Annotated in this window: 56 protein-coding genes and 2 other RNA genes (1 of these 58 running past the window's edge); 26 read left to right on the top strand and 32 right to left on the bottom strand. The window is 49.4% G+C overall.

Annotated elements, in window-relative coordinates:
- The 4 genes from SC127_RS15345 to rlmA all read left to right on the top strand — a co-directional run.
- Positions 1–895, top strand: partial view of an MBL fold metallo-hydrolase gene (locus SC127_RS15345; RefSeq protein ID WP_332627067.1) — the 3' portion only. The gene continues 116 nt to the left of window position 1, outside the view; the window shows 895 of its 1011 coding nt (coding positions 117–1011); its start codon lies beyond the left edge, outside the window; its stop codon occupies positions 893–895.
- 520 nt (positions 896–1415) lie between these two features.
- A complete protein-coding gene (locus tag SC127_RS22625; protein WP_110866451.1) occupies positions 1416–1490 on the top strand; it encodes a DUF2627 domain-containing protein in 75 nt (24 codons plus the stop codon).
- Positions 1491–1571: 81 nt separating this feature from the next.
- Positions 1572–1781: a transcription antiterminator/RNA stability regulator CspE gene (cspE, locus tag SC127_RS15335; protein ID WP_003852684.1), complete on the top strand. Its 210-nt coding sequence runs from the start codon at positions 1572–1574 to the stop codon at positions 1779–1781.
- 139 nt (positions 1782–1920) lie between these two features.
- The gene (gene rlmA, locus SC127_RS15330) at positions 1921–2724 is read left to right on the top strand and encodes a 23S rRNA (guanine(745)-N(1))-methyltransferase (RefSeq protein WP_243077790.1); all 804 of its coding nucleotides are present in this window, start codon (positions 1921–1923) and stop codon (positions 2722–2724) included.
- Here rlmA and SC127_RS15325 read toward each other — a convergent pair.
- From SC127_RS15325 to manX, 4 genes are all read right to left on the bottom strand, one after another.
- Entirely contained in the window at positions 2721–3179 is a 459-nt protein-coding gene (locus tag SC127_RS15325; protein ID WP_215846630.1) for a DUF986 family protein, read from the bottom strand. The two genes, rlmA and SC127_RS15325, sit on opposite strands and share 4 nt — an antisense overlap.
- A gap of 89 nt (positions 3180–3268) precedes the next feature.
- Entirely contained in the window at positions 3269–4114 is an 846-nt protein-coding gene (locus SC127_RS15320) for a PTS mannose transporter subunit IID (protein WP_243077791.1), read from the bottom strand.
- Positions 4115–4129: 15 nt separating this feature from the next.
- On the bottom strand, positions 4130–4930 hold the full coding sequence (locus SC127_RS15315) for a PTS mannose/fructose/sorbose transporter subunit IIC (RefSeq protein WP_215848266.1): 801 nt from the start codon (positions 4928–4930) through the stop codon (positions 4130–4132).
- A 66-nt stretch (positions 4931–4996) separates the two neighbouring features.
- Positions 4997–5956 carry a PTS mannose transporter subunit IIAB gene (gene manX, locus SC127_RS15310; protein WP_332627066.1) on the bottom strand — a complete coding sequence of 320 codons (960 nt, stop codon included), beginning with the start codon at positions 5954–5956 and terminating at the stop codon, positions 4997–4999.
- A gap of 508 nt (positions 5957–6464) precedes the next feature.
- Here manX and SC127_RS15305 point away from each other — a divergent pair.
- Positions 6465–8033: a TerC family protein gene (locus tag SC127_RS15305; RefSeq protein ID WP_215846632.1), complete on the top strand. Its 1569-nt coding sequence runs from the start codon at positions 6465–6467 to the stop codon at positions 8031–8033.
- A 92-nt stretch (positions 8034–8125) separates the two neighbouring features.
- On the opposite strand, the gene SC127_RS15300 is transcribed toward SC127_RS15305, so the two are convergent.
- The 5 genes from SC127_RS15300 to pabB all read right to left on the bottom strand — a co-directional run bounded on the left by SC127_RS15300 (position 8126) and on the right by pabB (position 14782).
- A complete protein-coding gene (locus SC127_RS15300; RefSeq protein WP_215846633.1) occupies positions 8126–9688 on the bottom strand; it encodes an EAL domain-containing protein in 1563 nt (520 codons plus the stop codon).
- A 240-nt stretch (positions 9689–9928) separates the two neighbouring features.
- Complete coding sequence (locus tag SC127_RS15295) at positions 9929–11293, bottom strand: L-serine ammonia-lyase (protein WP_215846635.1); 1365 nt, start codon at positions 11291–11293, stop codon at positions 9929–9931.
- 242 nt (positions 11294–11535) lie between these two features.
- Positions 11536–12765, bottom strand: a complete 1230-nt coding sequence (locus tag SC127_RS15290) for an MFS transporter (protein ID WP_332627065.1) — start codon at positions 12763–12765, stop codon at positions 11536–11538.
- Between the two features lie 88 nt (positions 12766–12853).
- Positions 12854–13423: a CoA pyrophosphatase gene (locus SC127_RS15285; RefSeq protein ID WP_215846637.1), complete on the bottom strand. Its 570-nt coding sequence runs from the start codon at positions 13421–13423 to the stop codon at positions 12854–12856.
- Positions 13424–14782, bottom strand: coding sequence for an aminodeoxychorismate synthase component 1 (pabB, locus tag SC127_RS15280; RefSeq protein WP_332627064.1), 1359 nt, complete (start codon positions 14780–14782; stop codon positions 13424–13426). It abuts the gene before it with no gap.
- Positions 14783–14891: 109 nt separating this feature from the next.
- Between pabB and SC127_RS15275 the strand changes: the two genes are divergently transcribed.
- Complete coding sequence (locus tag SC127_RS15275; protein ID WP_215846638.1) at positions 14892–15083, top strand: YoaH family protein; 192 nt, start codon at positions 14892–14894, stop codon at positions 15081–15083.
- A gap of 45 nt (positions 15084–15128) precedes the next feature.
- Here the strand turns inward: SC127_RS15275 and SC127_RS15270 are convergent, their stop codons facing one another.
- Positions 15129–15473: a RidA family protein gene (locus SC127_RS15270; RefSeq protein ID WP_243077795.1), complete on the bottom strand. Its 345-nt coding sequence runs from the start codon at positions 15471–15473 to the stop codon at positions 15129–15131.
- A gap of 274 nt (positions 15474–15747) precedes the next feature.
- On the opposite strand from SC127_RS15270, the gene SC127_RS15265 reads away from it, so the two are divergent.
- The gene (locus tag SC127_RS15265) at positions 15748–16611 is read left to right on the top strand and encodes a manganese catalase family protein (RefSeq protein WP_332627063.1); all 864 of its coding nucleotides are present in this window, start codon (positions 15748–15750) and stop codon (positions 16609–16611) included.
- Positions 16612–16686: 75 nt separating this feature from the next.
- Here the strand turns inward: SC127_RS15265 and SC127_RS15260 are convergent, their stop codons facing one another.
- The 3 genes from SC127_RS15260 to SC127_RS15250 form a co-directional block, all read right to left on the bottom strand.
- On the bottom strand, positions 16687–17121 hold the full coding sequence (locus SC127_RS15260; RefSeq protein ID WP_332627062.1) for a biofilm development regulator YmgB/AriR family protein: 435 nt from the start codon (positions 17119–17121) through the stop codon (positions 16687–16689).
- Positions 17122–17251: 130 nt separating this feature from the next.
- Positions 17252–17491, bottom strand: coding sequence for a regulatory protein YcgZ (gene ycgZ, locus SC127_RS15255; protein WP_215846639.1), 240 nt, complete (start codon positions 17489–17491; stop codon positions 17252–17254).
- A 277-nt stretch (positions 17492–17768) separates the two neighbouring features.
- Complete coding sequence (locus tag SC127_RS15250; RefSeq protein WP_332627061.1) at positions 17769–18077, bottom strand: hypothetical protein; 309 nt, start codon at positions 18075–18077, stop codon at positions 17769–17771.
- A gap of 562 nt (positions 18078–18639) precedes the next feature.
- On the opposite strand from SC127_RS15250, the gene SC127_RS15245 reads away from it, so the two are divergent.
- From SC127_RS15245 to rnd, 5 genes are all read left to right on the top strand, one after another.
- On the top strand, positions 18640–20550 hold the full coding sequence (locus tag SC127_RS15245; protein WP_332627060.1) for an ATP-dependent DNA helicase: 1911 nt from the start codon (positions 18640–18642) through the stop codon (positions 20548–20550).
- 45 nt (positions 20551–20595) lie between these two features.
- Positions 20596–21297 (top strand): tRNA (adenosine(37)-N6)-threonylcarbamoyltransferase complex dimerization subunit type 1 TsaB, encoded by a 702-nt coding sequence (gene tsaB / locus SC127_RS15240; protein ID WP_332627059.1) that lies wholly within the window; start codon positions 20596–20598, stop codon positions 21295–21297.
- A gap of 56 nt (positions 21298–21353) precedes the next feature.
- Entirely contained in the window at positions 21354–21947 is a 594-nt protein-coding gene (locus tag SC127_RS15235) for a Slp family lipoprotein (protein WP_215846642.1), read from the top strand.
- A 208-nt stretch (positions 21948–22155) separates the two neighbouring features.
- Positions 22156–23829 (top strand): long-chain-fatty-acid--CoA ligase FadD, encoded by a 1674-nt coding sequence (fadD, locus tag SC127_RS15230; protein ID WP_215848268.1) that lies wholly within the window; start codon positions 22156–22158, stop codon positions 23827–23829.
- Between the two features lie 103 nt (positions 23830–23932).
- Complete coding sequence (gene rnd / locus SC127_RS15225) at positions 23933–25054, top strand: ribonuclease D (protein ID WP_215846643.1); 1122 nt, start codon at positions 23933–23935, stop codon at positions 25052–25054.
- Positions 25055–25108: 54 nt separating this feature from the next.
- Here rnd and minE read toward each other — a convergent pair whose 3' ends face one another.
- From minE to minC, 3 genes are read right to left on the bottom strand one after another with little or no spacing between them, the layout of a single operon-like run.
- Positions 25109–25378, bottom strand: a complete 270-nt coding sequence (gene minE, locus SC127_RS15220; protein ID WP_031374622.1) for a cell division topological specificity factor MinE — start codon at positions 25376–25378, stop codon at positions 25109–25111.
- Between the two features lie 3 nt (positions 25379–25381).
- The gene (minD, locus tag SC127_RS15215) at positions 25382–26194 is read right to left on the bottom strand and encodes a septum site-determining protein MinD (RefSeq protein WP_243077802.1); all 813 of its coding nucleotides are present in this window, start codon (positions 26192–26194) and stop codon (positions 25382–25384) included.
- A gap of 33 nt (positions 26195–26227) precedes the next feature.
- Complete coding sequence (gene minC / locus SC127_RS15210) at positions 26228–26929, bottom strand: septum site-determining protein MinC (protein WP_215846645.1); 702 nt, start codon at positions 26927–26929, stop codon at positions 26228–26230.
- A gap of 154 nt (positions 26930–27083) precedes the next feature.
- On the opposite strand from minC, the gene SC127_RS15205 reads away from it, so the two are divergent.
- From SC127_RS15205 to SC127_RS15195, 3 genes are all read left to right on the top strand, one after another.
- Entirely contained in the window at positions 27084–27359 is a 276-nt protein-coding gene (locus SC127_RS15205) for a YcgL domain-containing protein (protein ID WP_215846646.1), read from the top strand.
- 313 nt (positions 27360–27672) lie between these two features.
- Positions 27673–28329: a fumarylacetoacetate hydrolase family protein gene (locus SC127_RS15200; protein ID WP_215846647.1), complete on the top strand. Its 657-nt coding sequence runs from the start codon at positions 27673–27675 to the stop codon at positions 28327–28329.
- Positions 28330–28393: 64 nt separating this feature from the next.
- The gene (locus tag SC127_RS15195; protein ID WP_243077803.1) at positions 28394–28840 is read left to right on the top strand and encodes a YcgN family cysteine cluster protein; all 447 of its coding nucleotides are present in this window, start codon (positions 28394–28396) and stop codon (positions 28838–28840) included.
- 81 nt (positions 28841–28921) lie between these two features.
- Here the strand turns inward: SC127_RS15195 and dsbB are convergent, their stop codons facing one another.
- On the bottom strand, positions 28922–29452 hold the full coding sequence (dsbB, locus tag SC127_RS15190) for a disulfide bond formation protein DsbB (RefSeq protein WP_215846648.1): 531 nt from the start codon (positions 29450–29452) through the stop codon (positions 28922–28924).
- A gap of 449 nt (positions 29453–29901) precedes the next feature.
- Here dsbB and fadR point away from each other — a divergent pair, with 449 nt between their 5' ends.
- Positions 29902–30621, top strand: a complete 720-nt coding sequence (fadR, locus tag SC127_RS15185; protein WP_243077804.1) for a fatty acid metabolism transcriptional regulator FadR — start codon at positions 29902–29904, stop codon at positions 30619–30621.
- Between the two features lie 49 nt (positions 30622–30670).
- On the opposite strand, the gene SC127_RS15180 is transcribed toward fadR, so the two are convergent.
- Positions 30671–32206 carry a SpoVR family protein gene (locus SC127_RS15180; RefSeq protein ID WP_215846649.1) on the bottom strand — a complete coding sequence of 512 codons (1536 nt, stop codon included), beginning with the start codon at positions 32204–32206 and terminating at the stop codon, positions 30671–30673.
- A gap of 507 nt (positions 32207–32713) precedes the next feature.
- On the opposite strand from SC127_RS15180, the gene SC127_RS15175 reads away from it, so the two are divergent.
- Together SC127_RS15175 and dadX are read left to right on the top strand one after the other, a co-directional pair.
- Positions 32714–34015: a D-amino acid dehydrogenase gene (locus SC127_RS15175; protein ID WP_332627058.1), complete on the top strand. Its 1302-nt coding sequence runs from the start codon at positions 32714–32716 to the stop codon at positions 34013–34015.
- A 19-nt stretch (positions 34016–34034) separates the two neighbouring features.
- Entirely contained in the window at positions 34035–35105 is a 1071-nt protein-coding gene (dadX, locus tag SC127_RS15170; RefSeq protein ID WP_332627057.1) for a catabolic alanine racemase DadX, read from the top strand.
- On the opposite strand, the gene SC127_RS15165 is transcribed toward dadX, so the two are convergent.
- The 6 genes from SC127_RS15165 to yeaG form a co-directional block, all read right to left on the bottom strand.
- Positions 35098–36291, bottom strand: coding sequence for a multidrug effflux MFS transporter (locus SC127_RS15165; RefSeq protein WP_215846650.1), 1194 nt, complete (start codon positions 36289–36291; stop codon positions 35098–35100). The two genes, dadX and SC127_RS15165, sit on opposite strands and share 8 nt — an antisense overlap.
- Positions 36292–36430: 139 nt before the next feature.
- Positions 36431–37897 (bottom strand): undecaprenyl-phosphate galactose phosphotransferase WbaP, encoded by a 1467-nt coding sequence (gene wbaP, locus SC127_RS15160; protein WP_215846651.1) that lies wholly within the window; start codon positions 37895–37897, stop codon positions 36431–36433.
- Between the two features lie 377 nt (positions 37898–38274).
- The gene (locus SC127_RS15155) at positions 38275–38508 is read right to left on the bottom strand and encodes a DUF1480 family protein (RefSeq protein ID WP_215846652.1); all 234 of its coding nucleotides are present in this window, start codon (positions 38506–38508) and stop codon (positions 38275–38277) included.
- Between the two features lie 77 nt (positions 38509–38585).
- Positions 38586–40313 (bottom strand): potassium/proton antiporter, encoded by a 1728-nt coding sequence (locus tag SC127_RS15150; RefSeq protein WP_215846653.1) that lies wholly within the window; start codon positions 40311–40313, stop codon positions 38586–38588.
- 373 nt (positions 40314–40686) lie between these two features.
- Complete coding sequence (locus SC127_RS15145) at positions 40687–41961, bottom strand: YeaH/YhbH family protein (protein WP_215846654.1); 1275 nt, start codon at positions 41959–41961, stop codon at positions 40687–40689.
- A 93-nt stretch (positions 41962–42054) separates the two neighbouring features.
- Positions 42055–43989, bottom strand: coding sequence for a protein kinase YeaG (gene yeaG / locus SC127_RS15140; RefSeq protein ID WP_215846655.1), 1935 nt, complete (start codon positions 43987–43989; stop codon positions 42055–42057).
- Between the two features lie 424 nt (positions 43990–44413).
- Between yeaG and SC127_RS15135 the strand changes: the two genes are divergently transcribed.
- Positions 44414–45163 (top strand): MipA/OmpV family protein, encoded by a 750-nt coding sequence (locus SC127_RS15135; RefSeq protein ID WP_332627056.1) that lies wholly within the window; start codon positions 44414–44416, stop codon positions 45161–45163.
- A 72-nt stretch (positions 45164–45235) separates the two neighbouring features.
- Positions 45236–46087 carry an aldo/keto reductase gene (locus SC127_RS15130; RefSeq protein WP_243077807.1) on the top strand — a complete coding sequence of 284 codons (852 nt, stop codon included), beginning with the start codon at positions 45236–45238 and terminating at the stop codon, positions 46085–46087.
- A 27-nt stretch (positions 46088–46114) separates the two neighbouring features.
- On the opposite strand, the gene SC127_RS15125 is transcribed toward SC127_RS15130, so the two are convergent.
- Positions 46115–46990 (bottom strand): D-hexose-6-phosphate mutarotase, encoded by an 876-nt coding sequence (locus tag SC127_RS15125; protein ID WP_215846658.1) that lies wholly within the window; start codon positions 46988–46990, stop codon positions 46115–46117.
- Positions 46991–47066: 76 nt separating this feature from the next.
- Positions 47067–48065: a glyceraldehyde-3-phosphate dehydrogenase gene (gene gapA, locus SC127_RS15120; protein ID WP_215846659.1), complete on the bottom strand. Its 999-nt coding sequence runs from the start codon at positions 48063–48065 to the stop codon at positions 47067–47069.
- A 342-nt stretch (positions 48066–48407) separates the two neighbouring features.
- Here gapA and msrB point away from each other — a divergent pair, with 342 nt between their 5' ends.
- Positions 48408–48818: a peptide-methionine (R)-S-oxide reductase MsrB gene (gene msrB / locus SC127_RS15115; RefSeq protein WP_332627055.1), complete on the top strand. Its 411-nt coding sequence runs from the start codon at positions 48408–48410 to the stop codon at positions 48816–48818.
- 5 nt (positions 48819–48823) lie between these two features.
- The gene (locus tag SC127_RS15110; protein ID WP_243077808.1) at positions 48824–49105 is read left to right on the top strand and encodes a YeaC family protein; all 282 of its coding nucleotides are present in this window, start codon (positions 48824–48826) and stop codon (positions 49103–49105) included.
- Between the two features lie 48 nt (positions 49106–49153).
- Here the strand turns inward: SC127_RS15110 and pncA are convergent, their stop codons facing one another.
- The 3 genes from pncA to sppA all read right to left on the bottom strand — a co-directional run bounded on the left by pncA (position 49154) and on the right by sppA (position 52740).
- Positions 49154–49762, bottom strand: a complete 609-nt coding sequence (gene pncA, locus SC127_RS15105; RefSeq protein WP_215846662.1) for a bifunctional nicotinamidase/pyrazinamidase — start codon at positions 49760–49762, stop codon at positions 49154–49156.
- 16 nt (positions 49763–49778) lie between these two features.
- Positions 49779–50792, bottom strand: coding sequence for an asparaginase (gene ansA / locus SC127_RS15100; RefSeq protein ID WP_215846663.1), 1014 nt, complete (start codon positions 50790–50792; stop codon positions 49779–49781).
- 85 nt (positions 50793–50877) lie between these two features.
- Entirely contained in the window at positions 50878–52740 is a 1863-nt protein-coding gene (sppA, locus tag SC127_RS15095) for a signal peptide peptidase SppA (RefSeq protein ID WP_215846664.1), read from the bottom strand.
- Positions 52741–52914: 174 nt separating this feature from the next.
- On the opposite strand from sppA, the gene SC127_RS15090 reads away from it, so the two are divergent.
- From SC127_RS15090 to SC127_RS15075, 4 genes are all read left to right on the top strand, one after another.
- A complete protein-coding gene (locus SC127_RS15090) occupies positions 52915–53466 on the top strand; it encodes an NAD(P)H nitroreductase (protein WP_243077809.1) in 552 nt (183 codons plus the stop codon).
- A gap of 178 nt (positions 53467–53644) precedes the next feature.
- On the top strand, positions 53645–54121 hold the full coding sequence (locus SC127_RS15085) for an AIR synthase-related protein (protein WP_332627054.1): 477 nt from the start codon (positions 53645–53647) through the stop codon (positions 54119–54121).
- Between the two features lie 21 nt (positions 54122–54142).
- The gene (locus SC127_RS15080) at positions 54143–56065 is read left to right on the top strand and encodes a DNA topoisomerase III (RefSeq protein ID WP_243077811.1); all 1923 of its coding nucleotides are present in this window, start codon (positions 54143–54145) and stop codon (positions 56063–56065) included.
- On the top strand, positions 56062–56376 hold the full coding sequence (locus SC127_RS15075) for a YnjH family protein (protein WP_215846667.1): 315 nt from the start codon (positions 56062–56064) through the stop codon (positions 56374–56376). Before SC127_RS15080 ends, SC127_RS15075 begins: the two co-directional genes overlap by 4 nt.
- A gap of 27 nt (positions 56377–56403) precedes the next feature.
- Here the strand turns inward: SC127_RS15075 and xthA are convergent, their stop codons facing one another.
- The 3 genes from xthA to SC127_RS15060 all read right to left on the bottom strand — a co-directional run.
- Positions 56404–57210 carry an exodeoxyribonuclease III gene (gene xthA, locus SC127_RS15070; RefSeq protein WP_215846668.1) on the bottom strand — a complete coding sequence of 269 codons (807 nt, stop codon included), beginning with the start codon at positions 57208–57210 and terminating at the stop codon, positions 56404–56406.
- 218 nt (positions 57211–57428) lie between these two features.
- Positions 57429–57556, bottom strand: a non-coding RNA gene (locus SC127_RS15065) — RtT sRNA.
- Positions 57557–57593: 37 nt separating this feature from the next.
- Positions 57594–57671, bottom strand: a non-coding RNA gene (locus SC127_RS15060) — RtT sRNA; the annotation flags it as partial.

The following is a 57671-nucleotide window of genomic DNA, read 5'->3' as shown; positions in this document are numbered from 1 at the left end:
ACGCAAAGAACAAGGCCTGCCGCATCCGCCGAAGGCGGGTTATCCCGCTTTTATTGAGCATTGGTGTCATCCCGCAGATTTAAGCGGAGAAGACGATCGCGTTTGGTGGCTGGGTCATGCCGCGTTGTTGTTGCGTCTGAATAAGCACTACATCTTAATCGATCCCGCGTTGTCGAAGCGCGCATCACCTTTTGCTTTTGCCGGGCCGCAGCGGAAAACGCCGTCGCCGCTCGATATCCACCATTTGCCTCGGCTTGATTACGTCTTAATTTCGCATAATCACTACGATCACCTTGATAAACCTACGGTGAAACGTATTGCGCGCCGCTTTCCACAAGCCAGATTTATTGTTCCGCTGGGATTAGCGCGTTGGTGCCATCAGCATGGTTTACGTCATGTCCATCAACTGGACTGGTGGCAGCATATCGAGTTTGCCGGTATCCGCATTGATGCTGTTCCCGCGCGCCACTGGAGCATGCGAACAGTGTATGACCGAAATCGCTCTTTATGGTGTGGGTGGGTAATCAGAACGCCAACCCTGCGTTTTTGGTTTTCAGGAGACAGCGGATATTCTGAAAAACTGCCTGAGATAGCCAAACGGCTGGGACCTTTTAATCTTGCAGCGTTGCCTGTGGGTGCTTACGCACCAAAATGGTTCATGGGGGGGCAACACATGGACCCTGATCAGTCTGTGTCACTGTGGCGTGCCATCGGAAAACCTTTGACCATTCCCATTCACTGGGGCGTGTTTGAGTTAGCTGATGAATCACTGGATGAACCCCCCGCAGAGCTCATGCGCGCCCTACAAAGTGCAGGAGAAGATAACACCCGTTTTTCAGCATGGCGAATAGGGGAAAGTCGGGGGCTGGAGAATATCGACCAGGATAAATCCTAAAGCATCAAAATTAAATCGTGTGCAATTTAATTTTGTTCAATATCAATTTTTCACACATTTAGAAAAAATGGTAATAAACAATAGGTGCGCAATTGCTTTTAATTGGGGCAGCTGTAAATCCTCTTTCCTGATTTTGGTGCAATATCATATTAAAAATGTACGGATTAAATAGCGTTGTACAAGATTAACGCTTCGCTTATTCGCAACTCACTTGTAAGTCAGTTTAATTTAACTTTAGCATTGCCATATTAATGAAATATAGTTTTCTTAAGGTTATCCATTGGTTTAGCGCGCTTTAGTTTTGTTCGTGAAGCGTTGGTATCAGCGTTAACTGGCTCTGATGAATAGTGACTATCCTAATTTTCAATAAACGCCGACTCTGTTTTGTACCAAGATGGACAAAGTCTGCGAGCTGTTTGGCAATTATGTGTTAAGCATCAATTGTCGATTAAAAATGGCTTGCCATTAATTTACAGATATGTGATAACAATTCGTAGGTTAACGAGGTACAGTCCTGTTTATGTATGGCATCTTCAGTAAAGAAGTTACGAGTAAAGACGTTGACGTTGAATACCGCTTCCTTGCCGAACCTTAATAAGTGCCTCATTCAGTAATGTCTCTGGTTTCTCTGTAGGTCAGCCTTCGGGCAAAATAAACATTCTAAGGAATTTGCAAAATGGCAAAGATTAAAGGTCAGGTTAAGTGGTTCAACGAGTCTAAAGGTTTTGGCTTCATTACTCCTGCTGACGGCAGCAAAGATGTGTTCGTACACTTCTCTGCTATCCAGGGCAATGGTTTCAAAACCCTGGCTGAAGGCCAGAGCGTTGAGTTCGAAATTCAGGACGGCCAGAAAGGCCCAGCTGCAGTTAACGTAACTGCTATCTAATTTCGTCCACAGACCTGGTGCTTTGCACCGCTGACACGAATCTTAAAGCCCTGACCAATCGGTCGGGGCTTTCTTTTGCTTTCGATGCAGCAGGGTTCAGAGTACACTTCGGCGCGTTATTTTTTTTCCGGAGTGCTTCATGTCGTTGATTTGCCCGCTTTGTCATCTTCCTCTTTTGCTTAACGATCGCAGCTGGCACTGTGAGAATCGTCATCAATTTGATCAGGCAAAAGAGGGCTACGTCAATTTGCTGCCCGTTCAGCATAAAGGGTCGCGCGAACCCGGTGACAGCGCAGAAATGATGCAGGCGCGGCGCGAATTTCTTCAGGCTGGGCATTATCAACCACTACGCGAGCGTGTCGTTGAACTGCTCGCCGGGCATCTTGGTCAGACAAGTGTGCAATTGCTGGATATCGGTTGTGGCGAAGGGTATTACACCGCAGCCATGGCCGCGCATTTCACCGGGCAGGTTTATGGGCTTGATGTAGCGAAAATGGCGATTCGCCTCGCTGCTAAACGCTATCGGGATATCCTGTTCTGCGTTGCGTCCAGTCAGCGATTGCCTTTTGCGGATGCTTCACTCGATGGCATTGTCAGAATTTATGCCCCCTGCAATGAAACTGAGCTGGCACGAGTGATAAAACCGGGCGGCGTTATCCTTACAGTGACGCCAGGCGCGCACCATTTACAGCAACTTAAAGCGCTGATTTATCGAGAAGTACAATTGCATACGCCAGAAGAAAAAGTCTATGCAGGTTTTGAGCAAGCAGCGCAACATTCGCTGCGCTACAGCATGACCTTGAGCGGGGGCGATGCGGCGAAACTTTTACAAATGACGCCGTTTGCCTGGCGTGCGCGGGAAGAGGTTTGGCAAACCCTGCAACAAACCAACACTTTTGAGTGTGATGCCGATTTCACGTTGACGCTCTGGCGCCGAGATTAACGCGCTTCAACTAACGTCTGATAGATGCGTTCCAGATCGTCGAGTTGCTGCACAGCGATTAGCAAGCGGCGCTGCTCCAGTTGCATAACCAGAATGCCATCTTCGGAAAGATTGATGCTTTGAATGCGGGTGTAATCAATCCACACGCCCGCGTAAAACAGCCCCTGATTTTTCATGAGCAGTTTCGGCTTACGCAGCCAAAACAACCAAAATGCCAGAAAGCACAACACTAACAGCAGTGTGGTTGTTTGTTGCGGGCCTTGGTGTGAAACATTATTCCACAGCAGAATGAGCAGTAGGCCGATAAAAATCAGGCTGTCTATTTTGTGTCGACGGCGTAAGGAAACGCGCAACAGAGTAGGGCCACGTCGACGCGGTAAAACAGCTTCATCATAAACAGCGAAGATCAGCAGTGCAGCAATACAGAGCACGATGATAGCGTCGGTCAGTGACATTATTCTTCCTCAAACGAAATTATCTCAACCGCTCAGGCTCAGATAAGTACGCTAAAAAATCGGGAGCTAACGCTCCCGACATTTCACATTTACAGACCTAAAAAGCCGATCCAGTAACCAAAAATACCAAGGGCAAAGAAGCCAACGATGATCCACAGCGCATTGACCTTGCGGCGTAACAGCCACATGCAGCCGAACGTCAACAGCAATGGCACCACGCCAGGCATCAGCTGATCAAGGATGGATTGCACCGTCGTTACCGTGGTTTTCCCGGTCTGATCGGTGATACGTGATACCACCAACGGGATATTCACGTGCGTCCACTTGTTTACCAACGCGCCCATGACAAACAGGCCAAGAATCGACGCGCCCTCCGTCAGTTTTTGCAGGAAGCCGCCGCCCATATCGCTGACAATATCAATCCCTTTGCGATAACCGTATGCCACACCGTAGTAACGCGTAAGCAAGCGGGCAACGTTGAACAGGATAAAGAACAGTAAGGGCCCCAGCAGGCTGCCGCTCATGGCGATTCCCGCGCCCAAGGCGGCAAACACCGGACGTACAGTACCCCAGAAAATAGGATCGCCTACGCCTGCCAAGGGTCCCATTAATCCAACTTTGAGACCGTTAATTGCGCCATCATCAATGGCTGCACCGTTAGCACGCTGCTCTTCCATTGCCATGGTAACGCCTAACACTGGCGCTGCCACGTAAGGATGGGTATTAAAGAACTCAAGGTGACGCTTAATTGCCTGTTTGCGATCGTCATTGTTCTCAGGATAGAGACGACGAATGACCGGCACCATTGAAAAACAGAATCCCAACGCCTGCATGCGTTCAAAGTTCCATGAACCCTGAAACAGGTTTGAACGCAGGAATACCGCACGTACATCGCCTGGCGTCAGCTTCTTCTCAACCTTTGTGATATCTACCATGTTGTCACCTGTTCCTTAATCAAGTTCGTTGTCGAGGTCATTAGCTGACGGACCTGCGGCAGGCGCACCGGCCACGCGGTTATATTTAGGACTAAGCTGGATATACAGCACCGCCATCACAACGCCAATCACGCCCAGCGCGACCAGGTTGAAGTTGGTGAAAGCCGCAGTAACGAAACCCAGATAGAAGAACGGCATCAGGTAGCCTGCGCGCATCATATTAATGACCATCGCATAACCTACGACCACGATCATGCCACCGGCGATGTTCAAGCCGTTGGTGACCACTTCAGGGATGGAGCTGAGTAATGCATGAACCGCACTGGTGCCGACTGAAATCGCCACGATCAACGCAGGAATGGCAATACGCATCGCTTGTAACAGCAAGGCCGAGACGTGGATCCACGATATAGCGGTGAGGTTACCTTTCTCTGCTGCTTTATCAGCAGCATGTTGAAAGGCTACGGTAAGAGTACGAACAATAATCGTCAGAACTTGTCCAGCAGCCGCTAGCGGAATGGCCAGTGCGATACCCGCACCCACGCTTTGACCACCGGCAATAACCAGTATGGTGGAGATAATTGAGGCGAGGGCGGCGTCAGGCGCTACGGCGGCCCCAATGTTCATCCAACCCAGTGCAATCATCTCCAGCGTACCGCCGATAATGATCCCGGTTTTCATATCGCCCAGCACGGCACCAATCAAAGTACAAGCCACCAGCGGACGGTGAAATTGAAACTCATCAAGAATGGACCCCATACCGGCAATACAGGCGACGATAAATATTAAAACAATTTGTAGTGCGGATATTTCCATCATACTTCTTGTCCTCAGCAGGATAGCGAAATTGAGCCTACTCGCGCAGGCGCATGTGGCTGCAAATTACGCGTTAACCTTCGCAATGAGATCCATCATTTTCAGTTTCGGGTCGTTGGAGACTTTGCGCACTTCCAGCTCAATGTTGCGTTCATTTAATTTGCGGAAAGCGGCGATATCTTGCTCATCGACCGATACCGCGTTATTCACTTGTGTTTTGCCCTGGCGAAATGCCATGCCGCCGATATTAACGGTTTTAATATCGACCCCTTGTTCAACGACACGCAGTACATCGGTAGGATTGGTAAACAGCAGCATCACGCGGTCACGTCCATATTTCGGGTTGTTCCAGACGCGAACCATTTTGTCGACATCAACGACGTGTGCCGTTACGCCGGGCGGCGCAACCTGAGTCAGCAGCGTTTTACGCACATGATCCTTGGCGACTTCATCACTTACGACGATGATGCGGTTAACGTTAGTCTCTTTTGTCCAGCGGGTAGCAACCTGGCCATGAATCAATCGGTCATCAATGCGCGTCAGACCAATCTTCATATGGTCACCGGGTGCCATAGGTTGTTGTGGTTGTGCTGCAGCAGGAGCGGCCTTAGCGGGAGCAGGTTCTTCCTCTTTGGCTTTAAGCGCTTTTACGCCTTCACGTCCCGTTTCCACGGCGATGGCAACCAGTTCATCAAAACCCGGATCGTCATCGCGCGCCATCAGCGTTTCCACTAGCATGGGAATGTTTACCCCAGCCACGACGTCATGATTCTCTTTATCAACTACCACGCGGCTGGCCGCGTTAAAAGGGCTGCCGCCCCAGGTATCCACTAAAAATAACACGCCTTTTGCGGTATCCAGCTCTGCAAGACGTGCCTGATATTTCTCGATAAGCGTTTCTGCATTTTCACCGGGCACGAAGTCGATCCATCCGACATTCTCCTGCTCACCCAACAGCATTTCTGCTGTTTTAAGCAGTTGTTCGGCTGCCCAGCCGTGTGTACCAATTACAATAGCAATGGTCACGTGCTACCTCCGTTCGCTAGAGAGGTTCATCTGAAGTGAATGAACCGTTAAGAGTTATCGCTTCGGTTACATCAAACTAGGTGTAGCCTGATCATTTGGATACGTTTGAAAATTCATCAGTTAACAGTGTTCGGGCTAGAAGTTCGCGATTTATTTTAGTGATCGAAAAAATAAATTATGTGATGTTTGTCAGTTATTCAGCGCCTAACTTCTGGAATTTGAATTTTCAGCACGCTTACGCCATCACGCAGCAGATTGTAAAGGTAAGAAAATTTTTTGACGCCATTGCACTAACTGTTACATTAACGATCTGTTTATTATTCAGGAGTAACGGGCATCAGCCCACCTTTATGGATCGTCACCGACGTCGCTTAACCTGTTCTTTGCGCCTTCTGGCGCGTCATTTCACGCCTGACGGCGTATTCACTGCTCATTCAAATGCATTTTTGTCACGCCCAATGGTGCTGGCACACTCTCGCGCAATCTGTTCCTCGTTCAGGAGTCATTAATGGAAATTCTATTCGACCCCTCAATTTGGGCGGGTTTACTCACGCTTGTCGTGCTGGAAATCGTTTTAGGCATCGACAACCTGGTGTTTATCGCCATACTGGCCGACAAACTGCCACCGAAGCAGCGTGATAAAGCGCGTCTGATCGGTTTGTCACTGGCCTTGGTCATGCGTTTGGGTTTGTTGTCGCTGATCTCCTGGATGGTGACGCTAACGCGGCCCCTATTCAGCGTAGGCGATTTCAGCTTTGCTGGACGAGATTTAATCTTGTTGGCAGGGGGGCTGTTCTTGCTGTTTAAGGCAACGATGGAACTGCATGAGCGGCTGGAAAACCGTCAGCTTGAAGGTTCAGGTAATCGTGGCTACGCCAGTTTCTGGGCGGTGGTGACGCAAATTGTGGTGTTAGATGCGGTGTTCTCACTCGACGCGGTGATTACCGCTGTAGGTATGGTAAACCACTTACCGGTGATGATGACCGCCGTGGTCATTGCCATGGGTGTGATGTTGTTGGCGTCAAAGCCGCTGACGAATTTCGTCAACGCGCATCCAACCGTAGTGGTGCTGTGTCTGAGCTTCCTGCTGATGATCGGTTTGTCGCTGGTGGCGGAAGGTTTTGGCTTCCACATTCCTAAAGGGTATCTCTACGCTGCCATTGGCTTCTCAATCCTGATTGAGATGTTCAACCAGATTGCACGTCGCAACTTCATTCGTCATCAGTCGCATCGTCCCATGCGTGAACGTACCGCAGAAGCTATTTTGCGCTTAATGGGTGGAAGAAATCGCGCGCAGCCAACAAGCAGTGAAGAATCAGCCTTAGCCGAGGCGATGCCACAGGAAGCGTTTAAAGATGAAGAACGCTACATGATCAATGGTGTTCTGACGCTGGCATCACGTTCTATTCGTAGCATTATGACCCCGCGTGGTGAAATTTCTTGGGTAGACGCCAATCGTCCGGTTGATGAGATTCGCGTTCAGCTGCTTGATACGCCTCACAGCTTGTTCCCTGTATGTCGGGGTGAACTGGATGAAATCGTCGGTGTAGTACGGGCGAAAGAGCTGTTAGTGGCGCTGGAACATGGTATAGACGTAGCGTCCTTTGCTGCAAATACGCCGACCATTGTTGTGCCGGAAACGCTGGATCCGATCAACCTGCTAGGTGTTTTGCGTCGTGCCAAAGGCAGTTTTGTTATCGTTACCAACGAGTTCGGTGTAGTTCAGGGTTTAATTACCCCGCTAGACGTGTTGGAAGCTATCGCCGGTGAGTTCCCGGATGAAGATGAAACGCCGGATATCATCGCAGATGGCGACGGTTGGTTAGTAAAGGGTGGAACGGATCTGCATTCATTGCAGCAGCTACTCGACTTTCATGAGTTGGTCGATCCTGAAGAGGATCATGCATCACTGGCCGGTTTATTGATTGCTCAGAAAGGTCAGCTGCCGCTGCCGGGTGAAGTTATTGATATTGCGCCACTGCATTTCCAAATTATCGAAGCGACAGATTATCGCGTTGACCTGGTGCGTGTGACCAAGGACAAGCCTTACGATGAAGATGAAGAACAGCAGGCGTAAAGCGAAATAATCGAACTTAAAACGCACCGTTGATCGGTGCGTTTTTTTTGATTTATGTTCTGGTCGAAGCAGTGAAAGAGCAGGTTAAATTATTAAGCTTCAATGTCACTTTGATGGTGTTCCAGCCATGCCGGGAAATCTCCCAGCGGCATCGGGCGCGCATAATAATAGCCTTGCAGATGATCAACGCCACGCTCTCTTAAGTAGGCCGCTTGTTCCGCCGTTTCAACACCTTCTGCAACCAGACTGATATTCAGGCGCTGCGCCAGCGATATCACCATATCCGTTACGGTAGCGTTAATTGCATCGGTGCCAATTGCAGCGGTAAAAATCTTGTCGATTTTCAGAACATCCGGCTTCAAATCTTTTAGGTAGGAAAGCGAGCTGTGTCCGGTTCCAAAATCATCAATCGCCAGCCGAACGCCAATCTCATGCAGCTGAGAAATCACTGATTGATCGACGACCGGCAGTGCATCCCGCTCGGTTAATTCAACAACCAACTTCGGCACAGGGTTAGCCGGCCACCAAAGGTGCTGCAGATCCTCTACAATCGCCCGATTGCGGAAGTGGCTGGCAGCGACGTTAATGGCAATATGAAAGGAAGGGCAGCGCGGCAGAATAGGTAAATGTGCAACGACCTGATTCAGTACAAAGCGGGTGAGCGGAGCAATCAGATTCTGACGCTCAGCCAGCGGAATAAACACGTCGGGTGCAATCCAGCCCTGCCGCGCGTTATGCCAGCGCAGCAGTAACTCAATGCCATCGCACTCGCCTGTTTTGGCGTTGATCAGCGGCTGGCAGTAAACCATAAATTCGTTAGCCGTAATGCCATAGCTAATTTGCCAGCTCAGACTCATGCGATTAGCCGTTGCCAGCCAGACGATATAACCCATTAGCAGGCTTAACAGCAAGGCCAGCGGAAGCTGGGAAGGCAACGTCGCCAGTGCCAGTCGCGTAGGCGAAGGGCCATACAGCGTGATACTAAATGGATAACGTAGCGACGCTTCGTTGTAGCTCACCTCATCCTCTGAAGGCACCGTTGGTTCAATCAGCGGATTGCCATATTCCAAACTGTCGCCATTAACGTTAAGAATCGCTCGCTCAACCCACGGCAATTGAGGCTCAAGCAGATAATTGCTCATCAACTCAATATTAATGACCTGCAATATACCGGAGTGGTTATCGATACTTTTAGGTGTCCAGAGCAGCAAAACCGGTGAGCCTTTTAGCAAAAAATTATCGGTTGATAACATCATGCGCTGATTATTAATGGCGAGTTCAGGGTAATTCTGACTGAAAGAGATATCGCGAGGACCATAAATACTGGAGCAGTAAATGGTGTCATTTTCCACCAGCAAAATAGCGCGTACAGTTTGTGAGGCGGCTATTTTTTCGATCAGCGGAAAGCGTACATCACTACAGGAAACGCCCACCAGTCCCAGCGTGTTATTCGCTGAAACATCTAACGGCGAGAACATCCGATCAAAACGCATAATGGCGTTATCGGCAAAATTAAGTGCTCGCTGCTCTATACGTGACTTCTCTTCAATAAAGCGAAAAGCCAGAGTCAAAATAAGAACGATGGCGGCGATCACCAGCGCAATAAGCAAGCGCTTGCGCCTGAATTGTCCAACAAATTGCTGGGCCATGAGCATCAGTAACCACCTTCCCAAGAGCAAGAGAAATCCAATATAACGGGGTTGTTATCGGCACGACACGGTCCAGGTTTAGGCCATGTTCCTGAAAACGGCACTGAAAAAAGCGGTATTAGAAAATTGCGCGACCCTCGAGTCGCGCGGAAAATTACTTTACATAATTCCAGGGGGCTGAGATAGCGGAGGATGCGGATTTGAAAACGATTGCACGTAAATTAAGCATTTTGCGTATCGCTTAATTTAATCGCACTGGACCTTAATCGCCAAACCACCGCGCGAGGTTTCGCGATATTTCGCATTCATATCTTTACCGGTTTCATACATTGTTTCGATAACTTTATCGAGCGACACGCGCGGTTCGCTGGTACGACGTAGCGCCATACGCGCCGCATTGATCGCCTTCACTGAAGCAATCGCATTGCGCTCAATACAGGGAACCTGCACCTGACCCGCAACTGGATCGCAGGTTAATCCCAGGTTATGTTCCATGCCAATCTCTGCGGCGACGCAGACTTGTTCCGGGCTGCCACCGAGCAATTCGGCTAAGCCTGCTGCGGCCATAGAACACGCCACGCCAACTTCTCCCTGACAGCCTACTTCGGCACCAGAAATGGAGGCATTCATTTTGTACAGCACGCCAATGGCGCCTGATGCCAGGAAGTAGCGGATAAAGATATCCGGCGTAACGGTTTCGATAAAATGATCATAGTAGGCCAACACAGCGGGCACGATACCGCAGGCACCGTTAGTTGGCGCAGTCACCACCCGTCCGCCAGCAGCATTCTCTTCATTAACTGCCAAAGCAAACATATTGACCCAATCGATAACATCCATCGGATCGTTGGAGTGCTTGTGAGAAGAGACTAAAAGACGACGCAGGGACGCCGCTCGACGCGGCACTCGCAGCGGACCCGGCAACACGCCTTCAGTATTTAAACCCCGATCAATACAGGCCTGCATGGTTTGCCAAATAGTCGTGAAGTAGGCGTATATTTCATCACGTGAATGCAGCGCCAGTTCATTCTTCATGACCAAACCAGAAAGCGATAAGCCGGTTTCGCGACAGTGCGCTAACAGATCTTTAGCGGAGTGGAAGGGCCAGGGAACCGACACCTCGTCTAGCGCAGATTGACCAAAATGCTCTTCATCGACGATGAAGCCGCCGCCGATGGAATAGTAGGTTTTAGACAGAATTAACAGGTCGCCGGCAAAAGCAAGTAAGCGCAATCCGTTTTCATGCAGCGAGAGGTTCTCACCGCGGAAAACCATGCCGCCTTCGCGAGGAAAATCGACTTCATGCGCGCCCTTAGCCAGCAACAGACGTTCACGCTGCTCAACGTCTTTAATAAAAGCAGGAATAGCATCAATGTTGACGCTGTCCGGTGATTCACCTGCTAATCCCAAAATAATGGCGATATCAGTGTGGTGACCCTTGCCGGTCAAAGAGAGTGAACCGTAGACGTCAACCGCAATCCGTGTCACATCATGCAGCTTTCCCTGTTCTGATAATAAATCCACAAACTGTTTACCGGCCTTCATCGGACCAACAGTATGAGAACTTGATGGGCCAATGCCCACTTTGAACATGTCGAAAACGCTAATCACAGGTGACACTCCTCACAAATTATTCTAAGTCTGCCGAAGCAGTTTATGGCGCTAATAGTAACCATCACCAACCAGAAAGCAGTAGCTTTTCGCATGAAAAAAACTAATTAAAAAGGCGAGAAAATATTATCGTTCTGGCGGACTGCATACCGCAAAGTTTAGGACATGGGGCTAAAGGAAACTGGGCGTGACCGAACAGAACAATCACAAAGAATGCGAAGCCCCTGTCCAGGTCTGGCACATCACGTCGTGGTGTTATCGAGACGTCGAATTGCGGGTGTCAGGCTCGCGGCCAGTGTGGCAATCAGCACTGCGGCGGCTGAAGCCAGCAGTACGTTCATATTGCCAAAATGCATAGCCAGCGGGCCAGCGGCGACTTCGCCTACAGGAATGGCCACAAATGAACCCATCGCGTCCCAGGCATAGACGCGTGCCAGTTTATCGGGGGCGATATGCGTTTGTAGCGAATGTGCCCAAACGACACCAAACTGGCCAAATCCCACGCCGGCGATGAAAAATGCAGCCATCAACAGTAAAGCAGAAGGAACCAAACTCAGCACGATAATGGGTAACGCACAAAGAGCGACCAGCAGAGTGCCAACAAACAGCTCCCGGCGTGGACGCCATCGAAGAGCAATAAAAGATCCAACAAACAAGCCCAGACTTTGTGCCGCTAAGCTCATTCCCCAGCCTGCTCGGCCAAAGGTTGAATCAGCTACAACAGGTCCGATTACCATCATCACGCCACTAAACGCGGCGTTAACAAGGGTGAACTGAACCACGATAATCCACACCCAGGCGCGGCTAATAAATTCTCTCCAGCCGTCTCGCAGATCGTGAAGGATATTGCTGTTCGGTTCTGCAGACGCAACCTGGCGCGTGCTTATCAGGGTATAAAGTGGCGCGGAAAGGGCGAACCCCAGCGCATCTATAGCTAATCCCCATCCGGGGCCGACCGCGCTGGTTAATAATCCGCCCAGCGAGGCACCAATGACGGTTCCCGCGTAAACGCCGAGTTGAATAAATGCGTTGGCTTCACGAAGAGCATGCGCAGGGACGATTTGAGGCACCATTGCCGAAGACGCTGGCAGTGCAATACCGGCAGCGGCGCCGTTAAAAGCGCCAAGTACGGCTAACGACACAATGGTCGCGGATCCGTCGAGCACCGTCCACGCAACGACTGCCTGAGAGAGTGCAGCCATCATTGAAGATGAAAACAGAACAACGCGCCGGGAATAGCGATCAGCGAGTATGCCGCCAATCAATAAAAAGATGATGTTAAAAACAGAACGTGCGGCAACGACAAACCCTAATTCCCCGGTTGATCCACCGATGTCCAAAACCGCAAAAGCCAGTGCAACAGGCGCAATGGCATTTCCTAAGACGGTGAGGAAACGCGCAGTAAACAAATATCGAAACGAAGGGTAATGGAATGCACGACCAGAAGAACAGGCTATTACTGTGTCGTTCAATGTCTTCTCCGAAAAGGGTCTTTTTAAAGCATAAAGAGCGGCTTTTGGTCAACATACTGTTACCGGTTTTACCGCCAATTGTGCATCGTTAGAAGGCGATCTGCTGGCTGAGAGCCCGAATGATGCCAGCGGTCATGCCCCAAACGAGGTAATCCTCATAAATTGAGAGCCAAACTGGATGTCGAATACCGGCACGATGAATAGTTAACGAGGAATATCGGCTCAGCTGCAACGCTTCTGCTAATGGCATTTCAAAAGCGCTTTGTACTTCATCAGGATTGATCCGCAAAGAAAGTGTTGCGGGTATAATGCCCACAACCGGTGTTACCTGAAAACCGGTGCTGCTGGTGACTGCAGGTAAGCTGCCGAGTATCTCGACCTGGCTAGGGTCGATGCCCACTTCTTCATACGCTTCTCGTAATGCCGTAACGATCAACGATTCATCGCTGGCATCCTGCATGCCGCCAGGAAACGCGACCTGGCCTGCATGTTTGCGCAGGGCGTGGGATCGTTGTGTTAATAACAATCCAGGCTGTTCACGCGCGATAATCGGCACTAAAACCGCAGCATGACGGCCTGCCAGGCGGTGCGTTTGCTGCAGCGGCTGATGCAAGATAAAGCGACTACGAAAGGCTTCAAGCGTCAGTGAAGGTGTCATTTACTCTCCCTGCTCAAGGGTCGGCAAAATGCGGCTCACCTTGTGAAAGGTTTCTTGATACTCCGCGTCCAGTTCACTGTCTGCGACCAGACCGCCGCCTGCGGAACAATAAAGCTGCTGCGCTTCGGCAATCAGTGTACGAATGGCGATACTGGTATCCATGCGGCCGCAAAGGCTGAGATAACCGATGCTACCGCACCATGCATTACGGCGCTGCGGTTCGAGTTCATCAATAATTTGCATTGCACGGATTTTGGGGGCGCCGGTGATTGAGCCACCGGGGAAGCAGGCGCGCAATAAATCTGTGGCGTGCAAGGTGTTGGGTAATGTGGCGCGAATGGTGCTGACCAGATGATGCACCGCCGGAAAAGGCTCAACGATAAATAATTCCGGCACGCTGACGGAACCGGGCAACGCGACACGTCCAATATCGTTACGTAGCAGATCGACAATCATCAAATTCTCGGCGCGATCTTTTTCAGAGGCGGCAAGCTGCTCGGCTTGCTGGCGATCGGCGGCGGGATCGTCCATTCTTGGGCGCGTTCCTTTGATGGGACGCGTTTCAATCACACCCTGGTCAAGCGCCAAAAAGCGTTCCGGCGACAGGCTCAGAATCGCACTGTCGGGCAGACGCAAGAATGCGCTGAACGGCGCGCGATTAGCGTGGTTAAGCGTGCAAAACGCCTGCCATTCGTCACCTTGATAGCTTGCCTGAAACCGCTGCGCAAAGTTGACCTGATAACAATCGCCCGCCTGAATATACGCCTGCACCGCGTGGAAGCGTTTGGCGTAGTCGTCGTAGCTGAGATTGGATTGCCAGCTGCTGGTAAGCGAAAAGGGTAGGGCAGCGCGCTCAGGCCATTTTTCAAGCCATGCCAGGCGTGCCTGTAGATCATCCAGCGCAATCAGCGTGAGGGAGTGTAAATGGTGATCGGCGATTAACGCCCAATCATAAATGCCAACCGCCATGTCGGGCGTATTGAGATCGGCTTCGGCCATCGCTGGCAACGGTTCAAATCGGCGACCCAGATCATAACCAAACAGGCCCAATGCCCCACCTTGAAAAGGCAGATTGGCATTGGAAGTTGGCTTTATGCCAAGGGCATCGCACTGCTGTTGCACCAGTTGTAACGGACAACCCGGCGTGTCAATAACCTGATCACCCTGACAAACAGTGGTCAGCAGCCCGCGTGTAGTTAAGGTCACGCGCGGATCGGCGGTGAGAATATCAAAACGGTTATCGGCGTGATCGGCATTGCCAGAAGAGAGCAACATTGCCCAAGGAAGATGTGCTATGCGGGCAAAGCGCTGGGTAAGCGCATCCGGGGTATACTTTAAGCTGAGGGTTTCTACAATCATCGGGCAAAAGATCAAACGTCAATGAGGGCGCTAGACTGACATATTTTTAACGCACTAGCACCTGTTAGTTCCACGTGGAATAATGTCCGCCCAAAACCAGGAGTAGAACATGTTTACAGGTTTACCGGCACTTTCTCACGAACAGCAGCAGCAGGCAGTTGAGCGGATTCAGGAGTTGATGGCGGGCGGCATGTCTAGCGGTCAAGCCATCACTCAGGTTGCTCAAGAAATTCGTCAAAATCATAAAGGCGAGCAAATTCGAGCGCTCTTTGAAGATGAAGACGAGGATGAAGAAGTCTGACGCCCGCCGTTTTGCTTACTTCAGTTTCGTCTATTTCAGTATGGTTTAAAGAGCAGCGATAATTTTGATTTCAACTTTGTATTTTGGGTTCATTAAACCGGCCTGAACCGTACAGCGAACGGGGGCGTTATCGGGGGAAACCCATGCGTCCCAGGCGCGATTCATTGCAGCAAAATCGGCTTTGTCGACCAGAAATAGGGTGGCATCAAGGATTTTGCTTTTATCACTTCCCACGCGCGTTAACAGTGCATCAATAACAGCGAGAGCATTTGCCGTTTGCTCTTCCGCATCTGCATCCAGATTTTCCGGCACGCTGGTGTAATAAACAGTGTCATTGTGAATCACGGCTTCAGACATGCGGTGTTCCGGGTCAATACGCGTAATGCTCATGTTCTTCTCCTTAGTTTTAAGTCGATTAGCCTGACATAACTCTGCCATTGCTGTCATCTTTTGTTAAAAACAGGCGTAAAAGCCATCACTGAAAGCATTGGCTTCTCTTTTTTAGAGATTAAGTCATAAAAATTTTCTCCGCTTAATTAGTTGAAATTAAAATAAAAACACAAAATATCCTAATGCGAATCCTTCTCGTTACGCTTTTATTCTCAGCGACCTCGTTCCAGGCTTAATGGGCAACTTCAGGCGAATCACTTACCAGGAGAAAACCATGTTTCATCATTCATCAAAACTTCAGTATCCCGTCCGTGTCGAAAAGCCCGATCCCGAGTTTGCGATGTTGCTGCAACAAGCGATTGGTGGGATTGAAGGCGAGATCCGTGTTGCGATGCAGTATTTCTTTCAGGCGATGGGCGCACGCGGTGATGCGCGCATTAAAGATCTACTGATATCAACGGCAACAGAAGAGTTAGCCCATATTGAAATGCTTGGCCATGCTGTTGCGCTTAATCTGGAGGGTGCACCGCTTTCTTATCAGGAAGCTTCTGCAAAAGATCCGGTGGTTAATGCGATTCTGGGCGGAATGAATCCGCGTCATATATTGTCATCTGGCCTGGCTGCGATGCCGGTTAATGCAAACGGCGTATCATTCGATATGAGTCACATTTATGCTTCTGGAAACGTCGCGGCGGACATGTTGGCTAACGTTACCGCGGAAGCAACAGGCCGCGTGCTGGCTACCCGCTTGTACAATCTTACGGAAGATAAGGGAATGAAAGATTTTCTCTCTTTCCTGATTGCTCGCGACACAATGCACCAGCAACAGTGGCTGGCGGTCATTGAGGATATGGGCGGATTGAGTGCTTCTCTACCCATTCCTAATAGTTTCCCGCAATCTGAAGAGGCGCAGGAACATTCCTATTACTGCCTCAATACTTCATTAGACAAACCACTGCCTAAAGGACGCTGGAGTGAAGGACCGGCATTTGATGGAGTGGGCGAATTTAGTGCGAAAGAGCAGCCTGATATTTTGGGTGAAGAACCTGTTTTAGGGCATGCTCGTGCGGGGTCAGGTGCGCAGTCGGAACAAATGCTTTCAGCATCTGCATCATCGCCTTCTGTTCTGAAAAAATAATCATCTGAGCCTGAATGCTCAAGTCATAAAAAAACCGGCATTTGCCGGTTTTTTTATGCTGATCTAAACGTAAAATCAAAACCCATGATCGTCGGGTGTTTTGCTGACAACCCTTTCCAACAGCGTTCTTAGCAGATCCTGTTTTACGTGATCAGAACTGCTTTCCAACTCAGCAATAATAAAAAGAATAATCGCTTTATTACTGACATGCCCATTAGCCATTTCAACTCGCTCTACAATCGCATTTAAAAGCTGAGTTTCTGGAGAATACCTGTCTCCGCTATCTGAAAGAGAGGCAGAACTATTATTAATGATTGTGCTGTGCTGCATTACAATATTCTCGACTATAATTTGTTGTTTTTCGGAAGCAATCCAGTGTTTATTTTCATCAGCGCTGTTTGTTAAAACTATATATATGACGCGCGCCAATTGACGATTCGGCGCTTTACGATCTCTTTCTGAAATGATAAGGCATTTTACTTTTCTCTTTTGGAGATAACTGAATCCCAAAAGATTATTAATTATTGGATGAAACTTTCAAGGATAAGCCGTAAAGGTAGGCGCAAAAACGTCTTTTATTCATTTCTCTTTTCGCTGAGTAAAATTAATGGATGAACCCAGTGAATGAGCGATGAAATCATCAGCGGCCAAATAACAGACCAATCAAAACATGATAATGACGTTCTTCTTCAGCGCTTGAGGCAAGTTCAAGACGGCGCACTAATTTGGTACACAAGGATTTGCGATTGAGATTGCCGCCTGCACGAAGAATCTCGACAACAATCTGTCCCAGGGTTTCTTGCTGGGAGGGTAGCGAAGCCTTGTTAAAATAGCGGGCAATGTCGTTTGCGGAATTCGGTACGAGTCCGTTCTGGCGCATGTTCTACCCTCAATATGTCATCATTTGGTGATCGGCGTTTTCTGAGGCGAAAGTTATACAAAAACTAAACCTTTGTACAGGGATTCGTTAAAGCTTAGGGATTTAATTTTAACGTTAAGAAACCATTTAAGGATAAACAATCACTTAAGTCACAGCTATGAACTAATATTTTTTTGATCAGAAAAGCGGATCGGCTGAGGGTGTTCAGGATTTGTCTTGCTTGAGGAAGGAGAAAGCAGATGCACAGAGGGGTGCATCTGCCGGAAAGCGCTACAGGTTACTCTTTTAAAGCGCTTTGCTGCAGCCAAAGATCGGTACCAAATATACGGTTTCCCTCTTTGGGTTGACCGGTAAGCGTGAGCCAGTTGAGCTCAGCGCGATTGCGGTTTGCCGGCTGCAAGAAGCTTGATAACCATTTCCGCGCGTCATAAATGAGTTGTAGACGCGCATCACTGCTCTCCACCTCGGCCATCAAAGTCAGTTTATTCATCAACGCATCGACACTGATTTGCTGATCGTTAACGGCGAGACTTACCGCTGCTTCACCAATAACGGCATGTCCTTTTTGTTCATCATGAAATAGCAAAGTTGTACCTCCGTTATATTGATGTTGTAGTGATTTACCTAGTGTTGAAATTTAAGCCTAGCAGAAAATAATGATTTTGGGAGCGACGTTGTTGGCTTCAGCTTATAACAGCAATAGGCAAAGGTTGTTGACACTATTATTATCGCTGCAATTTTCTGGAATAAATCGTGATAATCCGTAATGAATAAACGCTGATAATTCGTCGTGATATGAACTGCAGATAATCACTTATTTTTATTGAGGTTTATGTGTCATTTAGAGGGCTAATAGCTTTAATTAATAAGGCTGAAAAAAGAGAGGGTTAACCGGTGATTAAAAACAAATATATTTAATGCTTGTTTTAATTTTGGCTTCAAGTCGATTCTCCTCAATTCTTTTCGCGTCTGAATCGGCTTGTCTTTCAAAAATAATATTTTACAACGCGTAGCATAAAGGGGGAGGTAACTGTTTAATTGCTTAAAGAACAAGGGTTAATACAAACGTTACGATAATTCGGGCCTTTTGCTTAACGCCTACAATACTGACATAATTACAGTGTTTTTGCTGTTCTTTGAGAGGGTATGTGGCAGACGATTTTGCAGTGGATGGCGCGCTTGCGCAGGCGATTGCTGGTTTTAAACCCCGTGAAGCGCAGCGTGAAATGGCGCAGGCGGTCTCAGAAGCCGTAAAAGGCTTGGGCGAACTGGTGGTAGAAGCGGGAACCGGTACAGGAAAAACTTATGCATATTTAGCCCCAGCGTTACGTGCCGGTAAAAAGGTTATCGTTTCCACCGGCTCTAAAGCCTTGCAGGACCAGCTTTATAGCCGCGATCTGCCCACCATTGCCAAAGCGCTGAAGTTCACGGGCAAAACGGCCTTGTTAAAAGGGCGCTCAAACTATCTTTGTCTTGAACGTCTGGAACAGCAGTCCATGGCGGGCGGCGATTTGACTGTTCAGGCGCTGACCGATCTTGTCACGTTACGTGGATGGTCATCGCAAACCGCAGATGGTGATATCAGTAGCTGTGGTGGCGTAACAGAAGACAGCCCAATCTGGCCTTTGGTCACTAGCACCAACGACAATTGCCTCGGCAGCGACTGCCCACTCTATAAAGAGTGTTTTGTCGTTAAAGCGCGGAAACGTGCCATGGATGCTGACGTCGTGGTGGTGAATCACCATCTGTTTCTGGCTGATCTGGTGGTTAAAGAGAGTGGCTTTGCTGAATTGATCCCTGAAGCTGACGTAATGATCTTCGATGAAGCCCATCAGCTGCCTGATATTGCCAGCCAATATTTTGGCCAACAACTTTCCAGCCGCCAGCTTTTGGATCTCGCCAAAGACATCATCATTGCTTATCGCACTGAAGTACGCGATGTACAGCAACTGCAAAAATCAGCCGATCGCCTGGCGCAATGCGCGCAAGATTTTCGCTTATCCTTGGGCGATCCGGGCTATCGCGGCAATTTGCGGGACTTGCTCAGCGATAACAATATTATGCGCATGTTCACCTTATTAGATGATGCGCTGGAACTCTGTTACGACGTTATAAAAATGTCGCTGGGTCGTTCCGCTTTATTGGATGCCGCTTTTGAGCGTGCCGCTCTTTATCGGACTCGCCTGAAGCGGCTGCGCGCCATTAGCGAACCCGGCTTTAGTTATTGGTATGAGTGCACTTCACGGCATTTTACCCTGGCGTTGACGCCGCTTTCTGTAGCGGAACGCTTCCGCGAAGTCATGGATAATCGCAAAGCTGCATGGATTTTTACCTCCGCCACGCTGGCGGTCGATGAAAAGATGGATCACTTTGCCGATCGCTTAGGCGTGAATCAGGCGAAAAGCCTCATCCTCAACAGCCCGTTTGATTATTCCCAGCAGGCGCTGCTTTGCGTGCCGCGTCATTTACCTGAACCCAATCGCCCCGGCGGTGCGCGTCAACTGGCGCAGATGATGAAACCGCTTATTGATGCCAATAAAGGGCGCTGCTTCTTTCTTTGCACCTCTCACCTGATGATGCGTGAGCTGGCGGCAGAGTTCCGCGCCTCAATGACATTGCCAGTGTTAGTGCAAGGTGAGACCAGCAAAGGTCAGTTGCTCAAACAATTTATTGAGAAAGGCAACGCGTTGCTGGTTGCGACCAGCAGTTTCTGGGAAGGCGTGGACGTGCGGGGAGATGCGCTTTCATTAGTTATCATCGATAAATTACCGTTCACATCACCGGAAGATCCGCTGTTAAAAGCGCGCATGGAAGATTGCCGCATTCGCGGCGGCGATCCGTTTGCGGATGTGCAATTACCGGATGCGGTGATTACGCTGAAACAGGGCGTCGGTCGTCTCATTCGTGATACTGAAGATCGGGGGGTGTTGGTGATTTGCGATCAGCGTTTAGTCTCGCGTCCTTATGGCGCCTTGTTCCTTAACAGCCTGCCACCCACGCCGCGTACGCGTGATATTGGCCGTGCTATTGCGTTCATTCGTCAGCAACCGACAGCGTAATTTTGTGCTAAGATGCGCGCCGTTTTTGAATCTCCAGAGGTGGTTATGTCTGCCCGAATTTTAGCGCTGGATACTGCGACAGAAGCGTGTTCAGCCGCGTTGTTAAATCAGCAACATATTGATGCTCGCTTTGAAATTGCGCCGCGCGATCATACGCAGCGTATTCTCCCGCTGGTTGAAGAATTATTAGTGGCACAGCAGCTTGAATTAACTGAGCTAGATGCGCTGGCTTTTGGTCGTGGCCCTGGCAGTTTTACCGGCGTACGTATCGGCATTGGCATCGCACAAGGTTTAGCGTTTGGTGCAACGCTACCGATGATTGGTGTATCGACTTTAGCCACGCTAGCGCAAGGTGCCTGGCGTCAACAGGGCGCCAGCCGGGTGTTGGCTGCCATTGATGCGCGTATGGGTGAAGTTTACTGGGCCGAATATCAGCGTGATGAGAAAGGCGTATGGCAGGGTGAAGCCAGTGAAAGCGTACTATCGCCAGAGGCGGCGTTAACACGCATGCAGGCGCTGGAAGGCGAATGGCACACCGCTGGCACCGGTTGGCAAGCCTATCCTGAATTACAACAAGGTCATGCGCTGCAACTTACTGCAAGTGAAGTTTTGCTTCCGGCTGCGCAAGATATGCTGCCATTAGCACAACAGGCGCTTGAGCAGGGCAAAACGGTTCTGCCTGAACATGCGGAACCGACTTACTTGCGTAATGAAGTCGCCTGGAAAAAATTACCGGGCCGCGAATAGCCACGCAACTTATTGTTATGCGACCAGTCTAAACAATTATTATCTGGAGATCGCCTATGTCAATTTGCCGTAAGAGCCTGTCGGGCCTGTTGTTGACCTGCACGCTGATTTTAACGGGTTGTGTTTCCATCCCGGACAACATTAAAGGCGGCTCGGCGCTTCCGCAGCAAGATCTATTGCGCGTGATGAATGATCCAGCCATTTATAAAGGTCAGGAGTCACGTTTTGGCGGCAAGGTGGTCAACGTGAAGAATCTCAATGGCAAAACCCGCCTTGAAATTGCGACCCAGCCACTGGATGATAGCGCACGTCCACGCCTTGGCGCGGCTTCCGTTGGACGGATATACGCTGATATTCATGGCTTCGTCGATCCCGTCGACGTAAAAGACCAGTTTGTAACCGTGCTAGGAGCCATCAAAGGCACTGAAGCGGGAATGATTGGTGAAGCCAAATATAACTTTGTCGTGATCGATGTGCGGGGTTATCAACGCTGGCATTTAACCAAACAGGTGATGTCGCCACCGCAACCCATTGATCCGTGGATTTGGTACGGACCAACGCGGCATCGTGCCGGTTATTGGGGGCCAAATCCTTATTGGGGCATGTATAGCAGCGGTCCCGCTCAGGTGGAAACTATCCTGACAGAATAGATCTGGCTCGTTTAATTTTTCAGCCCGGTCGCAGCGCGCGTAACCGGGCTTTTTTATTGTGCTTTTTCACTGGCACGAAATTTAGTGATGAACTTCGCAACCTCTAAAGGCCGAAATACGCAGACTGGTACAATCAGTTAAAATATTGTTAACAAACCAGTTGGGCGAGGCGGCGATGGGAATACAACATGATTATCGGGGTGCATCCTTGAATAAGGTTTGGCTAAAACGCTATCCGGCTGATGTTCCGGCTGAAATTAGTGCAGATCGTTATACCTCCTTAGTGGATCTGTTTGAGCAAGCCGCAAAGCGCTACGCTGAACAACCTGCGTTTTGGAATATGGGTCAAAAAATGACCTACCGTCAACTGGAGCAAAAAAGCCGGGCTTTTGCCGCTTATTTACAAAATGCATTGAAGCTTAAACCCGGCGATCGTGTAGCGTTAATGATGCCAAATCTACTGCAATATCCAGTGGCGCTGTTTGGTGTATTGCGTGCGGGAATGGTGGTGGTGAATGTTAACCCGCTTTATACCCCGCGCGAGTTAAAGCATCAGCTCAACGATAGTGGGGCTAGCGCGATTGTCATCGTCTCTAATTTTGCGCATACGCTGGAAAAAGTGGCGGCGGAGACCCAAGTTAAGCACGTCATCCTGACGCGAATGGGTGATCAACTGGCACCGGTAAAAGCGACGCTGGTTAATTTCGTGGTGAAATACATTAAGCGTCTGGTTCCCAAATATCATCTACCGGGCGCGATCTCCTTTCGCAGCGTAGTGCAGCTTGGCGCTGACATGCCGTATCAACGCCCTGAAATCAGCAATGACGATTTAGCCTTTCTACAATATACCGGCGGCACCACGGGCGTAGCGAAGGGGGCGATGTTGACGCATCGCAACATGCAGGCCAACCTCGAACAGACCCGCGCGACTTATGGCAAAGTGCTGCGTGACGGTAAAGAGTGCGTTGTCACGGCATTGCCGCTTTATCACATCTTCGCTTTAACAGTTAACGGGCTGCTCTTTTTGGAGCTGGGCGGACAAAATTTGCTCATCACTAATCCACGCGATATTCCCGGTTTCGTGAAGGAAATGGCCAAATTTCCGTTCACCGCGATCACTGGCGTCAATACATTGTTTAACGCCCTGTTGAACGACGCGGAGTTTAACAAACTCGACTTTTCTACGCTGCGCCTTTCTGCAGGCGGCGGTATGGCAGTGCAAAAAGCGGTGGCTGAGCGTTGGGAAAAACTGACCGGGCACTATTTGCTGGAGGGATATGGTCTGACAGAGTGTTCGCCGCTGGTTTCGGTTAATCCTTATGACATCAGTAGCCACACTGGCAGCATTGGCTTGCCTGTTCCATCAACCGACGTTCGGGTGTTGGATGATGCGGGTAATGATGTTCCGCCAGGTGAACCGGGTGAGCTGTGCATTCGTGGCCCGCAGGTGATGTTAGGTTACTGGCAGCATCCAGACGCCACCGCTGAAGTGCTTAAAAATGGCTGGCTCCACAGCGGTGATATTGTTACCGTTGATCAGGAAGGATTTATCCGCATTGTCGATCGTAAAAAGGATATGATTCTGGTTTCCGGTTTCAATGTTTATCCTAACGAAATTGAAGATGTGCTAATGCAACATCCTAAAGTGCGTGAAGCTGCGGCCATTGGCGTACCCAGTGATTTATCCGGCGAAGCAGTGAAAGTCTGCATCGTAAAAAAGGATCAGTCTCTGACCAAAGAAGAGTTGCTTGATCACTGTCGTCGCCAGTTAACCGGTTACAAGGTGCCAAAAATTATCGAGTTCCGCGAAGAATTGCCAAAGACCAACGTCGGCAAGATCCTACGCCGGGAATTGCGTGATGAGGCGAAACCCAGCGCCTAATGAGCCTCAACACATTTACAGGTTGAACGCCGGCGATGACCGGCGTTTTTATTGCTTTTAACATGGAGCACCGCGCGTTGTTTGCTGCGGTGGAAAATTGAACGTGAACTATTCCCTGATTGACCAAGATGATCAACTGGCTTTGGTGTGCCAAAAGGCGCGCCGACATGCCGCTGTGGCGCTCGACACTGAGTTTGTCCGCACCCGCACCTATTATCCGCAATTGGGCTTGATTCAACTGTTCGATAATGAACAGCTGGTTCTGATCGATCCTTTAAAAATCAGTGACTGGTCCGCTTTTATTGATTTACTGACTGACACCAAGGTCACTAAATTTTTGCATGCCGGTGGCGAAGATCTTGAAGTCTTCCTGCATCGTTTTGGCGTATTGCCGCAGCCGATGATCGACACGCAAATCCTGGCCGCGTTCTCCGGTCAGCCGCTTTCATGGGGCTTCGCTTCAATGGTTGCGCACTTCACTCAGGTTGAACTGGATAAGAGCGAATCGCGCACCGACTGGCTGGCGCGCCCATTAACGGAGCGCCAATGCATTTATGCAGCAGCAGATGTGCATTATCTGTTGCCAATCGCTCATCAGCTGATGGCGTTAACTACCGAAGCGGGCAATATGGCTGCTGCGCTGAGCGAGTGCGACAACCTTTGTCAGCGTCGTCTGGATGCGCTGGCACCAGAAGAAGCCTGGCGCGATATCACCAATGCCTGGCAATTGCGTCCACGCCAGTTGGCGGTACTGCAACGCTTAGCTGCGTGGCGTTTGAAAGTGGCGCGTGAAAAAGATATGGCAGTTAATTTTGTCGTGCGCGAAGAGCACTTATGGAAAGTGGCGCGCTTTATGCCGGGTTCATTGGGTGAACTGGATCATCTGGGTTTGTCAGGCCATGAGATTCGTTTTCACGGTAAAACGCTGGTGGCGCTGGTTGCTGAGGCGCAGGCGCTGGATGAAAGTGAACTTCCGCAGCCGCTGGGTAATCTGATCGATCATCCGCACTACAAGCAGGTATTCAAAGCGATGAAAGCGTTGGTGCAGCAGGTAAGTGAAGAGAGCGGATTTAGTCAGGAACTGTTGGCATCGCGTCGACAGATTAATCAGGTATTGAGTCAACACTGGGGATTAAAGCCACAGGGACGTCTACCCGAATTGCTGACAGGATGGCGGGGCGAGCTGTTAAAGCCGGGTATCGATAAAATTCTGGCTGACGTTTAGTCTCTTGAACTTTCCCCTGCAACAGCGCAGGGGAAATTCAGGAAACGGCTGGTGTCATTTAGTCACTTCTTCCGTTTCCGGTAAGGTCACGTTCAGCTCCAGAATTGAGATGTCATCTCCTTTCTGATCGAGTTGGACAGTAACCATTTCCGGGTCGATCTTCACGTATTTGCAAATCACTTCCAGAATGTCGCGCTTAAGTTGCGGAAGATAGTGGGGCTCACTGTCGCCCCTTCTGCGTTCTGCCACGATAATCTGTAGCCTTTCCTTGGCTATATTGGCAGTGTTCTTCTTCCGGGATAAAAAGAAATCGAGTAATGCCATGGTTTATCCCCCGAACAGGCGTTTCAGGAAACCCTTCTTCTCTTCTTCAATAAAGCGGAAGGGGCGAACTTCACCGAGTAACCGTTCAACGGTATCGGCATAGGCTTTGCCAGCATCAGATTCGCTGTCGAGGATCACCGGCTCACCTTGGTTGGAGGCGCGCAAGACAGATTGATCTTCTGGGATCACACCAACCAGCGGAATGCGCAGGATTTCCAGCACATCTTCCATGCTCAGCATGTCGCCACGACTGACGCGGCCAGGGTTATAACGGGTTAATAGCAGGTGCTCCTTAACGGGATCCTGGCTGTTTTCAGCACGGCGAGACTTGGAAGAGATGATGCCAAGAATACGATCCGAGTCGCGTACTGAAGATACTTCTGGGTTGGTAGTAATGATCGCTTCATCTGCAAAATAGAGCGCCATTAATGCACCGGTTTCGATACCTGCTGGTGAGTCGCAGACGATGAAATCAAATTCCATGGTCGCTAAATCATTCAGAACTTTTTCTACACCTTCACGTGTTAACGCATCTTTATCGCGCGTTTGTGAAGCGGGCAGAATGTAGAGCTGCTCGGTGCGCTTATCTCTGATCAACGCTTGATTCAGTGTGGCATCGCCTTGAATGACATTGACGAAGTCATAAACAACACGACGTTCACAACCCATAATCAAATCAAGATTACGCAGACCAATATCAAAATCGATAACTACCGTTTTTTTGCCTTTCTGCGCTAAACCGGTGGCGATGGCCGCGCTTGACGTGGTCTTACCAACGCCCCCTTTACCGGATGTAACTACAATAATGCGTGCCATAAATGTTGATTTCCTTAACGAAAGAAAAGGGGCCTAATTAAGTGTCTGGATAGTCAGCGCGCCATCCTGAAGCGAGAGGCGCGCGGCTTTACCAAAAAATTCTTCCGGGATCTGATCCATAATCCAGTATTCGCCGGCAATTGAGACCAACTCTGCAGCCAGGTTGGTACAAAAAATCTGGCAATCGCGATCGCCGCTGGCACCCGCCAGCGCCCGCCCGCGCATCATGCCGTAAATATGGATATTGCCATCGGCAACCAGTTCTGCCCCGGCGCTGACGCTGCTAGTCACGATCAGATCGGCATTGCGCGCATAGATTTGCTGACCCGAGCGAACAGGTGTGTTGACGATGCGAGTTTTAGTGGCAACCGGTTCGGCCACGATCGGTTTCGCTTCTGGCTCTGGGGGTTCGCTGCGCTTTTTCCCCTCTTTACCTTCTGCCAAAACGGGCAAACCCGCACGGACGATCATCCGCTTTAGCGCTTCGTTTTTGCAGCCACTGACGCCAACAATACGCAAACCTGTTGCCAGCACCGCCTGTTGCAACTGTTTCCAGTTCACATCTCCGGTCAACGTCGCAACATTCAACACCACCGGTGCGTTTCTCAGAAAATCTGGAGCCTGGTCAATCTTGTCTTGAAGTGCCTTGCGAATCACCTCAGGATCGTGGTGATGCAGATGAACGACAGACAGGGTGAAACTGCTACCTTTGAATTCGATTGGCGTTTGCGACATCTGTCCCGACTCAGTCCTGTTTTCACTACCGTTTGCTAAGCGATGATAAATCCATCATTTTACAAAAACGGTGAATATTCGAAGTACTGCAAGCATGTTATAGTTACAGCTATATTCAGACAAGCCTCATTGCGGGTTAATTCGAGTAAAAAATATGTTTTGTGTGATCTACAGAAGTCCAATGCGTGATCAAACTTATCTCTATGTTGAAAAAAGAGACGATTTTTCAAGGGTGCCGGAAGCGCTGCTCAAAGGCTTTGGTAAGCCAAAGCTGGCAATGGTGCTAACGCTGGAGGGGCGCGACAAACTGGCTAATGCGGATATCAATAAAGTTAAGCAAGGTTTAAGCGAACAAGGCTATTATTTGCAGCTTCCACCACCGATTGAAAATTTGCTAAAAGTTCATCTTGGATCGGATAAAAAAGATTAATTCGGATTCATCTGTAAATATAATTATCTGATCAGCTCTTTCTTAGCGAATTATATTTTTTACAACTTTACATTATTAACAGCGGCGTAATTACGCCGTTATTAGCGTTATTTTTTATGTCCTCCGGTAACGTTTCTGCGCACTTAATCGCCACTGTCGTCGACAAATTAACGGTTTTTGACAATTTCCACATACCTTACCGTTAAAAGCATCTTATTATTTGCCGACGAGGTTGGCTTTCTGACCAACGCGTGCGCACTCATCAATCTGCCAGCATCGCTGGCGCCACACCTAACAAAAGCAGGGGATTAGCATGTATCAGCATCGTAACTGGCAAGGCGCTCTGTTGGACTATTCGGTTAACAAAGTGGTTTGCGTCGGCAGCAACTATGCGAAACACATTAAGGAAATGGGCAGCGCTACGCCAACTGAGCCGGTGGTGTTTATCAAGCCGGAAACGGCGTTGTGTGATTTGCGTCAGCCGCTGTCAATTCCCAGCGCCTTTGGTGAGGTTCATCACGAAATCGAACTGGCGGTTCTCATTGGGGCCACATTGAAACAGGCAACCGAAGAACATGTGGCAAAAGCGATCGCCGGATACGGTGTGGCGCTGGACCTTACCCTGCGTGACCTGCAAGCTGGATTCAAAAAAGCGGGCCAGCCTTGGGAAAAATCAAAAGGATTTGATAACTCTTGTCCGCTGTCGGGTTTTATCCCTGTATCGGAGTTTAGCGATCCACAAAATGTTGAGTTGAAGCTGGTGGTTAATGGTGAGGTTCGACAACATGGCAATACGTCGGATATGATCCATAAAATCCTGCCGCTGATTGCGCATATGAGTCAGTACTTTACCCTGCGCGCCGGAGATGTGGTGCTAACCGGTACGCCGGAAGGTGTTGGCCCAATGCATTCTGGTGATACGCTGGAAGTGTCGTTGGCGGGCCACGGAATTAGCACCCGCGTATTGTAAAAACTTGCATCGCCGCACCAGAGGCTTTATAAGGTGCGGTTTGATTTAAAGCAGGACATTGATCATGACTGACACCCCTTTCTGGCAACATAAACGCCTGGCACAAATGAGCGATGAGGAATGGGAATCCTTGTGTGATGGTTGTGGTCAGTGCTGCCTGAACAAACTGCAAGATGCCGACACGGATGAGATCTATTTCACCAACGTCGCCTGTAACCAGCTCAATATTAAAACCTGCCAGTGCCGCAACTATGAACGCCGTTTTGAACTGGAAGAGGATTGCATCAAGCTGACGCGGGAAAATCTCACCACGTTTAACTGGCTACCGCGTACCTGCGCTTACCGTTTGTTAGGTGAAGGCAAAACCTTACCTGCATGGCACCCTTTACGGGCTGGCTCAAAAAAAGAGATGCATGCACAGCGGATTTCGGTGCGTTACATTGCGGTACGAGAAAGCGAAGTCCGCGATTGGGAAGACCACATCATTGACCGGCCCGATCGTAACGGCTAGGTTTTGCAGTGAAGAATGAGATAACAAAAGATCGCATAAGAAAAAGGCTGCCTCAGGCAGCCTTTTTGCGTTTAGCGTAGGTTAGCGGCTAAAAAGATCGCGACGCTTGGCTTTGAAAGGCTGAGCAATCAGCACCAATAATCCGACCAACAGGTAAGCACCAAACACCACAATCATCCATTGCGGCATGCTCAATGTCATAAAGGTCCAGCTGCGTTCTGCACAATCGCCGCTGGCAACAAACACAGCGGGCAGCCATTTATCTAATGGCAGCCAGGTTGGGAAGCGAGCGGCAAAATCACAGGTTGTAAAAGGATTCGGGTGCAGCTGAATCATGGTGTGTTCCCATGAAAGACGCAATCCTTCCCACGCGCTGTATAACCACATCAACAGGGCGACTAAACGTAATGGTGATTTTGGTGCAAGGGCGCCGACAATTCCCGCGCCCATCACTCCGAAGAGTGCGTTGCGTTCATAAATACACATCACGCAGGGTTTTAAACCCATAACATGTTGGAACCACAACGCCGTCAGTTCCAGTGCCAGCGCCGTTAGAGCCAGTAATAACCATGCTCCACGACCACGAGAACATTGATTTAGATATCGCAACATATTGCATTCCCTGTAAACGTTAATGCTCCGCAGTGTAAACCAAAAGCGTCTCTACGCCAGCCTGGCTTCGCGTAAAATCATGTACAAACATGACGTAACATTGATCCTGGCTAGCTGAAGCGTTGAAAATGCGGCACGTGAATTCAGCCTGTGTTCGACATGCTGTGGGTGATAGATCGCCAGGAAGAAGATGACCACGCTGGAGAGCACCGCGCTAAAAAGTTAGCGCATCAAAAATACTGCATTATCCTTTTGATGTTTTTACAGTTGAGTCTCAAAAAATCCTATTCAGGTAGGGCTGAGGCAAATCCCGGCATGGGATGAGAAAGAAAGCGGCTGAATTTTGCGTCAGCGCCCGCTTTTAATAGTTTCGCAGGCTATATCCGCTATAGGGCGTCTGGTATGATGAGTGCCCATCATGATAAAGAAAGCAACGAGAACAAACTGCTATGGTCATTAAGGCTCAGAGCCCAGCGGGATTTGCTGAAGAATATATTATTGAAAGCATCTGGAATAGCCGCTTTCCGCCGGGATCAATTTTGCCTGCTGAGCGTGAGCTTTCTGAATTGATTGGGGTAACGCGCACCACGCTGCGAGAAGTTTTACAACGCCTGGCGCGTGATGGGTGGTTAACCATTCAACACGGTAAACCTACCCGCGTTAATGATTTTTGGGAAACGTCAGGACTCAACATTCTTGAAACGCTGGCACGACTCGATCACGATAGCGTGCCGGTTTTGATCGATAATCTGCTGTCAGTGCGCACCAATATTTCGTCAATTTTTATCAGCCGCGCGCTACGTCATCACCCTGAAAAAGCCAGAGAAGTGCTGGAAACCGTCGCGATTGCTGAGGATCACGCTGATGCTTACACCGAGATGGATTATCGCGTATTTCGCGGTCTGGCTTTCGCCTCGGGTAATCCTATCTATGGCCTGATTCTTAACGGTTTGAAAGGATTGTATACCCGTGTTGGGCGTCATTATTTCTCAAGCCCAGAAGCGCGCCAGGTTGCACGAGATTTCTATCAAAAACTGTTGAGCCTGTGTGACGGACAACCCGCTCAAGATGAAATTGTTGAAACCGTAAGAAATTACGGACGTCGCAGTGGCGAAATCTGGCACAGCATGCAAAAAAATCTGCCCGATGATTTAGGCAGCAAGCGATAAATATAAAAAAACCGGACATCCCATCCGGTTTTTTTCACGCTGCATAAAATTAAAGTGGGCTGCCTCGCGCTGGATTTCGATCCAACAGTTCAACGCTTCCATCTTCATTCTGCTGTTCCAAAATTACATCAAATCCCCACAAACGGTGCACATGTTTGAGCACTTCACGACGGCTTTTATCCAGCGGCGTGCGGCTTTGTGGCACATAGCGCAGCGTTAACGAGCGATCACCGCGTAAATCAACGTTGTAGACCTGAATATTAGGTTCAAGGTTGCTGAGATTGTATTGCGCCGAAAGCTGTTGGCGAATCGCTCGATATCCCGCCTCATCGTGAATGGCTGCAATTTCCAGATAATTATTGCGGTCATCATCCAGCACAGTGAACAAACGGAAATCACGCATGATTTTAGGTGACAGGAATTGGCTGATGAAGCTTTCATCTTTGAATTCACGCATCGCAAAATGCAGCGTTTCAAGCCAGTCCGATCCAGCAATGTCTGGGAACCAGTAACGATCTTCTTCGGTTGGCGTCTGACAAATACGCTTGATGTCCTGGAACATCGCAAAGCCCAGCGCATAGGGATTAATGCCGTTGTACCAAGGACTGTTATAAGGCGGCTGGAACACCACATTGGTGTGGCTGTGCAAGAACTCCATCATGAAGCGTTCAGACACTTTCCCTTCATCGTAAAGGTGATTTAGGATGGTGTAGTGCCAGAACGTCGCCCAGCCTTCATTCATCACCTGCGTCTGTTTTTGCGGATAAAAATATTGGCTAACTTTGCGAACGATACGCAGAATCTCGCGCTGCCACGGTTCGAGCAACGGTGCATTTTTTTCCATGAAATAGAGCAGGTTTTCTTGCGGTTCAGAAGGGTAGCGAGCAGCTTCAACCTGCACCGTCTCTTTCTCGCGACGCGGCAAGGTGCGCCACAGCGTATTTACCTGACTTTGCAGATACTCTTCGCGGCTTTTCTGTCGCGCCTTCTCTTCCTGCAACGAAATCTTCTGTGGACGCTTATAGCGATCAACGCCGTAATTCATCAGCGCGTGGCAGGAATCCAGCAGCCGTTCAACAACTTCTACGCCGTAGCGTTCTTCGCAGTCAGTGATGTAATTCTTAGCGAATAGTAAGTAATCAACAATCGAACTGGCGTCGGTCCAACTGCGGAACAGATAATTATTTTTGAAGAAAGAGTTGTGACCGTAGCAGGCGTGCGCCATCACCAGCGCCTGCATCGTCATGGTGTTTTCTTCCATCAAATAGGCAATACAAGGATTGGAGTTGATCACAATCTCGTAAGCCAAACCTTGCTGGCCATGTTTGTAGCGCTGTTCAGTTTCGATGAATTTTTTGCCAAAGGACCAGTGCGCATAATTGATAGGCATGCCGACGCTGGAGTAGGCATCCATCATTTGCTCGGAGGTGATCACTTCGATTTGGTGTGGATAGGTATCGAGCCGATAGAGTTTGGCTACGCGGTCAATCTCAGCAAGATAGACATCAAGTAAATCAAATGTCCAGTCTGGTCCGTCACTGAGTCGTTTGCTGTCCTTAATGGGCTCGTCAAAGATAGTCGTCATAGCGCACCTCTGTTTTAGCAAACTGGCTTACCCTTATGGGTAGCCCGTTTCGGTTATTTAAGGCTTCATCCTGAGAAAGAAAAACCTAAAAAACTGAGCGAACACTTCAATGATAGCCCACTGTCGCCTATCCGAAACCGGAACTCAAACGAATTTATTTGGCAGAAAATCATTTCGAAACTTATGCAGGTAAATTTTACAACCTTATATTTCTCCACTACCTCTATTGTCAGGATAATATCCTGTTTATAAGTACAATGTATGGGGTTGGCTTATTCTCCTGATAAAAGATGAATTAACTAAAGCCATCGTCATTAATTCCCGCATTTATGGAAAAAGACGCATAAATCACTAATTTTCTACCATTGATAAGATTTTAGTTACCAGTTTGATAAAAAAGATGTGAAATAGTTGTATGAATTTGAGGGTAATTCCAGCTAAATCATTGCGCTGAATATATCCTTGAGATTAGTGAATTATGCTTTACATCTTGCGGCGGGGGGAGATATGCACGTAGTGATTCTCGGTAGTGGTGTTGTTGGCGTAGCCAGCGCTTGGTATCTGGCGCGAGCGGGACATCGGGTGACGGTCATTGATCGTCAGTCAGCAGCGGCAATGGAAACCAGTGCAGGAAATGCAGGCCAGATTTCGCCAGGCTATGCGGCTCCCTGGGCTGCGCCCGGCGTCCCGCTCAAAGCCGTTAAATGGATGTTCCAGCGCCATGCACCGCTGGCGATTCGTCTGGATGGCAGCAGCTTCCAGCTGGAATGGATGTGGAACATGCTGCGTAACTGCGATATGAGCCACTATCAGCAGAACAAGAGCCGCATGGTGCGTATCGCTGAGTACAGTCGCGATTGCCTGAAAGCCTTACGCACTGAAACCGGTATTCTCTACGAGGGTCGTCAAGGTGGAACCTTGCAACTGTTCCGCACTCAGCAGCAATTCGACAGTGCCAGCAAAGATATTGCCGTGCTGCGTGATGCGGGAGTGCCTTATGAATTATTGCAATCTCACGAGCTGTCACGCGTTGAGCCAGCATTAGCGGCAACGCAGCATAAGCTCACCGGTGGATTACGTTTGCCGAATGATGAAACCGGTGACTGTCAGCTTTTCACGCAGCGCCTGGCCAAAATGGCAGAAGAAGCGGGTGTGGAATTTCGTTTTAATACCTCAGTGGATCATCTCCTGTGCAATGGTAATCGTATTTACGGGGTGAAATGCGGAGAAGAGGTGATTAAAGCCGACAGCTATGTTGTAGCGTTTGGCTCTTACTCGACTTCCTTACTGAAAAACATCGTCGACATCCCGGTTTATCCCCTGAAAGGTTATTCACTGACCATTCCTATCAAGAACGCCGATGCCGCACCCGTTTCAACAATCCTGGATGAAACCTATAAAGTTGCCGTAACGCGCTTTGACGATCGCATTCGTGTGGGTGGGATGGCCGAAATTGTTGGATTTAACACCAAACTGTTAGAGGCAAGGCGAGAAACGCTGGAGATGGTGGTAAGCGATCTTTATCCTGAAGGCGGTCATATTGAGCAGGCTAGTTTCTGGACGGGTTTTCGCCCAATGACGCCAGACGGTACACCGATTGTTGGTGCGACGCCGCTCTCTAATCTTTATCTCAACACCGGTCACGGTACACTGGGATGGACAATGGCGTGCGGTTCCGGCCAACTGCTGGCTGACCTTATTTCCGGTAAGAAACCGGCAATTGCGGCGGATGATTTATCCGTGTTCCGTTACTTACCCGGATTCAACGCGAACGCATCGCCGTTACGCAACGCTAACGCAACCCGTTAAGCTTTCAGGGAGAGGAAGAATGTCACGTCCCATTGTCGCCACCATTAATCAACAGGCGCTGCGGCATAATCTGGCGATTGTTCGCCGTGCTGCTCCACACTCACGCGTCTGGTCGGTGGTTAAAGCCAACGCCTATGGTCACGGTATTGCGCGTATTTGGCAGAGCCTGGCCGAAACGGATGGCTTTGCGCTACTCAATCTGGAAGAGGCCATTTTGCTGCGTGACCAAGGCTGGAATAAACCCATTTTGTTGCTGGAGGGGTTTTTTCATGAACAGGACCTGCCGTTAATTGACCGTTACCGATTAACCACCAGCGTACACAGCAACTGGCAGATTAAGGCATTAGCGAATGCGCAATTGTCGGCACCGATTGATCTCTATGTAAAAGTGAACAGCGGGATGAACCGACTCGGGTTTCGCCCTGAGCAAATCAATGGCGTTTGGCAGAAACTGCGTGCGTTGAAAAATGTGGGTGACATGACGCTGATGGCTCACTTCGCCGACGCTGAAAACCCTGAAGGAATTATCGAACCGATGCAGCGTATTGAACGCGCTGCAGAAGGCCTCAGCGCACCACGCTCATTATCTAACTCAGCGTGTACCTTGTGGCATCCCGAAGCCCATTATGATTGGGTGCGTCCCGGTATCGTCTTATACGGCGCTTCACCAAGCGGGGACTGGCAGGATATTGCCAGCAGCGGCTTGCAACCGGTGATGAGCTTAACCAGCGAAATCATTGGGGTGCAGCAGTTAAATCCTGGCGACGGTGTGGGATATGGTTATCGTTACCATGCACAGCAGGCGCAGCGCATTGGCGTGGTGGCATGCGGTTATGCCGATGGCTATCCGCGTCATGCGCCAACCGGCACGCCTGTATGGGTTGACGGGGTGGTAACCCAAGTCGTGGGGGCGGTATCGATGGATATGATTACTGTCGATTTAACGCCTTGTCCGCAGGCAGGAATAGGATCGAAAGTGGAGTTGTGGGGCGACCAGGTGAAAATCGATCAGGTTGCAAAAGCAGCCGGAACGGTGGGTTATGAGCTAATGTGTGCTCTTGCGCCACGCGTTCCGGTCGAGGTTATTTAAGCGCGGTCAGCGTACCCTGAATTGTTTTACTGCAGCGCCAGGCAATTAACGCCAGCGCTGCACCTAACAACATCATCCACGCCAGCGACATTTTCTCAGCCAGCGGCAGAGTAACAATCACTAAACTGCCCGCTGCGCCACCCGCCATCTGAATAAAACCCTGCAATGCTGAAGCCACACCTGCCTGCTGCTGATAAGGCTCTAGCGCGTAACTGGTGGCGGGACCCACAGTAAAGGCTAATCCCGCTACGGAAACAGCGACCGGCAGCATATAGAGTGTCCAATGCGTTTGAATCGATGCGGGCAGCAAATACATGCCTGCCATCAGCAGCAACGCGCCGAGCAGCATGGTAATAAATCCCATCGCCAGACAAAATGGGCGGCCTGCTTTGCGAATCGCTTTATTAACAAACACGCTAACCAGCATGATCCAAAACCCATTAGCGCCAAAAGCGAAAGAGAACTGCAGAGAAGATAAACCGCCTTCAGTCATCAAAACATGCGGTGCCAGCGAAACATAGGTCAATACCATGCCAAGTGCGCCAGCGTTGGCAAAGGCAAAAGCCAGGAAACGCGGCTGACGCAAAATTGCAGCGTATTGCGCCAGCGGCAGGCCTTTTACCCGCAGCGTATTGGCGGGACGGGTTTCCGGTAACCAGAAGATCACTAATACCGTGATCAGCGCAGCGTAACCGCACAGGAACCAGAAGGGCGCGCGCCAGTCAAATGCGCTGGCCAGTAATCCACCCAGCAACGGTGCCAATGCCGGAACGATATTCAGCGCGCCATTCAGAAATCCATAAGCACGCGCGGCGTCATCGCCGCTTAAGCGATCACGTACGCCGCTGAAGGCCACCACCGCGGTACAGCAAACTGCGCAACCTTGTACCAGACGCGCAATCAGGAACAGCGGCCAGGAAGTGGCTGTGGCAGCAATGATGCTGCCGATGATGTAGAGCGCCAGGCCAATCAGGGCAATAGGTTTGCGGCCATAATTATCAACCAGCGGGCCGGTAACGAGCTGACCTAACCCCATTACCAGCAAAAACAGCGGAATGGTAATCTGAATCAGGCTGACGGGCGTAGCTAAACCTTCAGCAATTTGAGGCAGAGTGGGCAAATAAAGATCGATGCCTAAAGGCGCTAACAGCACCAAGCTTAATAACAATAACGTAAATTTTTGCATAGCAACCAGAGGGTAAAACGTTCGTTAAAACGAGGCGAAGAGGGTAATGACTCAGCAGGCAAAAGGAAAGAAAATAAACGCGCATAAAATGCGATGCCTGTTGTTAACAGGCATCGCATTTTAAAGAGATATCATTAACTCAGTAAGCGCCATCACGGCGGAATACCACACCTGCGGTTTTAAACAAGATAGCGATATCAGTCCACAGCGCCCAGTTTTTGACATACCAGGAATCGAAATAGACGCGGGTATCATAATCGATGTCGTTTCGCCCACTGACCTGCCATAAACCGGTCATACCGGGCTTCGCCATCAGATAGTAATCGACATCGCCAGCGTAACGCGCCAGTTCAGCTTCAACAACCGGACGTGGCCCCACTAAACTCATTTCACCCCGTATCACGTTCCATAATTGCGGCAGTTCATCAAGACTGGTTTTACGCAGAAAACCGCCAATTTTGGTAATGCGGGGATCGTTCTTAAGTTTGAAGTCTTTATCCCATTCAACACGCGCCTCTTCGCTGGTGGCGAGCAAATGTTCCAACACTTCTTTCGAGTTAGTTACCATCGAACGGAACTTCAGGCATTTAAACTTTTTACCATCCTGACCAATGCGTTCATGACCATAAATTGCGTTGCCGCCGTCCCGTTTTACCATTGAGCAGAGCAGAGCGAAAACGGGCGCCAGAAACACCAGCAATATTGAGGCGACCACGATATCAAAAGCGCGTTTAAGGAAGCGTGACGAATGCTTAGCAAGGTTATTGCTGACACGCAAAATCATCACTTCATGGCTAAAAATGAACGACATATCGGTGCCATACAAAGGCACGCCACGCAGGGTAGGAATAACTGAAACACTACGGCAATTCATTTTGGAGAGGAATTTCAGCCAACGGTCACGCATCGGCTGCTGCTCATATTCCATCGCTACGATGAACTGGATATTGTCACGGTCAATGGTCTGCCAGTTAATGTCCTTCCAGGCCACCACCGGTACGCCATTTACGCTCTGCTGCTTTGGCACGTCATCAATTGAGATAAACGCCTGCACGTTGTAGCCAAGAATCTCTTCGCTCTGCAATGCCGCATACGCTTCGGTGGCGTTCTTACCCGAACCAATGATGATGGTGTCTTTTTGCCATTGGCCGGCTTTGTTGATCGCTCGTTTCACGAATGCACGCATCAGCGGCAGAAGAATCAGCGCGTAGGTCCAGCTGAAGACCCACACCATGCGTGAAAAATCCCACTTAGAAAAAGCAATCAGGGCGAGATCGAGCAGGGAGAAGACGAACAACGTTTTAACGACTTCTTTCAGCTCGAACCAAAACGGTTTGCGGTAAGTGTAGTGACGTAATCGAACCCAGAACCAGCCAGTACACATCACTGACATAATAAACTGTGCGGTAAAACGGTATTCGATTTGATGCGGAGGAATAAACGAATCCAGCTCTCCCCAAATACCCTGGATTGTGGCGGCGGATAAAAATAGCGCCAAATTTAAAGCAATAAGATCGGAAAAACTTAAGGCAAACTTCACGATGATGTTTTTACGTGTTCCGCTCCATGAGCGGCTCGCGTCATTCATTACTAATGTACTTGCCATAAAACCTGCTCTCTTCTTCAAGTAAAAGATGGCCTGACCAGAATCAAGTACGCGTTCAGGAGTGGGCTACTGAAAATAATTAAATATATTTTCAGTCTGTTACAGTCATTAGAGCCAAAGTTGCTGCGTCGAGGGCGATGGGAAAAATCGTGACATCCATCACGAAAAACTGCAGCGTTGTTTAAGAGTATGCAGGAGATATTTGATAGAGTTAATACGGAACTATTCTGAAAACTAAAAATTGCACTAAAGTTTAGTTGGGTTATCTTATTGAAAATAGAGGATAAAACCTTTTTATTCGAAGTTGGAACTAATGATTTTAAGACTCATTTTCAGAATTACCGCCAAATATGTTATCTGGCGGTAAGTATTCCGGGTCAGGCTGGTTTTCTTAATACCCAACGATCGCCTTCTTTATCGTAATGCGCTATTTCCAGATCCACGGGATTATCATCTATCCACGCAGGAACGCTGGTCTCTTGATCCCAGCCATCAAGCTGATAACTTAAGCCGGGATTGGTCTGGCAGGGAATGCTGACGGTTTCAAAATTCTCGCTGTCGAACTCGGCATCAATGATTTCGTAACGGCCAATTTTAACGACGTGTCCCATTCAATTCTCCCGTTTATACTGGGTTGAATATTTAGCTTAGTGGGTTTATGCCGAATTACGAGCCTGATTTTGTAGGATTAATCCTTGTCTTCTGCTGGACGTACGCCGATTTTCACAATGCGATTGTCCTCTTTTTCCGCGACGGTCCAGGTTAATTGCTTCCATTCCATATGATCGCCAACTACCGGGGTTCCGCCGAGCATATTTAGCATTAGCTGCCCGAGCGATTGTTGATCATTGGTCTCTTCATCAAGTTCCAGACCGTAGATTTGCGCGATATCACGTAAACGTGCTTCCGCGTCGAGAATGAAGTCACCAAAGAAACGTTGATCTAATGAAACCGGCGGCGATTGGCTAAACATCTTGCCCAATGCGGGCAGGTCGCGCTCACGTCCAATGACGCAGATCACATCATTTTCTTTTAAACGCGTTCCGCCATTGGGGTGCATCAATACGTTGTCTCTGAACAGGGCGGCTATCCTGGTTTCACGCGGCATTTGGAGATCGCGAAGTGCTGCTCCCACACACCATTTGTCTGCACTCAATTGATAGACAAATTGTTCCCACGGGTTTTCCGGGTGAATGTCCAGGCCAATGCGGCTAATAGGAGAGGCCGTTGGCGGCACGACTACTTTGGCTTTCTTCGCAGCAAAGCCAAGCGAAGTACCTTGTAGCATTAAAGAGACCAGCACCACAAAGAAGGCGATATTAAAATAGAGCGAGGCATTTTCTAAGCCTGCCATCATCGGGAACACTGCCAGGATAATCGGTACGGCGCCGCGTAAACCTACCCAGCTGATAAATATGCGCTCACGCCCGGTAAAGTTACGAAACGGTAACAGACCAATAAACACCGAAAGCGGGCGCGCCACCAGAATCAGCCACAACGACAAAATCATGGCCGGTACGGCGATATGCCAAAGATCGGACGGGGTGACTAACAGACCCAACACGATAAACATGCCGATTTGGCTTAACCATGCCATACCATCGAAGGTTTGTAAGATGCCGTGGCGGTTGCGGATTGGGCTATTCCCTAATAAGAACCCGCACAGGTAAACCGCCAAAATGCCGCTGCCTTCCAGCATGGTAGTCAGGGCGAAGACTAAGATGCCGCCGCTTAACGCCAGTAAAGGATATAAGCCGCTGGCCAGGTTGATACGGTTGATCAACTGTTGCAACGCCCAACCGCCGCCGAGTCCCAGCGCAATGCCTAAACCAAACTGCTGAATCAGATGAACCAGAAACATCCAGTCGAGGCCGGTTTGCCCCTGCTGGATCATTTCAATCAACGTGATGGTAAGAAACACCGCCATTGGATCATTACTGCCCGACTCGATTTCCAGCGTTGAGCTGACGCGCTCATTAAGACCTTTATCGCCAAGTAGTGAAAATACCGCCGCAGCGTCAGTGGAGCCGATGATTGCGCCAATCAGGAAGCCCTGCATCATGTCCAGATTGAATAGCCATGCGGCGACCAGGCCGGTTAATCCCGCGGTAATCATTACGCCGACGGTGGCAAGCGAAAGCGCCGGGCCCAACGCAACTTTAAAAGAGCTGGCTTTGGTGCGCATTCCCCCATCTAACAAAATGATCGCGAGTGCCAGGTTTGAGATGAGGTAAGCCGCAGGATAGTTATCAAAGGCGATGCCGCCAATGCCATCGACACCGGTCAACATGCCCAGCGCAAGAAAGATAACCAGAATAGGGATGCCTAAACGTGAGGAGAATGAACTGAGTAAAATGCTTGAAGCAACCAGCACAGAACCAATGATAAACAGACTATAAACAATATTGTGGTTCAAACCCGGTCTCCTGCGGTAATAAGGGCGGTATCAGCGAGTGTGGCAATATTCCATGCTATGTATGAAAGATAATGTTTTATCAATGAGTTGTCATCGTCAATATTCTAATTATATGAAATGTTAATAACCCTGCAGAATAGGATTAATGTGAAGAATGAAGGGGTTGGCGAGCCAGACGAAGAAAAGAGGGTGTTTTTGCAGGTTATTCAAAGGATAAAATAGAGAGGCCAGCCTCTATCCAGGAACGTTAAGCAGAAGATCGGTTGACTAGACCCGCTTACCCCCGGTCTCTTACCTCAGTAAGTTTTCGGGAGATTCACAGACTAACCCGCAGACAACAACTTAACTTCTCGAAAAAGGCTGGCTAAGTTACTCAGGCTTCAGCAGCCTGTTTATGAAACAGTTCGCGGAACACAGGATAGATATCTTCTGGCTCACGAATATGCTGAATAGCAAAGTTATCAAAGGTTGATTGCAGGTGCTCATACTCACGCCAGAGCGTTTGATGCGCACGTCGCGTAATTTCGATGTAACTGTAGTAACGCACCACCGGCAGAATATTTTTCGCTAATATCTCATGACATAACGGTGAGTCATCTGCCCAGTTATCGCCATCGGAAGCTTGTGCAGCATAAATATTCCACTGAGCCGGGTCGTAACGCTCTTTTACCACTTCATCCATTAATTTCAGGGCGCTGGAAACAATAGTGCCGCCCGTTTCCTGTGAGTAGAAGAACTCCTGCTCATCGACTTCTTTCGCTTGGGTATGGTGGCGAATATAGACCACATCTACGTTCTTATAGGTTCGGCTAAGGAACAGATAGAGCAGAATATAAAAACGCTTCGCCATATCTTTAGTGGCCTGATCCATTGAACCTGAAACATCCATCAAGCAAAACATCACGGCCTGGCTAGAAGGTTCTGCACGTTTCTCGAAGTTCTTGTAACGCAGGTCAAACGTGTCGATAAACGGGACGCGTTCGATACGTGCCCGCAGTTCAGCTATCTCCTTACGCAGCCGCTCTTCTTCAAGTAACTGGGCAGGCTCCGCTTTCTCTACAGAAGTCAGCGCATCTTCCAGTTCATGCAACATGCGGCGTTTACCTGCCGTCATGGCTGTGCGACGCGCCAGCGAGTTTTGCAGTGAGCGCACCACACTGATGTTGGCGGGCACGCCGTTTGAAGTGAAACCGGCGCGATGCGTCTTATATTCGTTCAATTGCCGATGCTGATTTTTGCGCAAGTTCGGTAACGCTAAATCTTCAAACAGCAGATCAAGGTATTCATCTTTTGAGATTTGAAAAACGAACTCGTCCTGGCCTTCACCATCCTGGCTGGCGTTTCCCTGACCACTGCCGCCACCGCCGCCGCCTTGTGGCCGCTCAATGCGATCGTTTTGGACAAAGTGATCGTTGCCGGGATGAACGCGATGGCGGTTACCGCCGCGTCCCTGATGAAAACTTGGCTCGTTGATATCATCAATGGGAATTGAAACGGATTCTCCACTCTCAACGTCAGTAACCGAGCGCTTGTTGATGGCCTCGGAAATCGACTGCTTGATTTGTGACTTATAACGGCGCAAGAAGCGCTGACGGTTGACCGCGCTCTTGTTTTTGCCGTTCAGTCGGCGATCGATAAAATAGGCCATAGTCTTCCCCCAAACTACATTGTAAGCAGGTCGGGCATGCCCGACCTTGAACCTTTACCAATGTCACAGCATCGGCTTGCTTACAGGCTTTGATTAGGACGATTTGCGCACACGCAGATACCATTCGCACAGCAGGCGAACCTGTTTGCGGGTATAGCCTTTTTCCATCATGCGATCGACAAAATCATCATGTTTTTTCTGTTCATCCGTTGAGGTTTTGGTGTTGAATGAAATCACCGGCAATAACTCTTCCGTGTTAGAGAACATTTTCTTCTCAATGACGGTACGCAGCTTCTCATAGCTGGTCCAGTTTGGATTGCGGCCATTGTTGTGTGCACGGGCACGCAGGACAAAATTCACAATCTCATTACGGAAGTCTTTCGGGTTACTGATCCCGGCTGGTTTCTCGATTTTTTCCAGCTCAGCGTTGAGCGATTCACGATCAAACAGCTGTCCGGTATCAGGGTCACGATATTCCTGATCCTGGATCCAGAAGTCTGCGTAGGTCACGTAGCGATCAAAGATGTTCTGACCATATTCGGAGTAAGATTCCAGATAGGCCGTTTGAATCTCTTTGCCAATGAACTCAGCATATTTCGGAATTAAATAGCCTTTCAGATGTTCCAGATACTTCTCGGCCTGATCTTGCGGGAACTGTTCACGCTCAATCTGCTGTTCAAGTACATAGAACAGATGCACCGGGTTAGCGGCAACTTCTACATGGTCGAAGTTAAATACGCGTGAAAGGATTTTAAAGGCGAAACGTGTTGATAGACCGTTCATGCCTTCGTCTACGCCCGCATAATCGTGGTATTCCTGCCAGGATTTCGCTTTAGGATCGGTATCCTTCAGGGTTTCGCCATCATAAACGCGCATTTTTGAGTAGATACTGGAGTTCTCAGGATCTTTCATGCGCGACAAGATGGAGAAGCGAGCCAGCGTTTCCAGCGTGCCCGGTGCGCAAGGCGATGTCGCTAATTCACTGTGATTCAGCAACTTCTCATAGATCTTGATCTCTTCGGAAACGCGCAGGCAATAAGGCACTTTAACGATGTAAACACGGTCAAGAAACGCCTCATTATTTTTGTTGTTACGGAACGTCACCCATTCAGATTCGTTTGAGTGCGCCAAAATAATGCCGTTGAACGGCAGGGCGGAAATACCTTCGGTACCGTTGTAGTTACCTTCCTGCGTCGCGGTTAACAAAGGATGCAGCACCTTAATTGGCGCTTTAAACATTTCGACGAACTCCATGATGCCTTGGTTCGCACGGCACAGCGCACCAGAATAACCGTAAGCATCAGGATCGTTTTGAGCGTGGTTTTCCAGTTTACGGATGTCCACTTTACCCACAAGCGCAGAAATATCTTGGTTGTTTTCATCGCCTGGTTCAGTTTTAGCGATGGCCAACTGTTCCAAAATCGACGGCCAAACTTTTACGACTTTGAAGCGGGTGATATCGCCTCCAAAGTCATGCAAACGCTTAGCGGCCCAAGGGGACATGATGGTGCCAAGGTAACGACGCGGTACGCCATACTCTTTCTCAAGGATATTGGCATCTTCTTGCGGGTTAAACAGGCAGAGTGGATGGTCGTTTACCGGGCTGCGCTCGCCATCTGCGCTTAAAACGTAAATGGGCACGCGCTGCATTAATGCTTTAAGGCGTTCAGCCAGCGAGGACTTACCCCCACCAACCGGTCCCAGTAAATAGAGAATTTGTTTCTTCTCTTCAAGCCCTTGAGCGGCGTGTTTCAGATAGGAAACGATTTGTTCGATCGCTTCTTCCATGCCGTAAAACTCTTCGAACGCTGGATAGCGTCCCATCACACGATTGGAGAATATTCTGGAAAGGCGTGGCTCTTGAGCAGTGTCGACCATTACTGGCTCACCTATAGCCATTAATAGTCGCTCTGCAGCATTAGCGTATGCACTGCGATCTTGTTTACAGGTAGCAAGAAATTCCTGCAGTGTGAACTCTTCGTCCTTGGCAGCTTCATAACGCTGACGATAGTGATCGAATATATTCATAGCGATGCCCGTCCTTTCGTTTTTAGCACAGGTAAAGGAGCGTAATTAGTTGCTCATGCAGCTCCCGGAAAATATTCTCTATTGAGTACAGCAACCCTTATGCCAACCTGACGTCTTTTAATCCGGATACACAATTCTTATGGTTACTCTGCTCGTACAAAAAAGTCTCGTCTTACTTCTAACTGTAGAAGGCATTTAAGAAATTTCCTCCGCGTATTGAGATGATGTAGTGATATATCAATAGCAAAGTCATTTAATTGCAAAACAACTTTGTCAGGAAAAACGGCGTTGAGGAGGAGAAATTTAACCATTCATGCCTTCTTTCAGCGATGAATGCTAAGCCTGCTCCAGATAACGGTTAAACCCGTGAAAAAAAGCCGTTAGACTCCATGGGTGATTGTTATATTTATGGAATGAATAAATTGTGAACCAATTCAAACTTAAAGCCCTTGCTGCTCTTTTACCTTGTTCTTTACTCTTTAATGTCGCCCAGGCTGCACCCTTATCACTTGGTGCATCAGTGATTTATGCTGAATCACCTTATCGTGGCGGACAGGATCGTTACATTCCCGTACCGGTAATTAATTATGAAGGCGAGAACTTCTGGTTCCGTAGCCTGCAAGGCGGCTATTACCTCTGGAAAGACCCACAAAATCAATTGTCATTAACGCTGGCTGGCTCGCCGCAACAGTACGATCCTGGTGACAACGATTTGGGGGATATGAAACATCTGGATAAGCGTCGCATGACATTAATGGGCGGCGCAACGTATCGCCATACCGCCGATTGGGGCATTGTGCGCACCGCAGTGCTGGGTGATGTGCTCAATAACAGCAACGGGATTATTTGGGATCTGACTTACCTGTACCGCTTCGAGATGGGTGATTTTTCCGTCACGCCAGGCATCGGGGCGATGTGGAACAGCGCTAACCAGAACCGCTATTATTATGGTGTTTCAGGTCATGAGAGCGCGCGTACCGGCATTGATCGTTATGACCCAGACGACAGCTGGTCACCCTATCTTGAACTCAGCGCCAGCTATCAAATCTCACCGCAATGGAATGCCAGTGTCATCGGACGCTATACCCGTTTTGACAGTGAGATCAAAGATAGCCCAATGGTTGATAAAAGCGGCCAGGCTACACTCTGGACTGGCATCAGCTATACCTTCTGATTATGCACCAAATGAGGGCATTTTATGCCCTCTGCTCTTTTCTGGTGCCTTAAATTGATGCAGGAGAGCAGAATGAACAAAACAGTCACCTTTGCTAGTCAACATATCCTTCCCGCAATAGGTCAAGGCACCTGGTTTATGGGCGAAGATAACGCCCATCGACAGCAGGAAGTCAAGGCGCTGCAAGCCGGACTCGATTGTGGACTCAAGCTTATCGACACGGCTGAAATGTATGCAGATGGCGGCGCAGAAAGCGTAGTGGGAGAAGCCTTACAAGGACGACGCGATGAGGCCTTTCTGGTTTCCAAAGTTTATCCGTGGAATGCGGGCGAGTATGACGCTATCGAAGCCTGTGAGCGCAGTCTTGCCCGGCTCAAGACAGATCGTATCGATCTCTATTTATTGCATTGGCGTGGCAATGTACCGCTAGAGGAGACCATCAGAGCGATGGTCTCGTTGCAACGGCAGGGTAAAATTCTGCATTGGGGCGTTTCGAATTTCGACATCGACGACATGATGGAATTGTGGAGCGAATCGGGCGGTGAACACTGCGCGACTAATCAGGTGCTTTACCATCTTGCTTCACGGGGCATTGAATATGATCTGCTGCCTGAATGTCAGCAGCGGAATCTGCCCATTATGGCTTACTGTCCGTTGGCTCAGGCTGGACGTCTACGCAACGCGCTGTTCTCGGAGGCTGCATTAGGAAAAATTGCACAGCAAAAGGGCATAAGCGTGGCGCAATTACTGTTGGCTTGGGTCATACGCAAAACAGGCGTTCTTGCTATTCCAAAAGCCAGTTCGATCGCGCATGTTCAGGAAAATGCTGCGGCGCTGGATATTGAATTGACGGATGAAGATCTGTTTCTCATCAATCAAGCCTTTCCGCCGCCGCCGCATAAATTACCGCTGGATATTGTTTAAATGTGAAAAAATTAAACGACGTCGCCGCTACGCTTTTTTGCGTAAACGAAAAGTTGTTCCTAATCGCGCAGGTTTCTCGCCTGCGCTACGCAGGGGTGTATTGATGCGCGCTGTTTCTACACATACCAGCGTTCTATACCCATCGTTCGCCATATCCGCCATGCTACAAGAAAGCTCAACGCCGGGATTCCAGGTAACAACATCGCTGTGATGGTGATGATAAACCTCAATCAGACGTTGTCCTGCTTTATCGTGAATCACAGAGCAATCTTCAGCTTGCGTGAAAATACGATCAACACGTCCCGGATAACGCTGCTTACCCTCGCTGGTGCCCTGAACGTTGTTTTCGACTTTATCAATATAGGTTTTGCCCAGACCGCTGACTTCAACCTCAGCGATATCCGCCACGGTAAAATAGCTGTGCAGCGCCGCTGTCGCTTCAAAATCGCCGTGCGCTTCTAATTCGATTTCGCAATGTTGACCTAAACGAAAACGGGCAAACAGGGTGAAATCATGTGGCCAAAGCTTTTTGGTTTGTGCATTACTTTCCAGCACAAAGGTCAATATCACACCCTCATCGTTTTCATCGTGTGCGGAAAGTGTCCAGGTTTGATTACGGGCAAAGCCGTGGGCGGGTTCACCTGCCGGGCCAAACCACGGCCAGCAAATAGGCACACCGCCACGGATCGCTTTACCGGGTGAGAAGGGGGTTTTATCGCTCAACCAAATCACCGGTTTTTCGCCGCTGGGTTGCCAGGCAATTAAATGCGCGCCCTGCAGCGTAATGGCAGCGCGTACTTTAGGATGGCTGATGACAATCGCAGGCAGATCGCCCACCTGACGTTGCGACAGATAAGGTGTAATTTGAGTCACAACGGGCAATGAAAAAAGTTTGTCTTGCATGTGCGAATCCTTCCTGTGCGGACCATAAAAAAAGGGCGACCGAAGTCGCCCTTATTCTCAACACTGTCTGGCTATCTTATTTAGAAGAAACCAGTGCAATCAGGTCGAGTACCTTGTGCGAGTAGCCAGTTTCGTTATCGTACCAGGAAACCAGTTTCACAAAGTTGTCATTCAGCGCGATACCGGCTTTAGCATCGAATACTGAAGTCAGCGTTTCGCCGTTGAAATCGGTAGAAACCACTTCATCTTCAACATAGCCCAGAACGCCTTTCATATCGCCTTCTGATGCTGCTTTGATAGCAGAGCAGATTTCTTTGTAAGAAGCAGGCTTCGCCAGACGTACAGTCAGGTCAACGACTGAAACGTTAGGGGTTGGAACGCGGAACGCCATACCGGTCAGTTTGCCATTCAATTCTGGCAGAACTTTACCAACGGCTTTAGCTGCGCCAGTTGATGAAGGGATGATGTTCTGAGATGCGCCACGACCGCCGCGCCAGTCTTTGTGAGACGGGCCATCAACAGTTTTCTGCGTTGCCGTAGTCGCGTGGACGGTGGTCATCAGGCCTTCAACGATGCCGAACTGGTCGTTGATAACTTTAGCCAACGGCGCCAGGCAGTTGGTGGTGCAAGATGCGTTAGAAACGATATCCTGACCTTCGTATTTGTCGAAGTTGGCACCACGTACAAACATTGGGGTGTCATCTTTAGACGGGCCAGTCAGAACGACTTTCTTAGCACCAGCAGTGATGTGTTTACGGGCAGTTTCGTCGGTCAGGAAGATACCGGTTGCTTCAGCAACAACGTCAACGCCAACTTCGTCCCATTTCAGGTTAGCCGGATCTCTCTCAGCGGTAACACGAATTTTCTTACCGTTAACAACCAGCGCGCCATCTTTCACTTCAACGGTACCGTCGAAACGACCATGAGTTGAGTCAAACTTCAGCATGTACGCCATGTATTCAGCGTCGAGCAGGTCGTTGATAGCAACGATTTCGATGTCTGAACGCTGTTGAGCAGCACGAAAAACGATGCGACCGATACGGCCAAAACCGTTGATACCTACTTTGATAGTCATATATTCCACCAGCTATTTGTTAGTGAATAAAAGGTTGGCTGTAAAATTACAAAAACCTTACCAGGCGTCAAGCGGAATCGTGTCAATTGTTGCGACAGGTCAATCCACTCAACAGGAATAATTCGTTGCGCAAACGCTTGCGCAACGAATATGCCATTGCGCTTCGTTAACACCATCGCCGAATATAAAGGGATACCTAAGATAAAAGGTGATCAGAGTCACAAATCTACGTTGTGGAGGTCTCGACGAAAGGATGAGCACGAAATAAGACCCGACTAATGTTGTTCATTTGTTAGAATAGTAGTCGATTTTTTCAGAATGACACCCTCCGGAATCTCTTAAATGGCTAAAGAAACCGCACCCGAAGCAAAAATTGCGCAATTGTCTGAAATGCAGCGTTACGTTACTCAGCATCGTGGCACAGAACCGCCTTTCAGCGGCGCGCTATTGCAAAACAAACAGGACGGCATTTACCACTGTCTGGTGTGTAATTCACCGTTGTTCCTCTCTGAAACAAAATATGACTCAGGTTGTGGCTGGCCGAGCTTTTACGAGCCCGTCAGTGACGAAGCGATTCGCTATATTGAGGATGACTCATACGGCATGCAGCGTATTGAAATTCGTTGTAATAACTGTGATGCGCACCTTGGGCATGTTTTCCCAGATGGCCCACAGCCTACCGGCGAGCGCTATTGTGTGAATTCAGCCTCGTTGAACTTTACCGATGAGCAAGGCGAACAAACAGAAGGGTAATGGCAATGAAGCAAGAACTTGAAGCCATGCTCAATGCGATGACGCCAGAAGTCTATGAGCGGCTCTCTACTGCGGTTGAAACCGGCAAATGGCCTGATGGTGTGGCGCTAACATCAGAACAGCGTGATAACTGCATGCAGTTAGTGATGTTGTGGCAGGCGCGTTATAACGAGAGCCCGCAGCATATGAGCATTGGCAAGGGTGGCGAAATGGTGATGAAATCCAAGAAGCAGCTTAAGGAAGAGTTTGGCATAGAGCCAGATATCACTCGCATCAACTTGCATTAAAAAAAGGCTGGCGATTAAGCCAGCCTTTTTTAGTTTTTGCCTGCTGTTCTAAATCAGAACAGCACCTTGCGCAGCCATCTGCGAAAAGGCGATTTCGCTGTCATCAGGGTTGAGGTTTACACCACGGCAACCTTCTTTAACCACGTCGACCTGATAGCCCAGCTCAAGGGCATCCAGCACGCTGTATTTCACGCAATAATCTGTCGCCAGCCCTAACATGACCAGATGCGTGATACCGCGTTCACGCAGCCAGCTGTCGAGTTCTGTTTTACGGCGATGCCCATTATCAAAAAAGGCGCTATAGCTGTCGACATCCTGGTCCTGACCTTTATGGAACCTGGCGTCAAATAAGCTGGTATCGAGTCCGGGATGAAAATCAGCGCCTTTCGAACCCTGAATACCATGATCTGGCCACCAAATTTGTGCTAAACCATTCAGCTCGCCAAGGGTATAAACCGGTTCACCTGACACGGAAGCAAAACTGCCGTGATCTGCCGGATGCCAGTCTTGTAACGCCAAAACACATTCACCGTTTTGATGGAATTCACGCGCATAGCGATTAGCCACCTCAACGGTTTTATCGCCCTCGTGAACCGCCATCGGGCCGCCCGGACAAAAGTCGTTTTGAATATCAATGATGATAAGTGCCCGTTTCATTACCAGTCGCTCCATATCAATCTTCGGTCAGTTCGCCACGCAAATTTTGCTGCATTTTGGCACGAATTTGCTCGCTTGACAGATTTTGGCTAAGTAAAAAATGCAGCTTGGTTAATGCTGCTTCTACGGTTAAGTCGAACCCACTGATCACCCCTGCATGCTCAAGCGCGTTGCCTGTAGCGTAACCGCCCATGTTGACCTTGCCTGAGATGCACTGGGTTAAATTCACCACAACAATGCCGCGATCGCTAGCCTGCTGCAGCTCGGCTAAAAATTCAGCATTTTGCGGTGCATTACCCACGCCATACGATCGCAGGATAAGGGCTTTAACTGGCTGGCGCAGGAAGTTTTTCACCACGTCAGCGGAAATGCCAGGGTAAATAGTCACCACGCCAATGGGCTGCGGCGTAATAGTATGAACAATCAGTTCGCCGACGCTCTGAGGTGCGGGAGGCGTATTCAATTTACGAATATGAATGCCCGCCTCCAGAAGGGCTGAAAGGTTAGGGGAAGCGAAAGCATTGAATCCGTCAGCATGCGCTTTCGTTGTACGGTTGCCACGGTAGAGCGTGTTGTTGAAAAACAACGCGACTTCGTTGATAGGATAATTTGCCGCGACATACAGTGAGTTCAACAAATTTTGTTGGCCATCTGAGCGCAGTTCTGCCAAAGGAATTTGCGAACCCGTAACGATAACTGGCTTGGCTAAATTTTCCAGCATAAAAGAGAGTGCTGAGGCAGTGAAAGCCATGGTATCGGTACCATGTAGAATCACAAAACCATCATAATGATCATAGTTTTGACGAATATCTTCAGCAATCGATTGCCAGTCTTGCGGCGTCATATCTGAAGAGTCAATTAATGGCTGATATTCATGAATGGTGAAATCAGGCATTTCAGGGCGGTGAAACTCAGGCATATTGGCGAGCTGCTGCTGCAGATGTCCTGAAACCGGAATGTAACCTTGGGCAGAACGTTGCATACCAATGGTACCGCCCGTATAGGCTACATAGATGTTTTTCTTTTGCATTATCAAACTCAGACTTGCCTTAAAACGCGCAGTATAAGGGCTATAGCGGGGAAAAGCAGCCCAGCCAGTGGCCGGGCTGCGAGGTTTATCGCACTACGCCACAGTTTAAACAGAAGGCGTAACGATTTTGTGGATCGTTAAGGTGATCAAACATACCCGGCTGATTTTTTACTGCGCTCATCACATCTAACATTGGCGCGGGTAACCAAGCTTTCAGCGTATCAGGCAGCACGGCTTGTACCGATGCATTTACCTGACTCAACATCATATCAATGAAAGTCGGATCGTCCTGGTACCAGCTGAGCTGCGGATTAGCAACTTTCGCCAGTTCGCCCGCTTTTTTCACAGCATCATCAAAATCACCCAACGCATCCACCAGACCATTGGCTTTTGCATCGCTACCCGTCCAAACGTGGCCTTGCGCAATGGCATCAATCTGCTCTGGCGTTTTATGGCGCGATTTCGCCACTAAGCCGACAAAGTTGTGATACCCATTCTCAATGGTTAGCTGCATCATTTGCTGTACTTCTTGCGGCAGCGCTTTGGTCAGCGCGATATCGGCAAGCGGCGAAGTCGCCACACCATCAGTATGTACACCAAGCGTATCCAAACTGTTTTCCAGCGTATTGATCACCCCAAAAATACCAATGGAACCCGTAAGCGTGCTCGGGTTAGCTACGATGTAATCTGCTGGCGTTGAAATCCAGTAACCACCAGAAGCTGCCATACCGCCCATGGAAACCACCACCGGTTTACCGGCTGCATGCGCCGCCGCCAACTCTTCGCGAATCGCTTCTGACGCTGTGACGCTTCCACCGGGACTGTTTACCCGCAGAATGATGGCTTTAATTTTCGGGTCGAGGCGAGCATCACGAATCTGTGCTGCCGTCGTATCACCACCCACATTGCCCGGCGACTCTTCACCATCCATGATTGCGCCGCTGGCCATGACCACCGCAATGTTGCCATCTTGCTGTGCGTTTGTAGGTTTCACGCTGTAATCGTAAATACTGACATTGTGATAGTCATTGTTCTGCTTATTCAGACCAAAGGCTTTCACCAACTCCTGATCGGCAGCAGCACGCGAGTCCAGGATGTCGACCAGTTTGTTATCCAGTGCATACTTGGCGGTATCACCGTTTACAGCTTGCAACCCGGCAATTATCGCCGTCGCACCCGGGAACAGTTGCTCAGGCGTAATCTGACGATTTGCGGCAACCGTGTTCAGGTAGTTTTGCCACAATTGTCCCACCCAGCGACTGTCCGCATCACGTGCTGCTGGCGACATGTCATCGCGCAGGAAAGGTTCTACAGCAGATTTATAGGTGCCCACTCGGAACACGTGTGAAGTGACTTTGAGTTTCTCCAGCAGCGATTTGTAATACAAACCGTTGGTGGCGAAACCGTGAAGATCAACGGTACCTTGTGGCGACAGGTAAATCTTATTGGCGTAGCTGGCGAGGTAATATTGCGCCTGACTGTAACTGTCGCCTAATGCGTAGATAGGCTTGCCGCTGTCACGGAACTCGCGCAGTGCTTTGCCAACATACTGCAGCGAAGGTTGATCGCCACCCGCAAAATCACGCAGATCAAGTACCATGCCTTTAATGTTTTTATCATCTTTGGCCTGGCGAATTGCGTCCACGACATCAAACAGTGAGTTCTCTTGTAGACGATCGCTGCTGGCACCCAGCAACTGACGACCAATCTTGCTCAAACGATTGCTCACCGAAGGTTTATCGACCAGCACACCATTTAGGTCAACTTTCAGAGCACCTTGCTGCACGGGAGCTGAACTATTGCCAGAACCACTGACCTGTAACCAAATCCCCACACCTACCACAATCAAAAAAATCAGGAATAAATTAAGAATAAATTCCCTGATAAAATTCAATACCCGCCATGTCCAGCGGAACAGACCAGCAATTATTCGCCACAATGTGCGCATCAGACTCTCCATATTCGTGTAGCCGGAAGTGGCCGCCGCGCGGACCAGGCCTCCTTTGACGACCTCATCCTAATGAGCGGCGTGCTAAAAGTCAGCAGGAAATCACTGCGGACTGTTACAAAAAATCTGGCTGTGCCAGGATTAAAACAGCATGACATACAACAGGAGAAAAACATGGATGCGCTTGAATTACTGGTAAATCGACGTTCGGCTTCGCGTTTATCTGAACCGGCCCCTGCCGGAGAGGCGTTAGAGAATATTCTCCGGGCAGGTATGCGCGCGCCGGATCACGGTACTCTGCAACCGTGGCGCTTCATTATTGTCGAACACGAAGGGCGTGATCGCCTGAGCAAACTGCTGGAAAAAGCGGCTCGTGAAAAGCAGTTGGATGATAAAGCTATCGATAAAGCCACGCAGTCTCCTTTCCGTGCCCCGATGATTATTACGGTGGTGGCACATTGCCAAGAGCATCACAAGGTGCCGCGCTGGGAGCAGATCGCTTCAGCCAGCTGTGCCGTGATGGCGATGCAGATGGCGGCCGCAGCACAGGGATTTAATGGCATCTGGCGCAGTGGTCCCTGGACCGACGACGAGACTGTACGTGACGCTTTTGGTTGCCGTGAACAGGACGCCATTGTGGGTTTCCTTTATTTAGGTACGCCACAACTGAAATCCAGCACCACTGTTGTCCATCCTGACACGACGCCCTTTGTCAGTTATTTCTGATAGGCATCCAACACACTTTAAAGCAGGGTGCCGCTTGGCCCTGCATCTTTGAATGGATCCTGTGCGAATGATCGAGAACCTGTCAGACCACGCTTACGCTTAAGGTCTCGCCAGGCTAACATAGCGCCATCATTTTCAGCGTTGTTAACCGTACGAATCTCAGCACAAGGATCCCTACATGTCAGAATGTATTCGCCTGACACAATACAGCCATGGAGCGGGCTGCGGCTGTGATAAATCGCCGCACGTGTTAGACAAAAAGCGCATTAATGTTTTTCCGCAATCCTCAGCTTTCGCAGAAATTGCGGGCGAGGATGGGATGACCGATGTGACCGGTTTTGGTCTGTTTGGCCATCTTAGCGAAGTGTGCCAGGGCTCGTCATTGCGCGCGGAAGTTCAGTTTGAACAGATTCCGACGCTAGCGGGCGTCGATGTCTTTATTGCTGCAGGTGCCGTGCCGAACGTAACGTTACCAGCGGCAACGGACGCGTTGCGCTGCGATGCTCAAACATTTGGCGGATTGCGGGTGGCGTTTCATCCGCTGGCAATTGAAGCACACCGCCATTGTGCAAAATCACCCCCTGTTCATGTCAGCACGATGTGTAACTTGCTGCCTGCTGACGCGCAAGTGCCCGTTATAACCGTTGTTCCCTGAAGTTAAGGATTGCCTGAGTAAATGCGTTTGTTTATTGCGGAAAAACCCAGTCTTGGTCGGGCGATTGCCGACGTTCTGCCAAAACCCCATCGCCGTGGCGACGGCTATATTGCCTGTGGTAACGATCAAATTGTAACCTGGTGCGTTGGGCATCTATTAGAACAGGCGCAACCCGATCACTACGATAGCCGTTACGCTCGCTGGTCACTGGCGGACTTACCTATTATTCCTGAAAAATGGCGTTTGCAACCACGTCCTTCCGTTGCGAAACAGCTCAAAGTTGTCGAAGGGTTACTGAAGCAAGCCGATGAAGTTGTCCATGCTGGCGACCCGGATCGCGAAGGTCAGTTGTTAGTGGATGAAGTGCTTGACTACTTGCAGTTGCCTGCTGAAAAACGCAGCAAAGTGCAGCGTTGTTTGATCAACGATCTTAATCCATCAGCGGTGGATCGTGCGGTCAATCGGTTACGCGAAAATCGCGAATTTATTCCGCTGTGTGTTTCTGCATTAGCGCGCGCGCGCGCAGACTGGCTTTATGGCATCAACATGACCCGGGCCTGGACATTGTTAGGCAGAAACGCCGGATACGACGGCGTGCTTTCGGTAGGTCGTGTTCAAACGCCGGTTCTGGGTTTAGTCGTACGCCGTGATGAAGAGATAGAAAACTTTATCCCAAAAGATTACTTCGAAGTAAAAGCGCATATTGTCACGCCTGAAGAGATGCGTTTCACGGCCAATTGGGTGCCAAGCGACGCTTGTGAACCCTGGCAAGACGAAGAGGGCCGATTGCTCAACCGCACGTTGGCTGAACACGTCGTTGCGCGTATTGCGGGAAAACCGGCGCGGGTGACGGCTTACAGTGATAAACGTGAAAGTGAAACGGCACCTTTGCCATTTTCACTTTCCAGCCTGCAAATTGAAGCGGCAAGACGTTTTGGATTAAGCGCTCAAACGGTTCTTGATACGTGTCAACGCCTGTACGAAACGCACAAACTCATTACGTATCCACGTTCCGATAGCCGTTATTTGCCCGATGAGCATTTTGCCGGCCGTCATGCGGTATTAAAGGCTATTCAGGCTCATCAACCGAATCTTACGCCGCCCGGCGACTTTAGCGCAGATCGCAAGAATCGCTGTTGGGATGATAAAAAAGTGGATGCGCATCATGCAATTATTCCGACTGCACGTTCCAGCGCCGTCAAGCTAACCGAAAATGAACAAAACGTTTACGGATTAGTCGCGCGTCAATATTTAATGCAATTTTGTCCCGATGCGCTTTTTCGTAAATGCACTATTGAACTGGATATTGCTGGTGGCAAGTTCGTTGCCAAAGCGCGTTTTCTGGCGGAAGCGGGTTGGCGTGCTTTGCTGGGCGGTAAAGAGCGAGATGAAGAGAACGATGGCACGCCGCTGCCAGTGGTAGCTAAAGATGATGAACTGCTTTGCGAGCAGGGTGAAGTGTTAGCAAAACAGACTCAGCCGCCACGACCGTTTACTGATGCCACGCTTTTATCAGCCATGACTGGTATCGCGCGCTTCGTGCAGGATAAAGAATTAAAGAAAGTGCTGCGAGCAACCGATGGTTTAGGGACCGAGGCTACGCGTGCAGGCATTATCGAGCTGTTATTTCGCCGGGCGTTTTTAGTGAAGAAGGGGCGTTCAATCAATGCGACTGAGACGGGTCGCGCGCTGATTCATTCTCTTCCCGATTTGGCGGCAAGACCCGATATGACTGCGCAGTGGGAATCAACCCTGACACGTATCAGTGAAAAAGCCTGTCGCTATGATGAGTTCATGCATCCGCTGGTGCACACGCTAACGGGTTTGATTCAGCAGGCTAGACAGCAGCCTTCGGGACATGCCTTTCGTGGTTTACCTTCCACCGGCAAGAAAAGGCCTGCAGCCAAGGCTAAGGCTAAACGTAAAACCAAGGAGACAGGATGAGACGTAATTCTGCTTTAGCGTGTTTGATTATGATGTTGATATGCGCCACGGCGCAGGCAAATAATCGGCATGAACAGTACAACCAAGGTCAGGCCAGTCAAGGCGGCAATACAGATGTGGTGGTGGACTTGCCGCCAGAAGCCTGGACGCAAGGGCAAAACCGTCAGCCTAATTGTTTGAAGTGCTGTATTTTTGATAATCGTAATTACACCGAAGGTGCCGTGGTGAAATCTGAAGGCGTGCTGTTACAGTGCGCGCGGGATGAGCAATCCATTGGCACAAACACTCTGATATGGAAAATCATCAAATAAAAAAGCGTGGCCTTGGCCACGCTGTGATTAAAACTGAAAAGTAGACCAAATCGGCGCGTGATCGGAGGGTTTTTCCATACTGCGCAATTGATAATCGATACCCGTATCAGTACAACGTGATGATAATGGCTGACTTGCCAGAATTAAGTCGATGCGCAAACCGCGGTTGTCATCAAATCCTTTGGAACGATAATCAAACCATGAGAAACAATCTGCCGTTTCAGGATTTTTATCGCGCCAGGTATCCACTAAACCCCACTGCAGCAATCGGTCCATCCATTCACGCTCTTCAGGCAGGAATGAACATTTTCCGGTGCGCAGCCAGCGTTTACGGCTCTCTTCACCAATACCAATGTCTAAATCTGTGCTGCTGATGTTCATGTCACCCATGATTAATACCGGTTTATCTGCGGTGTGGTTTTCTGTCAGATAACTTTGCAGGTCACGGTAAAATTTCTCTTTAGCAGGAAATTTAGTCGGGTGGTCGCGGCTTTCGCCTTGCGGGAAGTAGCCATTGATAACGGTAATATCGCCCATTGGGCTAGGAATCTCAGCCATGATCAGACGGCGCTGTGCCTCTTCGTCATCGCCAGGAAAGCCACGGCGTACAGAGACAGGCTGAACCTTCGTTAACAATGCCACGCCATAATGACCTTTCTGGCCGTGATAAAAGACGTTATAGCCCAGTTTTGCCACATCCTCGAGCGGAAACATATCATCATGGACTTTCGTTTCCTGTAGACCGATGACATCGGGCTGATGTTTTTCCACCAACGCTTCCAGTTGATGTGGGCGCGCGCGCAATCCGTTGATGTTAAATGAAACAAATTTCATGGTGTCGACCATTGTTCAGCAAATGATGCGCTGGATGGTAGCGATTTTCAGGGAGAATGTCATGGTTGAGCGGGCGAGATTATCTGTTGCAGTTTTGTCTCTTGCTGATTAACACAGCGAACTTGACGCTCGGCGTAAACCTTCGGTCGACGCTTCTCATCCTTCTCATGTAGAGCAGGTTGAATTTTTCACTTGAGGTGAAATCGGAGTATCTGAGAGGGTGGTGGGAGAAGGATTATGCGGCGCGCTGCGCCTTCCCTGCGGGCCGCGCTGAAGCGCGTTGTCTCGCTACGCTCGGCTCGAACCTTCGGTCGAAGCTTCTCATCCTTCTCTTGTAGAGCAGGTTGAATTTTTCATTTGAGGTGGAATCGGAGTATCTGAGATGGTGGTGGGAGAAGGATTATGCGGCGCGCTGCGCCTTCCCTGCGGGCCGCGCTGAAGCGCGTTGTCTCGCTACGCTC

The sequence above is a fragment of the Pantoea sp. T14 genome, assembly GCF_036663535.1.
Taxonomy (GTDB): Bacteria; Pseudomonadota; Gammaproteobacteria; order Enterobacterales; family Enterobacteriaceae; genus Pantoea; species Pantoea phytostimulans.
The sequence above is the reverse complement of the archived record's forward strand: the minus strand, read 5'-3'. Positions and strand labels throughout refer to the sequence as shown.

Coding starts and splice junctions, on each gene's coding strand:
- cspE (WP_003852684.1), top strand. CDS start 1,572: ATGGCAAAGATTAAAGGTCAGGTTAAGTGGTTCAACGAGTCTAAAGGT.
- rlmA (WP_243077790.1), top strand. CDS start 1,921: ATGTCGTTGATTTGCCCGCTTTGTCATCTTCCTCTTTTGCTTAACGAT.
- SC127_RS15325 (WP_215846630.1), bottom strand. CDS start 3,179: ATGTCACTGACCGACGCTATCATCGTGCTCTGTATTGCTGCACTGCTG.
- SC127_RS15320 (WP_243077791.1), bottom strand. CDS start 4,114: ATGGTAGATATCACAAAGGTTGAGAAGAAGCTGACGCCAGGCGATGTA.
- SC127_RS15315 (WP_215848266.1), bottom strand. CDS start 4,930: ATGGAAATATCCGCACTACAAATTGTTTTAATATTTATCGTCGCCTGT.
- SC127_RS15305 (WP_215846632.1), top strand. CDS start 6,465: ATGGAAATTCTATTCGACCCCTCAATTTGGGCGGGTTTACTCACGCTT.
- SC127_RS15300 (WP_215846633.1), bottom strand. CDS start 9,688: ATGCTCATGGCCCAGCAATTTGTTGGACAATTCAGGCGCAAGCGCTTG.
- SC127_RS15285 (WP_215846637.1), bottom strand. CDS start 13,423: ATGACACCTTCACTGACGCTTGAAGCCTTTCGTAGTCGCTTTATCTTG.
- pabB (WP_332627064.1), bottom strand. CDS start 14,782: ATGATTGTAGAAACCCTCAGCTTAAAGTATACCCCGGATGCGCTTACC.
- SC127_RS15275 (WP_215846638.1), top strand. CDS start 14,892: ATGTTTACAGGTTTACCGGCACTTTCTCACGAACAGCAGCAGCAGGCA.
- SC127_RS15270 (WP_243077795.1), bottom strand. CDS start 15,473: ATGAGCATTACGCGTATTGACCCGGAACACCGCATGTCTGAAGCCGTG.
- SC127_RS15265 (WP_332627063.1), top strand. CDS start 15,748: ATGTTTCATCATTCATCAAAACTTCAGTATCCCGTCCGTGTCGAAAAG.
- ycgZ (WP_215846639.1), bottom strand. CDS start 17,491: ATGCGCCAGAACGGACTCGTACCGAATTCCGCAAACGACATTGCCCGC.
- tsaB (WP_332627059.1), top strand. CDS start 20,596: ATGTCTGCCCGAATTTTAGCGCTGGATACTGCGACAGAAGCGTGTTCA.
- SC127_RS15235 (WP_215846642.1), top strand. CDS start 21,354: ATGTCAATTTGCCGTAAGAGCCTGTCGGGCCTGTTGTTGACCTGCACG.
- minE (WP_031374622.1), bottom strand. CDS start 25,378: ATGGCATTACTCGATTTCTTTTTATCCCGGAAGAAGAACACTGCCAAT.
- minD (WP_243077802.1), bottom strand. CDS start 26,194: ATGGCACGCATTATTGTAGTTACATCCGGTAAAGGGGGCGTTGGTAAG.
- minC (WP_215846645.1), bottom strand. CDS start 26,929: ATGTCGCAAACGCCAATCGAATTCAAAGGTAGCAGTTTCACCCTGTCT.
- SC127_RS15205 (WP_215846646.1), top strand. CDS start 27,084: ATGTTTTGTGTGATCTACAGAAGTCCAATGCGTGATCAAACTTATCTC.
- SC127_RS15200 (WP_215846647.1), top strand. CDS start 27,673: ATGTATCAGCATCGTAACTGGCAAGGCGCTCTGTTGGACTATTCGGTT.
- SC127_RS15195 (WP_243077803.1), top strand. CDS start 28,394: ATGACTGACACCCCTTTCTGGCAACATAAACGCCTGGCACAAATGAGC.
- dsbB (WP_215846648.1), bottom strand. CDS start 29,452: ATGTTGCGATATCTAAATCAATGTTCTCGTGGTCGTGGAGCATGGTTA.
- fadR (WP_243077804.1), top strand. CDS start 29,902: ATGGTCATTAAGGCTCAGAGCCCAGCGGGATTTGCTGAAGAATATATT.
- SC127_RS15180 (WP_215846649.1), bottom strand. CDS start 32,206: ATGACGACTATCTTTGACGAGCCCATTAAGGACAGCAAACGACTCAGT.
- SC127_RS15175 (WP_332627058.1), top strand. CDS start 32,714: ATGCACGTAGTGATTCTCGGTAGTGGTGTTGTTGGCGTAGCCAGCGCT.
- dadX (WP_332627057.1), top strand. CDS start 34,035: ATGTCACGTCCCATTGTCGCCACCATTAATCAACAGGCGCTGCGGCAT.
- SC127_RS15165 (WP_215846650.1), bottom strand. CDS start 36,291: ATGCAAAAATTTACGTTATTGTTATTAAGCTTGGTGCTGTTAGCGCCT.
- wbaP (WP_215846651.1), bottom strand. CDS start 37,897: ATGGCAAGTACATTAGTAATGAATGACGCGAGCCGCTCATGGAGCGGA.
- SC127_RS15155 (WP_215846652.1), bottom strand. CDS start 38,508: ATGGGACACGTCGTTAAAATTGGCCGTTACGAAATCATTGATGCCGAG.
- SC127_RS15145 (WP_215846654.1), bottom strand. CDS start 41,961: ATGGCCTATTTTATCGATCGCCGACTGAACGGCAAAAACAAGAGCGCG.
- yeaG (WP_215846655.1), bottom strand. CDS start 43,989: ATGAATATATTCGATCACTATCGTCAGCGTTATGAAGCTGCCAAGGAC.
- SC127_RS15130 (WP_243077807.1), top strand. CDS start 45,236: ATGAACAAAACAGTCACCTTTGCTAGTCAACATATCCTTCCCGCAATA.
- SC127_RS15125 (WP_215846658.1), bottom strand. CDS start 46,990: ATGCAAGACAAACTTTTTTCATTGCCCGTTGTGACTCAAATTACACCT.
- gapA (WP_215846659.1), bottom strand. CDS start 48,065: ATGACTATCAAAGTAGGTATCAACGGTTTTGGCCGTATCGGTCGCATC.
- msrB (WP_332627055.1), top strand. CDS start 48,408: ATGGCTAAAGAAACCGCACCCGAAGCAAAAATTGCGCAATTGTCTGAA.
- SC127_RS15110 (WP_243077808.1), top strand. CDS start 48,824: ATGAAGCAAGAACTTGAAGCCATGCTCAATGCGATGACGCCAGAAGTC.
- pncA (WP_215846662.1), bottom strand. CDS start 49,762: ATGAAACGGGCACTTATCATCATTGATATTCAAAACGACTTTTGTCCG.
- ansA (WP_215846663.1), bottom strand. CDS start 50,792: ATGCAAAAGAAAAACATCTATGTAGCCTATACGGGCGGTACCATTGGT.
- sppA (WP_215846664.1), bottom strand. CDS start 52,740: ATGCGCACATTGTGGCGAATAATTGCTGGTCTGTTCCGCTGGACATGG.
- SC127_RS15090 (WP_243077809.1), top strand. CDS start 52,915: ATGGATGCGCTTGAATTACTGGTAAATCGACGTTCGGCTTCGCGTTTA.
- SC127_RS15085 (WP_332627054.1), top strand. CDS start 53,645: ATGTCAGAATGTATTCGCCTGACACAATACAGCCATGGAGCGGGCTGC.
- SC127_RS15080 (WP_243077811.1), top strand. CDS start 54,143: ATGCGTTTGTTTATTGCGGAAAAACCCAGTCTTGGTCGGGCGATTGCC.
- SC127_RS15075 (WP_215846667.1), top strand. CDS start 56,062: ATGAGACGTAATTCTGCTTTAGCGTGTTTGATTATGATGTTGATATGC.
- xthA (WP_215846668.1), bottom strand. CDS start 57,210: ATGAAATTTGTTTCATTTAACATCAACGGATTGCGCGCGCGCCCACAT.